A 57671-nucleotide genomic window follows, 5' to 3' on the forward strand; every position below is an offset into this window, starting at 1 on the left:
TTGCAAAAATATCTTCCGGAAAAAGACTCGGACTATTGGATGGTAATGCTTTGAATAGTATGTTTGCCATATTGTTTGGGTACACCTAAAAATAACCATTTTTTAGGACAAACAATAAAAATCCCCGACACTTTCACGTATCGGGGATTCCTTTTTAAAAAAAGGCTTTTTAGACAACCTCTTCGTTTTACGTCGGTATTGCTTATTTTTAGCAGATGATTGCACAACGAACGGAAGGGGCAAGCCCCTGGTCAGACCTGGCGGTTTTACTTGCGTGGACATTAGCATGTACGTTTATTATACAGCTTGTTGTACTTGTTTTGGGCGCGCTGTTAGGGGCAGATCTGACGGCCCTGGTGAATCCTGACACTTCTGGTGGATCAAGTATATTTGACTATGCGGTGTTAGCGAGCGGTTCGATCGGTACCTTTTTGATTCCTGCATACATTTTTCAGCGGATAAGGCCCTCCTTTACAGTCTTTCCGAGCACGCAGTGGACAGACTGGAAAGCTTATCTGTTCGGGTTGGGGATCTTATTGTCGTTCGGTCCATGTATGTCCTTGCTGTCTGACTGGAACATGCAGATGACCTTGCCGGAGTCGATGAAAGGAATAGAAAGATGGATGCGTGCGCAAGAAGACAGCATGGCGAGAATAACGGAAAATGTGGTGATGGTCAGCGATTGGAACCGATTGATACTCAATATTCTGGTCATAGGCGTGCTACCGGCGATAAGCGAAGAACTTTTCTTTAGAGGCGCACTACAGCAGATTTTTGCAAGAGCTTTTAAAAATGAACACCTCGCTGTATGGGTGGTAGCTATTCTATTCAGCGCCATACACTTTCAGTTTTACGGATTTCTGCCACGTTTCCTGTTAGGCCTTTTCTTTGGTTACGTCGTACTCTGGACACGGAATATATGGATAGCAGTTTTCGCTCATTTTGTCAACAATACCTCTGTCGTCGTGTTGGCTTTCTATTATGCTTCCCAGAACAAGAGTTATAGCGAACTGATGAAAAGCGATTCTTATCCAATATTTATGTATATTGGCAGCTTGTTGCTGAGCATGGGCATGGCATATTTATTTTATCAATACGCTGTTAAAAAGAGATTTTATGGAAAGAGGCTGGGTTAAAATAGCTACGTACACCAACGAACTACGGGGCGAGATGTTCAAGATAGCGCTGGAGCAGAACGGTATCGCGGCGGTACTGCTAAATAAGCAGGATTCTTCAATGAAGTTTGGCAGGATAGAACTTTTTGTACAGGAATCGGAAGCTAAGGTAGCCCGAACGATAATCCAGGAGGAAACAGATCATATAGATGAAGACTAGAGCGATTACCGGTTTCTTCTTTATAGCCGTTCTGATCGGAACCGTATTGTCCGGGCCCTATGTATTTGTTTTTTCCTTTGTAGCCGTCGGAGGCCTCTGCATTGCCGAGTTCTATTCGATGGTAAAGAATAGGGATACGAATCCGGCGTCGCTGTTAGGTACCGTGACCGGCATTCTTATGTTGGGCGCGGTAGGGCTGTTTTACCTGGATCTGATTTCACAGCAAACATTATTATATGTCGCTCTGCCAACTTTTATCGTTTATATCTGTGCGCTTTTCCGGAGAACGGAACGCCCTATACAGGATGTGGCGTATTTGCTTTTTGGACATATTTATGCGGGCATGCCCTTTGTATTTTTTATCGGACTTGGGTTTGTCAACGGCGTTTATAGCCCGTTTGTTCCTCTCGGCTTTCTGATTTTGCTCTGGACCAACGATACGGGCGCATATCTTGCTGGGAGAAGTTTGGGAAAACGAAAACTTTTCGAGCGTATTTCTCCGAACAAAACATGGGAAGGCTTTGTTGGAGGACTGCTTCTCGCCGTGGCAGCAGCCCTGATTTTGAACTATTATTTTGGAACGCTGTCGAGAACGGGATGGGTTGCCGTTGCACTGATAACGAGTTGTTTTGGTACCTTGGGAGATTTGGTCGAGTCGATGTTCAAACGGAATCTGGGTGTTAAAGACTCTGGTAAGACATTACCGGGTCATGGAGGATTTTTGGACCGTTTTGATGGTTTATTGATGGCTGCCCCATTGGTGTATCTATTTCTTAAGGCCTTGTAGACGCCGTACGGATGCATAGCGCGGGGTACGGATAGATGTTTTACGATGAAAATACAAAAGCATACACTAGAATTTTTAAGCCGCTTAGGAAAAAATAATAATAGGGAGTGGTTCCAGGCGCACAAAGACGCTTACGATTCCGCTTTGGAAAACGTCAAGCAGTTTATAACAGGACTGATAGCGGAACTGTCGTTGTTTGACCCACATATCAATACGGAAATACAGGCTTCGCGGTGCTTATTCCGTATCTATCGTGACACCCGGTTTTCAAAGGATAAAACGCCGTATAAGACTTGGTTTGCTGCGGGGATATCAATCGATGGGAGAAAGTTGGACGGGCCGGAGTACTACCTTCATATCGAACCGGGAAAGAGCTTTTTGGCCGCCGGCTATTGGCGTCCGGATAAAGATCATTTAAATGCCATCCGGCAGGAAATCGACTACAGCTATCAGGAGCTGGTAGATGCGTTGGAAGGAGGCGGGTGGACCGTTGACGACCTCTCCGCGGAGGATAAGCTCAAGAGAGCGCCGGCCGGCTATGCTGAAGACCATCCATATATCGACGTGCTCAAATTGAAAAGTTACATCTTATACCAGTCGTTTAGCGATGAGGAGATGACGTCGCCGGAGGCACTGGACGTACTGGTGTCTACCGCCAGACGTATATTCCCGTTTAAGCGTTTTATTCATCAGGCGCTGGATCAATAAGGTAGACTTATCTTGCCCATACATACGGCCGGCGATTCTTTTATAGCTGCTACGTGCTCCGGCGATCCAGCCACGGATTCGTTTGCCAGTACGGCAAATAAACAGGCTTCCTTTGCGTCGGGATCCAAACCCAGGCGGGCAAAGGAATGGAGGCTGATTGTGCCCAGCCCTTCTTTGATGTGCTCTATCAGGAGGGGGTTATGAAGCCCGCCACCGCTGACATATACAACAACATTTTCCAGACCATCTGATACCCGGTGTATCGCACTTACGATGGCCTCAGCAGCGAACTTGTTGAGGGTGGCCAGTACGTCGGCGTCCGCCAGACCAACCGTGCCGGACGCTTGTTGGGCATTTTGGAGGAACTCTAGATTAAACAACTCCGGACCTGTCGTTTTCGGAAAATCATCTTTTAAAAACGGGGTGTCCATTAGGATGTTCAGTAACCGGTGATTCACCAGCCCCTGCCTGGCCATCTGAGCGTCTTTATCCATCTCCAGGCCCAAATGAGCGTGCATATACTGATTCATCATGGTGTTGCCCGGACCTAGGTCGGTGGCATAGGCAAGCTGCTCTCCTCCCTTCGGAAGGAACGTAAAATTAGAGATCCCGCCTATATTTAAAAGAAACCTGTTTTCTGTGGGGTGACTGAAAAGAAGGAAGTCCCCATAAGCGGCGAGGGGCGCCCCCTCCCCTCCTGCTGCGATGTGCTTCTGCCTAAAATCGGATATCGTTATTATCCCAGTACGTAAAGCGATATGGTCGCCGTCGCCGATCTGCAGCGTGCTATTTGGAAAATCGCTATCTCCTGTTAAACGGTTAGGGGCATGGTAAACGGTTTGACCGTGGCTCGCAATGAGGTCTACATCCTCCGGAGAGATGTTCCAATGGCGTAAGGCGTCGAGAATCATACTTCCGTGAAGATCTCCGATAAGCGCATTTAAGCCACATAGCGTCTGCTGGTCGATGGCGCGTTTTGCAAACACTTCGCGTACCTGATTACGAAAGGACGTATTGTAAGGCAGGGTGATAAACTGTTCGAGGAGTAAGGCTGTCTGTGGTCCATTTCCGCTTAACTGGCACAGGGCGATGTCCAGACCGTCCAGAGACGTTCCAGACATGAGCCCGATTATTCTTCTGCTTTTTTTTCTGGTAATGGCATACAGCTTTTCGATCTGAGGATTCATACGTATTTAATTTCATTCGGACCAGCATATTATTGTATTCAAGCATGCTTCGCGTGTTGTTTTAATGGTCATATGGAATGTCCAGATTTCCTGCGGAGAGCGCGCTATGCACGGTTTTTTATGGCACTCATGCTACTTCGTGGTCCTTCGTGTTTGTGTTTATGGATGTTGTCTGTCTTTAGTTTAATCAATGAGCTCCCTCCGTTCGGTTGCGCATCATGGATATTTCATAACGCTAAAATAGCATAAATACGCTAGTTAAAAGCTCGTTCGGCATGCAATAAACGATTTTCTGCTTTTCATTAAAGAGCTGGGGGGCGCTGCCCTCCGGAAGCGACGTCCGCGCCGCACGGAACAGACGGACTGCAGCGGACAAACATCATCTCCGCGGGGCGGCTGAATGGACACAGAAAGGCGTACGGACAACATGAAAAAGTTTAATTTTTGTTTATATCGGCAGATAGTTATATTTTTGGACAAAGAAAAAAGATATGAATTTTCCAGCAGAGTTAAAATACACTAAGGATCACGAATGGATTCGTGTAGAAGGTGACGAAGCCGTTATCGGTATTACAGATTTCGCTCAACGTGAATTGGGAGATATTGTTTTTGTTGACATTAATACCGTTGGTGAAGAAATTGCCGCGAATGAAGTGTTTGGCACGGTCGAAGCCGTAAAAACCGTTTCTGACCTGTTTATGCCGGTGACCGCTACTGTCCTTACTGTCAATGAAGCAATCGATACTTCGCCAGAATTAGTAAATACAGATCCTTATGGAGAGGGCTGGATTATCCGCGTAAAACTAAATAGTGTTGCCGACGTGGATGCCCTGTTATCTGCAGATCAATACAAGGCAGAGATTAACGCGTAATCCTTTTTAAAGGTATGACAAAAAGAAGAGCTATTTCGTTTACGAAATAGCTCTTCTTTTTTGCAAGTGGCATTGCTGACTATTGTACCGTCAAGGTCACGTCGCTGATTATTTTTGCTCCCTGCGCTTCTATGGACGTTTTAATTTGACCTGTTTTCGTGAACAGGGTGTTCTTATCCAATGTGTAGGTTCCGCTTATGGTACCAACCTCTGCTGATGCTCCGTCCAGAAGTTTTCCCTCCACATCGATCACATAACCGTCAGCGTTTTCTTCACGGAAGGTAGACGTCGTCTCTGTTTTAGCGATTAGCGGATTATCCGGCATATCAGCGCTGTGCTGCCAGGTTGATCCGGGAGATACGGGCTCTGCCGGAAGCGGTGTAGAGATATTGGAGAACGCCCCTTTATCCATGCTATTGGATAGCCCCTCGGGAAAAATAACATCTACAGGTTTCCCTTTTGATGTTAATACGATGGTAACCGTTTGATCGATCAGTTTTGCAAACTGCTCGCCAAGCATCTTAGACATTTCATCTTTCGGTTCTTCGTCGGAGTTGTAGCTCATTGTCATCATTCCTGCATCGAGGTCGACCTTAACCGACTTGGTCGTGCTTTCTATCGTGAAGTTTTCGTCTTCTTTTTTTGTTGGTGTCATGTTCATTTTCATATTCATGTCCATGATTACGCTCTGAGGCCCGTCTACGTCGGTTTTTACCAACATATCGATGGTCATCGGTTTCCCGATTTCGGGATTTAACTTAAAATCAACAGATTTCTGTGCGAAGGAGATAAAGCCTAAACATACGGCGATACCGGTTATAATGTATTTTTTCATATGGAAATAGTTATTCATTGCTGGTATTAATGGTAGTCACGGAACAGTTGGCCTGTCCTTTGGACGACGCGTGTTCATGGAAAACTTATTGCGCTTAAGATAACAAATTATAATGGTTTTGCAACAATTAAAGTGGAATTATCGGTTAATACGAAAAAAAAACCACCTACAAGAGATGAAGGTGGTTTTTATCTATGCATATGCGAAGATTATTTCTTGATATAAGACACTTCTTTTACAGCTTTAACCACTTTAGCTACGCTTGGAAGAGATGCTTCAACAAGCGTCGGTGCATAGCCAAGAGGAACGTCTGCGGATGTTACACGGATAACAGGAGCGTCTAGATAGTCAAAAGCATCTTTCTGTACTTTGAAAGCGACTTCAGAAGAAATGGAAGCTAATGGCCAAGCTTCTTCAACCACAACCAATCTATTGGTTTTCTTAACAGACTCAATGATCGCCGGAAAATCGATAGGGCGTACGGACCGTAAATCAATCAGCTCTACATTGATGCCCTCTTTTGTAAGTTCTTCTACAGCAGGCAGCACGACACGTGGAATCATTTTACCGAACGATACAACCGTAACGTCGGTACCTTCTTTAATAATATTCGCCTTGCCGATGGGGAGATAATATTCTTCTTCAGGGACAGGGCCTTTATCGCCATACATAACCTCTGATTCCATAAAAATTACGGGATCCGGGTCGATAATGGACGACTTTAATAATCCTTTTGCATCGTATGGGTTCGAGGGAACAACAACTTTTAAGCCTGGTGTATTGGCATACCAATTTTCGAAGTTTTGTGAGTGTTGTGCCGCTAGCTGGCCCGCGTTACCGGTTGGCCCACGGAACACGATAGGGCAGGAAAATTGCCCTCCGCTCATCTGGTGAATCTTAGCAGCTGCGTTGATTACCTGGTCAATGGCAACTAAAGAGAAGTTGAAAGTCATGAATTCGATGATTGGACGCAAACCATTCATTGCTGCACCAACTCCGATACCTGCAAAACCCAGCTCTGCAATAGGCGTATCAATAACACGTTTTGCGCCAAATTCGTCCAGCATACCCTGGCTCACTTTGTATGCTCCATTGTATTCTGCGACTTCTTCGCCCATTAAGAATATCTTATCATCTTTACGCATCTCTTCGTTCATTGCCTCACGAAGCGCTTCTCTGAATTGTATTTCTCTCATCAGTTGTAAAATTGTGTCTTTTTTGAATATCGCAAAACTACTATAATTTATTGATATTTCGTAGCGATTTTACAGCAAAAAAGCGTTACATATGTCATTATTCGTCAAGAAAACGTGAACCGGTTTTGGCGTTCTTTACCGCAGGGACAGAAGGAGTTCCTGCAAAAAGGTGTTTAAATTCTTTACTGCTAATTCTATCTTCCACGCTTCCCGGTTCCGGGGTTCGATGTAGTTGGATATGGCACGGAATTGCAGTGCCGCCACCTGTTCGCAGCGTGCAACGAAGAAGAAGGCGGCGCCTTCCATCGATTCGACGAGCATTCGGGGATATACGCGGCGTAGCCTTGTGATACTTTCTGCTCGGCCATGTGCCTTATTCACCGTTATACCGCGGACCTTATCGATGGTCGAAAACCGGGGAGGCAACGTAGCAGGGGTTCCGGCGAACTTTTTTTCTCCGAAGCCTAAAGCCTCAATATCAATAAAGCCCTCGCGGTCTTCCGCTCCAAACTCAAAAATTTCGTCTTCCTCTATCTGATAAACAGTACCCAGTGGGACCGATGTGTCCAATGCCCCTCCTATTCCAACCTGTATCAGCAGGTCAAAGGAGGCGGACTGCAGCTTTTTCGTAAGGGAATAAGAGCATGACACCATTCCCACTCCGGTGATGAGGTAATCTATTTGATGTTGTTCCAGAAAGGGTAGCGACGGACTTATTTCTGCGGTAGTGGCAGCGACGACTAAAATTTTCATGCCAAATAATGTGTACCTTTGACCGAAGGTAGCAAATTCTTTTAATATGTTTTTTACCCTATCTTTGTCTTATGATCTATATCACACGACGCGAAAGGTTCAGTGCAGCTCACAAGCTGTACCGGGAAGATTGGTCTCAGGAGCAGAATGAAGCCGTTTTCGGGAATTGTTCGAATCCCAACTGGCATGGCCATAATTATGAGCTGTTTGTCACCGTAAAAGGCGAATTAGATCCGGAGACAGGATTTTTGATTGATCTCAAAAAAATGAAACAGATTATTCTGCAACATGTGATAAGCAAGTTGGACCACAGGAATATCAATCTTGATGTCGATTTCATGCAGGGAAAGAGAGCGTCTACTGAAGTAATTGCAATGGCAATTTTCGATGTTCTAAGGCCGCATTTTGAGGCTGAGAACGTGCAATTGCATGCTGTTAAATTGTATGAAACAGAGAACAACTTTGTCGAGTATTTCGGCGGTTAGGCCGGTGGCAGGCACAGTATATTAACTGGAAATAAGTATTTCCGTATTTACAACGGCGCGAAGCGCTGATATATTTTAATTATACAGAATGAGTAATCTAACATCTTTCGAAAACGAAGAACAGGACGGTTATATCAAGATTGATCAGTATAACACAAAGCAAGTAGAAGAAATTGCGGCGCACTATCCTTCGATATTGCGGGCCCTTGGCGAGAATCCGGGCCGTGAAGGACTGGTGAAAACGCCGGAGCGCGTGGCGAAGGCCTTACAGTTTCTGACGCACGGATATGACATCGATGCTGCCGAAGTGCTGCGAAGCGCTATGTTCGAAGAGGACTATAGTCAAATGGTGGTTGTTAAAGATATTGAAGTTTATTCGATGTGCGAACACCATATGCTTCCTTTCTTTGGCAAGGCGCATATCGCCTATATCCCCAACGGACACATCGTGGGTCTGAGTAAAATTCCGCGGGTGGTAGACGCTTTCGCGCGTCGTCTGCAGGTGCAGGAGCGTCTTACAAACGAAATCCGCGACTGTATTCAGGAAACCCTAAAACCTGCGGGTGTTGCAGTTGTTATAGAGTGTAAACATATGTGTATGGCTATGCGGGGCGTGCAAAAGCAGAACTCCGTCACGACCACGTCTGCTTTCACAGGCGCTTTTCAGAATGATGTTACACGGTCTGAATTTTTACGGTTGATTACTGCTTCCCTGGATTAAAAATAAATCCGTTAAAAAAGCCGCTTATTTAGGCTGTTAAGGCCGGTTTTGTCGTTCATAACGAGGACGATAAGAATTAATTTTTGTTAAAGTTTTTTGTAGTAAAACGTTACTTATTACATTTGTGACTATGCTTGAAAATGAAGAGGCGCTGAATGCCTATCTGGAGAGTACGTGTGATGAGGAAAGTGAATTGTTACGAAGGGTAAATAGGGAGACCTATTTACGGGAAACGATGCCTCATATGCTGTCCGGGCATTTTCAGGGAAGGGTTTTGGCAATGTTGTCCAAACTGGTAAAACCGGCACGAATATTGGAGATAGGCACATTTACCGGATATGCGACACTTTGTTTGGCGGAAGGTTTGACGGAAGACGGAGTGATCGATACGATAGACGTAAATGAAGAGCAGGAAGATCGTGTCCGGGGCTATTTTAATGCATCGCCTTTTGCAGCGAAGATAAATTATCATATCGGTGATGCAGCGGAGATTATACCAACCATTGAAGGAGATTTCGATCTGGTGTTTATCGATGCGGACAAAAAGAGGAACCTTTACTATTTTAACTTGCTGATCGAACGGGTGGTTAAAGGAGGGTTGTTGTTGGTTGATAACGTGTTATGGAAAGGAAAGGTGTTGCAGGATAATCCGGACAGCCAAACAAGGAAAGTAGTAGAACTTAATGAAACTTTGGCGAAAGATAATCGGGTTGAAAAGCTGATTTTGCCGATTAGAGATGGGCTTTTTGTGTTACGCAAAAAGTGATTGTTGAACTAAAAGTAATCCTATGCAACGAACAGGTATTAGTAAGTACATTTTTGTACTACTGATGTTTGTGTTTACTGTCAAGACGACAATTGCACAGAAATTTTCACCAAGTAGCTATATTGCAGAGCATAAGCAGATTGCTCAACGGTTAATGTTAGAAACGGGAGTGCCAGCTTCCGTAATTTTGGCCATCGCAATCCACGAAAGCGCTTACGGAAACAGCCGGATAGCACAGCACCTGAATAATCACTTCGGTATTAAGGGAAAAAATAACAGCAGGACTATCCGTTCTGCCTATAAAGGATACAGCTCGGTCAAAGAATCTTACTTGGACTTTGTGGGCCTTTTAAAGCGTCGGAAAGCAACAAATAGGCTATTCGAGGCACATGGCCAGACCGACTACAAAGAATGGGTACAGGGGATCGCCAGATCTGGTTACTCAATGACGGGAAGCTGGTCGTCGAAAGTGCTGGCCACCATCAATCGGTACAACCTGCAGGAATTTGATTATCTTCCCGCAGGCTCGGCCGCAAAAGGTTTACTGGCCGAAAATCCGGCTGAAAAGCAGGAGGATCTCTTATTAAGTACGATGGAAAAGAAAGAGGCGCCGGTAAACTTCATGAATCAGACGCATGTTGTCAGAAAGGGTGAAACGCTCTCCGCTCTGGCCAAAAGATACGATGTATCCGTCGAGGAACTCAAGCGGCGAAATAATTTGCAGTCGTCAAAACTTTCAATTGGACAACGGTTATTGCTCTAGATGAAATACAGCGGGTTACTCGTTTTACTTATTGCTATAACGCTGGGGCTTGGCTCCTGTGCCTCTAGGAGAACTGTCCTTCAGTCCCCGTCCCATCGCCCGGGAACGGAGAACAATGGTACCTATACCGCACCGAAGCGTAGCGGAGCCTCATCAACATCCGGACTGAGCTATATTGAACAATATAAGGATATAGCCATCGCGGAGATGAACCAGTATGGAATACCGGCGAGCATTAAGCTGGCCCAGGCACTGCTGGAATCCGGAAGCGGCAACAGTTTTCTGGCCCGCGAGGCCAATAATCATTTCGGTATAAAATGCGGTGGTATATGGAACGGGCGCTCGATAACACGTCCTGACGATCATATCAACGATTGCTTTCGCGTATACGACAGTCCAGAGCAGTCCTTTCGCGATCATAGCCAGTTTTTGTTAAGGAAGCGGTATGAGAAGTTGTTCTTTCTCGATAAGAACGACTACAAGGGATGGGCTAAAGGCCTGAAGGAGGCCGGATATGCAACAAACCCACGTTATCCAGAACTTCTCATAGACCTCATCGAACGCTATCAGCTGTACCAGTATGACCGGGCGGAGGTGTCCTATATCGCCAAGGAACAGCGTGAAGTCAAAGTTGAGGAAATCATCCAGGAAAAGGCGGTGGAGGAGGCCACGGTGGAGCCGGAAGAGATAAAAACAGCGGTCGCCATGATTATCCATGAGGTGAAGCCCACGGATACGCTTTATAGTATCAGCAAGCGATATAACGTGGCTGTAGATCAGCTGAAGCAGCTAAACGGCCTCTCTTCTGATAGCCTATCCCTGGGCCAGCTGTTGGTCATTTCCAAGTAAATGTATAAAAGTTGTTAAAATTTGGAAACATACGCTTCTTTCACTTAGTTTTATAGTTGTGGAAGTTGTGAAGCACTTTTTTCTAATTGGTTTTGTCTGCTGCTTGTCGATTGCTTTACGGGGCCAAACGGCCTCTGTACCGGGCATCGTTTTTGACGGAGATGGACAACAACGCGTCGGAAAGGTGTTTCTGAAGAATGATCGGACAAAGGAGAACACTTTTAACAATGCCCGCGGGGAGTTTGAAATGAATGTAAGTTTAGGCGACTTGCTGATTGCATCGAAAGAGGGATATTATACTGACACAATAAAGTACACGGGCCAACAGGTGTTTATGATTTATTTGAAGCGAACCTCCATCTACATCCCCGAAGTAAAGGTGGTAGCCCGTCGTTCGCCGGAAGATATTCTGGCTACGCGGAAAGAGGAATTTAACAAAGCGTATAAGCTGGCTGATCCCGGGTCGGTATTTAGCGTAGGGCCGACGGGAGCCGGCCTAAGTATCGGATCTATTTACAATATGCTGAGCCGGGAAGGAAGGAATGCCAGGAGGCTGACCCGCATCATCCAGCGGGAATACGAAGAAAATGTGATTGACGCAAAATTTACGCCCGACCTGGTCCATAATCTGACGGGCCTATCCGGAGAACATCTCACCAACTTCATGAATAATTACCGTCCCACCTTTTATTTTGTTATGGCGGCGACACCCTATGAGCTCACAGCATATATCAGAAGCAAGTATGAAATATTTAAATTAAATCCTAACTTGCGCTTTTTACCGAAACTGCCGGATATAGATTTAGAAGTACATAATTAAAACGTGATGTTGAACAAGATAAAATTGCTTTTTGTTGCTTTCGCGATTACGGGCGTGCAGTGGAGCTTTGCACAAGTCGACCTTAAGAAATTGCGGGCCAAACCAGATACCAACTTCGTTGACAAGCCCGCGGCTCCATTGTCGAATCTGAACCAGGTACTCGTACCCATTCCAAAACTTCAATTGGAGGTAGATTACTGGAAACATTGGACGAAATTTGGTATCAACGCAAACCAAGCGTCGTTTAGTGAGAACTGGAGTGCCGGAGGTGTTAACTCCATCGCTGTAGGCGCCTTGGCCTGGCATAAATCCGAGTACAATAAAAACAATTTTCAGTTTACTACTGAACTGGATCTCAGGTATGGAAAGATTAAAAATAAAGACCAGCTGGCAAAGAAGAATAACGACCGGATTTTTTGGGATAATAAATTGGCATACAAGCTTTCTAACAGCTGGGCGCTGTATTTTTCGGTGACCTTTGAATCTCAATTTGATATAGGATATACGTATACGACAGAACAAGGGGTTGAAAGGATATATGAATACCAATCTAGCTTTATGGGACCTGCGTATTTTACGGAATCTTTTGGTTTGGAATACAAACCTGATAATACTTTTTCGCTCCGCTTAGGAACGGGAACCGCGCGGCAAACCTTGGTACTGGATGATAGGGTCGGGTCGTTGACCGTTGAGGAATATGCTAGACGATATCCTGAAAATCGACCTATAAGCCAAGACCAGGAAAAATTTGGTTTGAAACCTGGAGAAAGTTTTAGAAACGACCTGGCATTTCAGTTAACAGCAAATTTAGACCGTAACTTGTCAAAAAATCTCAACTTAAAAAGCCGTTATAATATGTTCGCTGATTACAAGGACCTGAGCGACCCAGATCATCGTTTAGATGCTGTATTAACGGCGAAGATTACAAGCCTGGTGAACGTTTCTTTAACAGGTATAGTGGTCTACAACTCCAGTGAAGCCCCCAAAGTCCAGTATAGCCAAGCGTTGGCCTTAGGACTTACTTACTCATTACCAAGATAGAAGGGATTGAAGCCGCTATTCTATATCAGTATGTTATCCTTTTCCGCGGTGATTGCCTGCAGCACACCTAAAAATCGTGTGCTACAGGCAAATCATACGCCTGTAATACGTACCGATACGGTAAAGATCAATGCCGACGCTGTCGATCTTCCGCCCGTGACGGAGGCACTCGAAGCGCAGCAAGCCGTCGATATTCCTGTTGTCGTGACGACAGAGGATCAAGTACGGGAGATGATGCGCCAGGGAATTAATAAGGGGGCTGACTGGACGGAGACGATACATTACGATGTGCGGAAACCAAACTTTGTTATTATCCATCACACGGCGCAGCACAGTTTAAACCAGACAATACGGACATTTCAGCTTCCACACACCAAAGTTTCGTCGCACTATGTGATCGGGAAAGACGGTCGCGTGGTTCAGATGCTGAATGATTACCTGCGATCCTGGCATGCCGGACGGTCTAAATGGGGCAATGTTACGGATCTTAATTCTGTTTCTATTGGCATAGAACTGGATAATAACGGAAAGGAGCCCTTCCCTGAAGCACAGATCGGTGCCCTCCTTTCGCTGTTGGACACCTTAAAAACAAAATACCAGATTCCGTTTACTAACTTTATCGGGCATGCCGATATCGCGCCAACACGAAAGGACGATCCGAGTGTTCTTTTTCCATGGAAACGGTTGGCAGAGCGTGGCTTTGGCGTGTGGTACGACGAATCTAACCTGCTGCCGGTGCCGGACAATTTCAATCATGTTGATGCGCTTCGGATAATAGGGTACGATGTAAGCAATCTCAGAGCGGCCATAATAGCTTTCAAACGAAAATTTATTGTGGTGGATACGGGCGAGACGCTTACCGAGTTTGACAAACGGGTTCTTTATAATTTATACAGACGTTACTTTTGATCTGCCCGATAGCAGCTGTAGCACATAGGAGAAGGCGATTACGCAGCAGCAGCCCAGCAGATTGAGCCACAGGTAAGCCATGATGTCGGCTTTCCAGACGGTAAAGACGACCACCTCGGATAATATAGCCGACCAGAAAACGGGTTTCCCTCCTATTTTCCTGAAATAGAAGGCGACTAAAAAGATTCCTAAGATAGTACCATAGAATAGTGAGCCCAGTATGTTTACCGCTTCAAGCAGGTTGCCGAGTTTGCTCGCAAATAGCGCGACAAAAAGGGTAATGATACCCCACAGTAGTGTAAACAGGCGGGATGCGTTCAAATAGTTCTGATCGCTTCCCTTCTTGTGTAGAAACCTTTTATACATATCGACCACGGTGGTGGAGGACAGTGAGTTGATCGCGCTCGCGGTAGCCCCCATCGAAGCCAGAAATATAACAGCAATTAGCAGTCCGACCAGTCCCTTGGGAAAAGAACTCGTGACAAATGACAGAAAGATATAGTTATTGTCGTTGAGTTCCACATCTGGATTGTTCCTTTGTAAAAGGGCTTCTACATCACGACGTAAGGCTTGGTCCTGCGCAATCCGTTCCTGGAGACGGTCGCGGCTGACACGTATGGCCTGGTCATCGCCGCAGTTTAAAGCCTCTACCAAGGTTTTGATGTTTTCTTGCTTTTCGACGCCATTCTGCCTATGTTTGTCCATGATGTGTCCGTAGGCCTCAGCATAGGCACTATTTTCAATTTTTTTTACTTCGACGTTGTTAAAGAAAAGCGGAGCTGTGTTAAACTGGTAGTACGAGAAGACGAGCACTCCGATCAACAGGATAAAGAATTGCATTGGCACTTTGAGCAGGCCATTCATCAAAAGGCCCATACGCGAATCGCGAATAGATGAGCCCGTCAGGTAGCGGCCTACCTGGCTCTGATCGGTACCGAAATAGGAAAGCTGCAGGAAGAAACCCCCGATCAATCCGGTCCAGACGGTGTATTGGTTGTTCAGGTCGAGACTCCAGTCTATGGCATTGGTCTTCCCCGATTTCCCTGCGATATGCAACGCTTCTACAAAGCCAATATTGTCGGGTAGCAGATGGACGACCATGATGCCGGCCGTTAATAGTGCTCCGAAAATGATACCCATCTGAAGGAGCTGGCTATAGGACACTGCTTTGGTTCCGCCCCACACGGTGTATACAATGACCATGCTACCTATGATGAGCGTCGTATACGTGACGTCCAGATGGAGAATGCTGGACAGGATGATAGAGGGAGCAAAGATGGTGATACCGGTCGAAATGCCACGTTGAATCAGAAACAGGCCCGCCGTCAGTATTCTGGTCTGTACACCAAACCTCTTTTCCAGGAACTCGTAGGCGGTGTAAACCTTCAGCCGGTGGAAAATGGGGACAAAGGTTACGCACAGGACGATCATCGCTAAAGGGAGTCCAAAGTAAAACTGTGCGAAACTCATGCCGGAAGAGTAGGCCAAACCGGGGGCCGACAAAAATGTGATGGCGCTGGCCTGCGTCGCCATAACAGACAGACCGACGTTGTACCATGGAAGCTGTCGGTCGCCCACCAGATAGCCGTCTATATTTTTGATTCCCCTGCTTTTGTAGATGCCGTAGACGACAATAAGCAAAAGGGTAAGAAAGAGTACTATCCAGTCAATAGTACTCATGAAAAAGCTTTAGTAAACCAGTACATACATAAGACGCATACGACAAGCCATATACATACAATCCAATAGAATTGTCGCCAGCGTTTTACAAAAGGAGGAAGTCCCTTATCTGTCATGAGGTTTATGCGGAAGAAAAACGCTGATGAAAAAGATGGCAAAGACCAATCCGAAGAATAGACCGGAAAGGAAACCTAGAAAAGTGCCGCAGGCGATGATTGAAATCAATCCTCCGAATACGGTTCCGATTAATAGGATGAGGCCTTGCACATTCAAAGGTTCGTTGTTTTCTACGTGATTTTCCATAATATTATATCGTTCTTATTTTTCTTTTGCTAACAAATTTACAAATAATCTTGTAGCTCCCGGTATACCGGCCGGCAATTGTCTGAAAAAAGATAGCGACGTGTAGACGAACTTTCCTTTTCCCACAGGGGCAATTAAGAGTGAGCCGGTATGCGGCGGTTCATTTCTGTCGTGCATAGCTAATGGTGTTCTATAGGCCGGGTCCACGTTCTCCGCAAAATATAGGCCGCGTTCCTGAACCCATCCATCGAAATCGGCGGCGGTGATCTTATTGGGATAGTTAAGTGCTGGATCGGTGGGGTCGAGGAAAACCACATCAGCGTCCTCTTCCGTCACGCGGGAGCGGGAAATGTCAAACGGCCTTGGTGCAAACTCCGTCGTTTGTAGCCTTGAGTTGACATTATACTGCATGACAACAACGCCGCCGTCTCGGGCGTAGTCTAAAACTGTCGGCAGCTTGTCCGCTACATGCGGCGAGACATTCAATACCCTTACACCGAACACGATGGCATCATACGAAGATAGGATCTGTTTATTGATTTTACTGATTTCCAGGATATCAACTGTTGTTCCGAGCTGACGAAGAGCCTCCGGAATAAGGTCTCCGGCTCCCATAATGTAGCCAACGCGTTTTACAGGATTGATAAGAGACAATCCTTTTAGTTCGACGCTGACATCGGGAAACCAGGTCTGCGACGGAATGTGATCATAACTGATTTGCCGGATACTTTTTAGCTTTTTTTCTTCGCAGATTAACGTCAATGTCGCATCTTCGGCGGCGCCGGACAGATTTGAAATATCGAGTGTACGGACAAGCGTTTTTTGTCCTTTCTCAAACCGCAGCGTCAACTTTTCCGGCGAGACCTTCCACCCTTTAGACGATAGGACCATTGTTACGTCTTTGACCTCCTCCCCGGCCCCCTGCTTTTCGAATGTAACCGAAAGGCTTTGGCTTTTGCCGGGCGCTATGAGGAGCGAGCGCGCTGCTGTGGAGGCTGTTAGCGACGGTACCACCTGAATGTGCTCGTGCACTTCGCCGCGAACAGGATCTACATATCGGTATTGGATAGGCAGCCTTAGCTGTATCGATATTCCGGAGATCTCGAGCTGGATATCCGCCGCCGGCAGATCTGGATTGGTAGGATACCCGAAGTATTTATCGTCGACTTCGAATTTGCCGAGGCTATTTGGCTTTTGTAGCCAATAGGGCTGCGTAATGGTTTCGTAGACCATCCTGCTTTCTATTTGTACCGGTTCATTGTATTTTAAAAGTTGCCCGAGCATCTGCTTATCCACGGAGACAATCTTAACGGCGGAATTGGGATTGCGGACGACAACTTCGGTGGTAAAACGTATAGGCTCTCTTTCTACGATGCGACGGTTAGTAGTGACACTCTCTATTTTGATACCGGCACAGGCGAGGAGCAGATCTTCAACCTCCTTAGTCTTCACCTGTTTCCAATAGCTATTGTCTATACGTTGGACGGCACGCCAGATCTGGGCGAGCTGGCTGATAGAAGCTTGCGGTGCCGCTGGATTAAACTGATCAATGAGCTGCCTAACCATTGTCTGAACCGCATCGCCCTGCGGAACGCGTCCCCAGGATAAGTCAATACCGTCAAAAAGATCGTCTGAAGCTTTTTCGCCATCCACATGTTCAAACGATTCTATGGCTCTTCCATTGCTCGATGCCGAGCCGAATCCCTGGCTTTTGTGCTGTGATCGGCTTTGTGCGGAGATCTCGCCGTAGGACTGTCCGATGAGCGGGTTAAATTGCCCAATGTCTATTTTCAGCTGGTTGTTTGGTTCGCCCTGCATGCGCATGAAGTTGGCGGTATTCCAAAGCAGCCTCTTGGCCCGCCAGGGTTTGACAAGGCGAAGCTGCTCTGGGAATGCGTTGGGATCAGCTGCAGCGTTGAAGGCCTCGTGTGCGAGGATGGCAGAAGCCTGGTGGTGTCCGTGCCCCCCTCTCTCGTCAGGAGGAAAGCGTGTGATAATGACGTCGGGTTGCAACTTCCTGATGATCCACACGGCTTCTCTGAGCACGTCCTGTTTTTTCCAAAAAGAAAAGGTCTCGTCAAACGTTTTTGAAAAGCCGAAGTCGAATGCCGACGTGAAGTACTGCTCCCCGCGGTCAATTTTTCTCGCCTGTAGCAGCTCCTGCGTACGGATGAGGCCAAGTTCGATGCCCTGCTCGGTACCGATAAGGTTCTGTCCCCCATCGCCGCGGGTTAGCGAGAGGTAAGCTGTCCGGACTTTACGTTCAGCAGCCAGGTATGCAATAAGCTTGGTGTTCTCGTCGTCCGGATGGGCGGCAAAGTATAATACAGAGCCCAAAACGCTGAGCCGTTCCATGTCAAGGAGAATGTCGGAGGCGCCTGTTCGGGAAGGCGTCTGGGCAAATGAAAATTGGACAAAAAGGAACGCAATAAAAAGATGGATGTGGTATCGTCTCATAGAAACTAAAAATAGAAAATAATTTTAGCCCGCTATAATCAAATTAAGGTAAAAGTTTGAGGACATTGCCTTGCTGGATTACGTAGTTTTTCGACGTTATATTTTCAGTTAGGGTCCGGGGGAAAAGAAATATTGGGTCGGCGGCACTACATAACGCTATTATTTTAGAACCGAGGGTGCGTCGGGGTGCCCTCTGCGAAAAAATAAAAGGAATCAAATCGCCATTTGATTCCTTTTACCAACAATTAAAAATCTTTTGTCTAAAACTTCCAATTCAACCCTGTGAATTTTGAAAATAACCAAATGGTAGCAGTCGACAGTTTTAAAATAGTAACCTTTAGTATAGTAAAAATAAGACTTATAAATAGGAATCGCCTATAAACTAAAGAAATACTTTTCCACATTCCTTAAGTTTTAAACAACGGGGCCGATTGTACCAGCTTCCGCGATGATATGCTGGCGTTCTTATTGATCGATGGATCCCAGAACGCGTTTCATGAAACCGTTCAGAGCATCTTTTTTGGTCGCACCTTCTTTAATTAGTTTGTCGACTTCCACGGCGCCATACATATTTGATATTAACTCGCCGATGACATCTAGTTCTTCGTCTTTGAGCGAGGGGACTTCGGTGAGCGCTTCTAGTGTTTCAATGGTCTCCAATACAAAGTCCACATCGTTCTGTTCGATAAATTCGATCAGATGCTTAATTACTGGTAACTTCATTTAATAAATCAATTAGACCGTCAATTTTGTTTGTTTGTACCTGATTCACCAGTTTGCCGCCTTTAAATGCCGCAAAGGTTGGCAGATTGTTCACGTTCGCCAGTTTTCTGGACTCAGGAAACTTTTCGGCATCAACAATCACAAAAGTCAACCCTTCGTTTTCCGCCGCCAGTTTCTTGAACTTTGGTTTCATGATACGGCAGTTGCCGCACCAGGAGGCTGAATACTGAACCATGACCAAATCATTGCTATTAACAAGCTCCTGTAAGGAGTCGTTTTCTAATTCCTGTAACATATTCTATTCGTTAGTTTAAAGGGGGGAAGGCCTTCCCCCCTATTGTGTTTTGTTATTAGATCGTTTTCATTAGTTGGCAGACAAGTAGGAAGCAACGCCTTCACGGGTAGCGCTCATTGCTTCTTTACCTTCTTCCCAGTTTGCAGGACACACTTCACCATGTTTTTGTACGTGTGTATAAGCGTCGATCAAACGGATGTATTCTTTAACATTACGGCCAAGAGGCATGTCGTTTACAGATTCGTGGAATACTTTTCCTGTTTCATCGATCAAATATGTTGCACGGTAGGTCACAGCAGAACCTTCTACTAGCGTGCCATATTCCGGATGCTCCACCTCTTTCATTTCCAAAATACCCAATACGCTGGACAAGTTGCGGTTTGTATCAGCGATAAGCGGGTATTCCACGCCTTCAATACCGCCGTTGTCTTTTGCTGTATTCAACCATGCAAAGTGTACTTCTGCAGAGTCGCATGAAGCGCCAACAACGATTGTATTTCTTTTTGCGAACTCTTCAGCAGCTTCCTGAAATGCATGTAACTCTGTAGGGCACACAAAGGTGAAGTCCTTTGGATACCAGAATAACAACACTTTCTTGCCCTCCGCCTGTGCCTTTTCAAAAATGTTAAGACGGAAGTTATCACCTAAGTAGTCGATAGCGTCAACTGTAATGTTCGGAAAATTTTTACCTGTAAAACTCATAATATTTTTTGTTTTTGTGCCACAAAATTAATCTTTTTATTGTCAGTAAAGAATCAAAAATCTCGATAAAATATTGTTAAAATCTATACTTGTTTATGTGTTTGTATAGATTATGTTTATTTAATAAAATCAATAAAAAGCGTATTTTTGTAGCGAGCGACTATTGATAAGGGGCCCTGTAGTTCAACGGATAGAATAGATGTTTCCTAAACATTTGATAGCAGTTCGATTCTGCTCGGGGCTACATACCGGAAAGTGAAAATCTTCGCTTTCCGGTTTTTGTTTGGTGCCGATTGTCTTGATCAGGTCTTCCTGGACCGTTATCTAGCTTCTTATATTGGCAGGTCAGTCCTTATGCCGTTTTTCCAATAACATGGCCTGTATTGGGCTGGAACACTTCCGACGGCTCCAGATACATAGACGTCGTCGCCGTTAATGCATATCCCAAAAGCCTGGGCGTCGTCTTCAAGTTCGTGGAGTTCTCCGTTTTTCCAATAGCAGGCAGTATGTCCGGTGCTATTCGAACCTCGTTTATTGATTAAACCAGCCGCATAGACATCCGGCCCCACTTTGGTGATCTGCCAGACCTCGCCATATCGCTCATCCAACACGACAGGGTCGGTATTTTTCCAGTACATGGGACGTCCATATAGTCCGCCCACATAAAATTCATCAGGCCCCGCGCGGTATACAGCGCTGACGCCCTTGAATGCTGCAGAATCGGGGAGCATGGACAGTTGGGTTATAGGCGACTGGCCATCCCACACGAACGCGATGCGCGGATACATTACACTGCCGCCGACGGCAACTTGCCCGTACGTACCCAGGTAGCCGGCAAACAGTGGAGAGTCATCCGTAAATGCAACAGCCGAAAGTGAGCCGATGCTATCGTTATCCATCCTGATGACGGCGCTATCTTTATAATAATGTATCTTTCCGGCCTCGGCACCGCTGCCCTGATCGAACCGGTAGCTTTGGATGATACCGTCCCGATCCTTGTACATGCACACTTGCCTCCATTGGTCGTCCACAGCTTGCCGGTATATCGACTGGTTTTCTATACGTTCTGTAAACTCCTGTTGATCGGCTTTTTCGCCATCAATCCAATATCTGGTGCTTATATGGCTGTGCTCCGACTTAAAGCCGCTGACAAGGATATTTCCATTATTGACCAAAATGGAGTATCCGCCCGCCGAGGGGCCACTTAATGCTGTACCATTCTTTTTACAACCGACCAGGAGCTGTATAAAGATCGACAAGAAAACAAAGTTCCGCAAGAACATAGTGAAAATACTGTAGGATCTATAACGTTTCATAAGACGTAATTTAATTCGAAAACAGGTTATCGTTGGGCAAACTTGATATGCAGCCACGGCATGGCCTGACGCATCATCTGATTGATAACGGGATTTTGATAGCTAACGCTACATTCGTTTTCACACGAATATAAAACACCTCTTCTCTGGCAACACACTCTCCCCCCGACGGCGCGGCTTTTACGATTTAGCTAATTATTTTATAAAACTGCGTTAACCTTTGCATAACATTAGACTCCTAGGTTTGCCGCAGTAAATTGAATATCTATGAACCCTAAACCAACCAAACTCCTTTGGTTGTTACTTTCCTTAGCCACAGTTGTGCCGGTCGCGGCGCATGTAAGTGAAAGTAGCCAGCCATTTAAAAAGGTGACACACCAACAACAGTTACGTGGACAAATTGTTGATACCGAAGGGAACCCCGTAGTAGGGGCAACCGTTACGAATGGACGCACAAAGCAAAGTGTACAGACAGATGCTGCTGGCTTCTTTATGCTGCCTGCATCCGTTGGAGATACTTTATCCTTCCGTTACGTGGGATTTAATCCGCTCGATCAGCAAGTGACCAGCCTTAATAGTTTGACTGTTGTTCTTACACCGCAAGCGCAAGAAATAGATGAAGTAATGGTCTCCATAGGATACCAGCGCGTGCGCAAATCCGATGTGACAGGAGCTATATCTAGCGTTAAAGCGGAAGAACTCAACCTCACATCGCCAAAGCTTTCGCAGGCGCTGGTCGGTAAAGTTGCTGGCGTACAGATTATGCAGACGAGTGGCGCTCCCTATGATGGAACGAAGATACGTGTGCGTGGGATGGGCTCGATTAATGCTGGGTCTGATCCCCTTTATGTCATTGACGGTTATCCCGCGGGAAACAATCTAAATATCAATCCAAACGATATTGAAACAATCGACGTATTGAAAGACGCGGCTTCGGCTGCTATCTATGGCTCAAGAGCTGCTGGGGGTGTTGTGTTGATTACAACGAAACGTGGCAAGGAGGGGCGTAGTAATGTCGACTACGAAGTGCTGTCAGGCTTCGGTCAGCTATCGAAGAAAATCGATCTGTTGAATGCTGAAGAATTTATTGATCTGATTATTGATGGCCGGAATAATGCGTATAGAGATCTTGTCGTTAACAGGGGTGGCGCGTGGACCGATGACATGCGTTTACACGACAACGCTACGAGGGTGGCGCAAGTAGGGAATGCAGGTTCTGTTTCTATCCCAGAGGAATACTACGATTTCTCGACAGGTCTTGCGAAGAAGTCACCGTACGACACAGACTGGCAAGACGCGCTTTACCGGAATGCGCCTTTTCAACGGCATAATCTATCCGCATATGGTGGAAATGATAGGAGCCGGTATTTCATCAGCGGTTCGTATCAAGACCAAAAAGGAATTATGTTGGGCACGGATCAGCAGACGTTCAATTTTCGGACGAATGTAGACGCCAAGGTGAACAAGCGATTAACTGTAGGAGGTAATGTTTCGTTTACCTACAACGACAACAATGAGGTCACAACAGGTCGTTATGACCAAAGTCCGTCGATGGCCGCACTTCTTTACCTGCCGACCTTGCCGGTGTACAATGAGGATGGGAGCTACGCGCAATATCTGATGGCGGATTTATCGGCGAACAATTATGGAGTTCAAAATCCTGAGAACCCCTTGGCCTATGTTACACAGATCAAGAACAATCGGCGGGGAAAGCGAGGGCTTTATAATGCCTTTGCAGACTTTTCCATTTTAGAGGGGTTCAACCTGAAGGTAAATGGAGGTCTTTCTACGTATGATGAGAAATACGACTATTACAGACCGACCAGTATCTCCAGCGGTAACAATCCGCCATATTCGGATCAGGCCAAGACGGCCGCGTATGCGGACGCCCGTACACGGAGCGAAATAGACAAGCTCGTGGAGACCACACTTACATACAATAAAAACTTCCAGGAAAGGCATCAGCTAAACGCCCTCCTCGGATATTCCGCACAGCGTACGGATATTGACGTTATATCGCTGCGGGCAAACGGATTCCAAAACGATAAAATAGGAGAAATATCGGATAAAGGGGCTAATCCTTCGAATTTTCAGTTAAGGGACGCCTATAAGCAGGCAATTACATTGCAGTCTTATTTCAGCCGACTGATGTACAACTACGACTCTAAATACTTCTTATCGGCATCATTTCGTACCGACGGCTCGTCCCGGTTCGGTCCGCAAACAAAATGGGGAATATTTCCTTCAGTATCTGCCGGATGGACTGTTTCAAATGAAGGGTTTTATGATGATTGGTTGGGAAGCGGATCTAGCGTTAAGCTCCGTGCCAGCTGGGGTTTAAGCGGTAACAATAATATCGGCGAATATAATGCGCTAACGACAATGAGTTCGCCGGGAGGCGTGATTATCGGAGATGCTGTGGTGACAGGCTACTGGCCGGAAGATTTTAAAGATCGGGCGCTCGGATGGGAATCGACTTCTCAATACAACGCCGGACTCGACATTGGTATACTCAATGGCCGGGTTAATTTAATGACCAATTTCTATCTAAGCCGTTCTTTCGATCTGCTGTTTGATCAACCAGTATCGGCCGTGTCGGGCGCGACAACCGTATTGACCAATCTGCCAGACAGTAAGGTACAGAATAAAGGTTTTGACGTGCAGCTGGATGCTACAATAATAAGGAGAAACGACTTTCAACTTGGATTTAGCGGAAATATCAATGTAAACCGAAACAAGGTTTTGGACCTTGGTGGCGCGTCCACCATCTTAACCAACGGTGCCGAAAGATCGTATATTACACATATTACACAGGAAGGTAGCCCGATAGGTATGTTTTACGGGTTTAAGGTACTGGGCATAGCCAGCGAGGAGAACTATCAGACCGTGGCACCATCGGCGGCATCTACCAACCCTCTGCAACCCGGAGATCTTTACTTCGAAGACGTGGACGGCAACGGGATAGTGAACGATGAAGACAAGCGTATCATTGGCACTCCGCATCCGAATTTTACGTATGGCTTTGCTATTAACGCCAGCTATAAGCAGTTTGACTTTCGCGCTTCGTTCAACGGCTCACAGGGTAATCAGGTTTTAGATGGATATGATTACTACTTATATAATATGGAAGGTTCCGGAAATCAATATGCAGATGTAGCCCAACGCTGGCGATCTCCCGGGGATCCAGGAAATGGAAAGGTTTACCGTGCATCCCGAGCTGGGACGCAAAGTAATAGTACGCGCCTATCCTCATTCTACATACAAGATGGATCTTTTTTTAGAATGACAAACGTGATGTTGGGATATAATTTGCCGCAACGTCTCGCCACGAAGCTAAGTGTCTCGGGTGTGCGTCTTTACGGTAGCGTGGAGAATCCATTTACCATTACGAAATATAAAGGCTACAATCCTGAGCCAGATTATAACCAACGGGGTAATTTAACTCCTGGGGTGGATTACGGGCTTTATCCGTTGGTTAGAGGATACAACTTAGGATTGAAAGTAACTTTTTAAACGGAATACCTCCGCAAAGGAGTAGAACTAATGAAATAAAGCGATGAAAAAGATATATATACTACCATTCTTTCTTTTTGGGTTGACGTCTTGTGAGAAAGATTTTTTAAACCAAGAAGATCCGAATGCGGTCTCTGTAGAGCAGTTTTTCAAAACAGAAAATGATGTTCAGTTAGCTGTTAACGGTCTCTACCAAGCGTTGCGCTCGGGAAGCACCGTAGGCGAAGGAAGCGCCCTTTATAGTGAGGAGCGTTCTGATAACACTGGACGCGATGATAATCAGTCAAATGCTGGAGAGCCCTTTCAGTTCAATGATTTTTCTATCTTACCGAGCAACTCCTATCTAAAAACCCATTGGTCGAACATGTATGACGCAATAGCTCGTTGCAATACACTGCTATCCAGGATCGACCAGGTAACGTTTTCGGACGACGCATTGAAAAAAAGACATATAGCCGAGGCAAAATTTGTAAGAGCGCTGCTGTATTTCCACATGGTGCGCAAGTTCGGAGACATTCCCTTGTCACTCGAAGAGATTACAACAAAAGAGCAAGCAAATGAACTAGCCTTCCGGCAGAAGGAGGATGTCGTTTACCAACAGATTATTGCGGATTTGACAGACGCATTGGATAGCAACCTTCCAAATACGCAGCACCAATATGCTGTGGGTAGAGCCTCTAAAGCAGCTATCAATGCCCTGCTCGGACAGGTGTACCTAACGATGGGCACAACCTTGAAAGATGTGAATACGGCGGATTTTTTTAGACTGGCTGAAACACATCTGTCCGCTTCGTACCAAGCGCGCACTTTTGGCAAGCTCGACGAGATTCCTTATAGCGAGGTGTTCGATGTGGAACGTAAGAATACGTGTAAGGAACTGGTATTTCAGGTGCAGTATCTTCGGGGCGACCAAAATTACAGTTCAAGCATCGCTAGAAATAACCAAGCCCGTGGAGAAACCATTAACTCAAAATACCCTTCAACCGGGAGTGGCGGAAATGTTAAGCATGACTTGGTAAAAGACTATGAGGAAGGCGACTTGCGAAAGACATTTTCGATTAAATTTGCTACTGATCCGCAGGTGAATGACTGGTTTATTACGAAGTTTAGAGATAATAGTGACGGAGCAGGAACGGCAGGTTGGGGTGGTAACGACTGGATTTTGATACGTTATGCGGATGTGATGTTATTACTTGCAGAAACCAAGATGCATTTAGGAAAGGATGCTGAAGCGATAGCGCTGCTGGATGAAGTCCGTGAGCGCGCCGGACTTCCGTCTTACGCTGAGGCCCGTAAGGACGCCTCATATGACAGCAGATACCCGACCTTAAAAGAAGCAATTCTGCATGAAAGACGTGTCGAACTTGCATTTGAAAACCATCGCTGGTTCGATCTGATACGTAACTATGACGCTGAGGGTCTGGTTCGCTACTTTAAAAAGAAGAGTCAAGCAGATTACGGAAACGCACAGCTATCCAATATCACGACGAAGGATCGATACTACCCAATACCTTTTGATGAACACAAATTGGATCCCGAGAGGATGTATCAGAACCCGGGATATTAAGCGACAACACTTTTTTGGAGCATCAGAGGATACCATAGAGGCCGGATTTTAAAGTAGAGAAAATCCGGCCTCTAATCTTACCGGATATTCCAGACAAACTCGTGTGTTCCGGCTCCCAACTTTATGGGATCGGATTGGTGTAAGAATGGCGGAAGATAAAGGGTCGCGGAACTGTTTGCGGGGATATTTACTTCGTACCGAATCTTCGTTCCCTGACGGACCCATGATGAGCGGATCTCTCCATAAGGCGACCGATGGCTCGCTTCAAAGTGTTCAAGTCCGCTTACAAAATAGGGCTTTAAAATAACATGTCGGAACCCGGGGTTTTCCTTGTCAGGATAGATTCCACCCAGGCCTTTAAAGAACCAAGCTCCAATTTCCCCGAACATCATGTGATTGTCCGAGATGTCCCGTGTAGCGTTCAGGTCCCAGTTTTCCAATAATGTAGTTGCGCCGTTGGCAATCCACCAGCCCCAGGAAGGATAGGTATCCTGCACAGCAACCTTGTAAGCGGTTTCGGTATGGCCATTCTCGCTTAGCGCATTCAACAGTGCTTTTGCTCCTAAAACGCCTACGTCGAGATGAAACCCGTTTTCTGCGACTTTAGCCGCTAAGACGTCAGCCACTTTTTGTTGCATCGCACGTGGAACAACTCCCCAATACAACGGCATACTGAGCTCCGTCTGTGTGCCATTTGCATATATTCCTGCCGTACTATCCAGAAACTTTTCATTAATGGCATGCTTTATCTTTTCTGCCAAAGCCGAATAATGCAGATAGTCATCTTCTTTATTGAAAAGTCTGGCGGCTTGCGCTAAAATGGAGGCATCGACATAAAAATAGATGGAAGAGGTCAGCTCCTTATTGGAGGTCGATTTAACAGGCACCCAATCGCCCCTTCCCCAGGAAGTTAGGTGGTTCGGACTTGTCCTGTCAACATAATCTACATAGCGTTTAATAGCCGCGTAGGAGTCGCTAAGTGCTTTGCTATCACCGTAGAATAGATAAATGTGCCACGGGATGATTGCAATGGTGCTCGTCCAGTCGAGACCGTTGTCTGTGCCATACCCCCACCCTCCTGTGGGAATGATGTCTGGAAGGACTCCGTTTGGCTGCTGTTCGTCGCGGTGGTCGGCAAGCCATTTTTCGTAAATGGTGATCGCGTCGAAGTTGTAAAAAGCCGACTCAATGGCAAAATGTCCATCTCCAGTCCACCCATTTTTTTCCCGTTGTGGGCAGTCGGTAGGATACCCCATAAGGTTGGAAAGGTATGAGTTGTTCGCCGCTTTCCACAGCTTTTCGACCAACGGATTGGACGCTTTGATCTGACCTACTGCCGGCACGTCGCTGTGTGTAAAATGGGCTGTAAGATCGGTACTTGTCAATGTTATCGGAGTGTCGCTGCTAACTTCCACATAGCGAAAGCCTTTATAATTAAACGTCGTTTTAAAGGTGTCGGCCTCTCCGCTCAACGTCAAGATATCGGTTTGAAAAGGCTCTTTCTCCTTATCGCCCCTATAATACACGTCGATGTTAGACAGATCGAGGTGCCCGTCGGTTCCCCGACGTTCGCCATGCTTGACATATACTTTTGTGCCCTTGGTGCCCAAGATCCGGAGTTCGGTCATTCCAGCCATGTTCTGTCCGAAGTCGAATAGATAGTTTTTGTCGCTAAAGCGTTTGAAAGACTGGGCCGTTAAGCGCCGTACATGCCGTATCGGGCGTAGCTGTTGGGAGGTGATAACGGGCGACGGAGCTGATCGGAGCCGTACACCGTGCCATTTGGAGTCGTCAAAATCGGTGCGGTTCCATCCTTTCTGCTCCAAACGGGCATCCACATGCTCTCCCGTATAGATGCTATTAAACTGTAAACCGCCGGTAGACGTTTTCCAATCTAATCCAGAAGTTATTGTCTCTACGGTTCCGTCTTCGTAAGTAATGCGTAGATCGAGGCAAAAAGCCGGACGGTTACGCCACGGCGCACGGTCGAAGTCCCACACGGCCCGCGATTGGTGATTGTACCAGCCGTTACCCAAGATTATACCGATGGCATTACCACCCTTACGTACATGCTGTGTTACGTCATGTGTGACATACAGTATCCGGCGGTCAAAGCGTGTGTACATAGGATTCAGTTGCTGATCTCCGATGCGAGAGCCATTAATATACAGCTCGTACAGTCCGCCGACGGCGATATATGCTCTCGCCGACTTAATAGCCTTCGCACTGCGGAAGGTTTTCCTGAAATATGGTGCCGGAAGGAAATCTGGATTGTTGCCATCCGAAATCCAGGATCCTTGCCACTGCTGTTCGTTGAGCAGCCCCATTTCAAAGCTGGCTATAGACGACCGGCCCTGCTGCCCGTTTTTATCCCAGACTTCGACGCACCAGTAGTATTGCTGGTACGGTTGAAGGGGCCGCCCTGAATAGGTTAGAAGCATGTCTTGTGACAGCTGTTTTCCGCTGTCCCACCAAGCGGTGCCGTCTTTCAAGAGCTCCAATGAGTCTGAAGCGATCAAAATCCGATAAGCACTTTGTTGGGCTCCGTCGTGCGGGCTCGCAATTTTCCAGCTTAATCGGGGATGCGGGTTGTCTATACCCATTGGACGCTCCAGATGCTCGCACCGTAAGTCATACGGGCGGAAAGATGAGGACTGCCGTGCGTGTAGTGCCGTGCTCGAGAGGAGTAAAAGAAAGATCCAAGCAAGATAGGTCTTTTGCATGTTTTGATAAAGCATGTTGATGTGAGGGCTAAGATATAAATTTTTTTGCGCGAGCCGCCCGACCGGGCACTGAGAGTGGTTTGAACTATCCTGCACTGTCCTGCAAACGTTGCCGGCAACGTTTGCGTAATTTTTTTAAAGGACTTTGTCCTCTTTAGTATGGATATACACTATTATTGTGTAGGATATTAACGCTAACATAATATAGGTATCGCTGTTTGGGAAAGATGGTGCTCGTATAAACCAGTATAAATCTGTTTAAAATCCGTGATAAAAAAGAAGATGGACCGATCGCCGTGGTTTAACGTGGTATTTGTCCATAAGGGGATGTTGTTAAAATTATGTAACCAGTTTAAATCAATTTATATACCATGAGGATATTTAAAGCTTTATTGTTGATGCTTTTGTCTGTACAATTGGCCTTTGCACAGCAGAGGACAGTTACGGGAGTTGTGTATGATCAGGATAGGACACCCTTGCCTGGCGTGACGGTAAAGGTAAAAGGCACAAATGTACAGGTAAGTACCGACGCTAACGGAAGATACAGTATTAGTGTGTCCTCTCCAGAAAATGTTTTAGAATTCAGTTCGGTTGGCTTCCTTGGCCAAGAGCGAATGGTGGGGCAAGGAACGCTCTTGGAAGTTACCTTGCGGTCGGATGCAGGAAACTTAGAAGAAGTAGTCGTAATAGGCTATGGTGCAGTTAAACGGAAGGACCTTACTGGAGCGGTAGCTTCAGTAGACGCTAAAACTATCACCGCGGCCCCCGTTTCGTCCGCTTTAGAGGCTATTCAAGGACGTGTTGCAGGATTGAACATAAACAGTACGGAGGGGTCGCCCGACGCGGAGCTCACAGTACGTGTGAGAGGGGGAGGATCGATAACCCAGGACAACTCTCCTTTGTACATCGTTGATGGGTTTCCCGTAAATTCTATAGCTGATATTGCGCCTCAAGACATTGAATCTATTGATATACTGAAAGATGCTTCCTCTACAGCAATCTATGGAGCTCGCGGAGCAAACGGTGTTATTTTGGTTACGACGAAAGGAGGAAGAGTCGGAAAGACAAGCATTAGTTTAAATGTATTTACTGGAACAAGAAATCTTGCAAAAAAGCTTGATGTCCTTTCGCCTTCGGACTATGTGACATGGCAATACGAACATGCATTGCTTTCGAACAAGCTGGAGACGTATGTGAATTATTTTGGAAACTATCAAGATATTGACCTGTACGAGAACGTTAAACCGAACGATTGGCAAGAGATATTGTTCGGCCGGACGGGCAATACGTATAACCAGAATTTAAACATTAGTGGAGGTGGCGAGAAAACGCGCTTTAGTGTAAGCCACAGTTTCGTTAAAGACAAAGCAATAATGCAGATGTCCGATTTCGAAAGACAGAATGCCAACTTCAAACTTAATCATAAACTATATAAGCGCTTATCGTTGGATTTAGGGGTTCGTTATTCCGACATACAAGTCAACGGGGGCGGAATGAACGAGCAAAATGAGGTTTCATCCGCGGATTCTCGTTTAAAGTATGCGATGCTTTATCCCCCCTTTCCTGTTGAAGGGCTGACCACGACGACGGAAACAGATGATGATTTCAATCTTTACAGTCCGATAGTAGCTATATCAGATAATGACCAATATTACCGACGTAAAACTTACAACCTTAATGCCGCATTGACGTACGAGGTTATCGACAATCTACGTATACGGTCTGAGTTTGGATACGACGCTTATAGGAATGATCAAGACCGCTTTTATGGAGGAACAACATATTATGTAAGAAATGTGCCAACTTCAGACCGTCAAAATTTACCGGCACTTATTTTGACGAATACGAACAGAAATGGCTGGAGAAGCACCAACACAGCGACTTATACGTTGGACGAGTTTTTAGGTACGTCGCACAAACTCAATGTTCTTTTGGGCCAAGAGTTTCTCTTTACTGAGAACCAGATTTTGACGAATGTAATACATGGCTTCCCAGAAACCTTTTCCTTTGACGATACGAGAAGGTTAACAACCCAGGGATATGCCAACTCGGTAGACAATAATTTTACCCCCGATGATAAGCTACTTTCTTTTTTCGGTCGGGCAAACTATGATTTCAAGGGACGTTACCTACTGAGTGCAACTTTCCGTGCGGACGGATCTTCAAAGTTTTCGACCAGCAATAGGTGGGGATATTTCCCTTCAGTATCAGGTGCTTGGCGTCTATCGGACGAGCCTTTTTTGGAAAACGCTGGAGCATGGTTAAATGACCTAAAGCTTAGAGCAAGTTATGGGACGGCAGGAAATAACCGTATCCCGGCGGGACTTCTGGTACAGGTGTTCAATAACTCGACGACGACATGGGTAAACGGGTACAACAGCTACTGGGCTGCGTCGAAAACGATGGCTAACCCCGATTTAAAATGGGAGACGACCGTCACACGTAATCTTGGCTTGGATTTTTCGCTGTGGAACGGAAAGTTAGCAGGAACATTTGACGCCTATTTAAACAAGACCAAAGATTTGCTTATAGCATTTCCTGTCGCGGGTACAGGGTATGATATCCAGTACAGAAACTTGGGAACGACCCAAAATAAAGGTCTAGAGTTCACCTTAAATTGGTCCGCTATCCATAAAACCAACTTCGATCTTTCGCTGAACGCCAATATCAGTTTTAACCGAAATAAAGTTCTTGACTTGGGTTCAGTGGCCAACATCTACGGGACTTCGGGCTGGGCTTCTACAGCTATAGGTGCAGATTATTTAGTAGAAGTAGGAGCTCCGGTGGGCCGAATGTTCGGCTATCGGAGCGACGGGAGATACGAGGTCTCCGACTTTGAGCGATATGACGCGAGCTCTAATCAATGGATTTTAAAAGAGGGCGTTGTTAACGGTAGAGATGCCGTAGGCCTTATACGACCTGGTTCCATGAAAATTAAGGATCTAGACGGAGATGGAATAATCACAGTTGCTGATCGGACTATTATTGGTAATGCAAATCCACTTCATACCGGAGGATTCTCCGTTAACTCTCGTATTTATAATTTCGATGTAGCCGCATATTTCAATTGGAGCTACGGCAATGACATCTACAATGCGAATAAGATTGAGTACACGTCGACTAGCCAGTACAATTCCAGAAACATGATCGATGTGATGGCTAGTGGAAATCGCTGGACGAACCTGCGTGCTGATGGTACCATCAGTAATGACGCTGCGGAATTAGAAGCAATGAATGCTAATACAACGATGTGGTCGCCCTATACGCGATCCTTTACCTTTACGGATTGGGCGGTGGAAGATGGCTCGTTTTTGCGTCTTTCCACCGTGACCCTAGGCTATACGTTGCCGAAGTCGGTTTCGTCGAAATTAAAAATGCAGAATCTCCGTGTATACGCATCCGGATACAATCTCTTTTTGTTTACGAACTACTCAGGCTTTGATCCGGAAGTCTCTACTAGGCGGCAGACCCCTTTGACTCCAGGGGTCGATTACTCTGCATATCCAAAGAGCAAATCTTTTGTTTTTGGCTTGAACGTAAATTTTTAATTAGACAGACTATGAAACGAATTATAAACATATCGTTATTATTGGGGGCAACCTTATCAATAACAAGCTGTAAAAATGTATTGGAAGCTCCAGCCAAGTCCTCGTTGGATGAATCCGTTATCTTCTCTACGCCGAGCTTAGCGGAGGGCGTCATACCCGGCATCCTCCAGTCTTTTGGAGAAACGAATTCTTATCGAGGACGCTATTTGGTTTACTACGGTACAAATACAGATGTTGAAGTGCATAATTCTTTGAAAGCAATAGACGACGAGAAGTCCAGGTTGGGAAACTACAATACCAATGTGGACAACGGTCAGATGAATACCGACAATAATGCTTGGGCAAAATTTTATGAAGGTATTGAGCGGGCAAATATGGCTATACGTGGACTACGTAGGTACGGAAACGTTGAATCAAATAGGGAAATGGCACAGATTCTCGGAGAGATTTTAGTCCTTCGAGCTGTACTGTATAATGACCTCATCAAGGGGTGGGGAGACGTTCCCGCAAGGTTCGAACCGATCACCTCCGAGACCACCTACCTGCCTCGGAGCGATCGAGATATTATTTATAAACAATTGCTAGGGGACTTAGATGAAGCGGCGGATCTACTACCCTGGCCAAATGAAACCTCGAAAACGTCGTCGGTGGAAAGGGTGAGCAAGTCTTTTGCAAAAGGCTTGCGAGCGCGGTTGGCACTAGCTGCGGGCGGTTACGCGCAACGGTTGGACGGAACAGTTCGATTGAGTACCGATCCAGAACTCTCCAGAGAAAAGATGTATACCATTGCGAAGCAAGAATGTCTGGACATTATAAGCAGTAGCACGCAGAGGCTCCTCGGATTCGAAGAGGTCTTCCGTCGTTTTAATCAAGAGAATACAGCTGCCGGTGGGGAATCAATATGGGAGATTCCGTTCAGTGACGGTCGCGGTCGCGTAATTTTTGATCTAGGTGTACGGCACCTAAAAACAAATAAGTACACTGGGCAAAATCGAGGAGGTACAGTAGGCCCTAACCCGATCATGCTTTACGAGTATGATAAAGATGATGTGCGGCGGTTTGTTTCTATCGTCCCTTATGAATGGGATCGAAACGCTTCGGACGCAGCCGATGCAGGAGGCTTCCAGGTACCGTCGTCGCTTGGCCGGCTGTATTTTGGAAAGTATAGGTATGAATGGATGACCCGACGGGTTACGTCGACAAACGACGACGGTTTGAACTGGATGTATATGCGGTATGCAGACGTCATCCTGATGGCGGCAGAGGCTATAAATGAACTCGAGGGACCAGAGGCTGCGGCGCCTTACCTGAAAATGATTCTAGATCGAGCTTTTCCTTCAAATAGCGTAAGGGTCGCAGAATTGATGAGTCAAGCTTCTGCTTCCAAGATTGCTTTTTTTAACGCCATCGTCGATCAGCGCGCTCTCGAATTTACTGGTGAGATGTTGCGTAAAGGAGATCTGATACGTTGGAACTTACTTGGAACTAAACTATCAGAAGCAAAGCAAAAGTTGGAACAGCTGGAGAACAGGACGGGAAAATACGCAGACTTGCCGAGAAGAATATATTACCAAACAGCCGATGATGGCGAAACGGTAAGTATTTACGGCCTGAATTTCGGAGATACAGACGCGGCGGGAGCAGCACTGAACTATTCAGCTAATAAGTCGTGGACGATGAGTTCTTCGAGCGATGTCACAACCTTTTGGAATGCATTGGTATATCCGGGGAGGGACCCGAATAAGCAGCAATACTGGCCTATATGGCAGTTTTTCCTCGAGTCATCTAACGGGATGTTAAATAATAATCATTTAAATCTCTAGTAGTGTCAACGATGCAAACCAGGAAGGCTTGCTGTACTCCAGTATACTGGCTCCTACATGGGGGAGCATGAGCATCATTTGAAATATTACCGGTAAATAAATTTTAGTATATGAAATATCAAAATATTATACTGCTGATCACGTTCATCTCACTGACAATGTCGTCGTGTAAAGATGGGCTTTTACACGAGATCACAGAACTAAACCTAGAACGGGCATTGTCCCCGACAGGACTAACAGCTCAAGTTGTCGAGCGGACAGGTGTAAGGTTAAGCTGGAAAAGGGTAAATAACGCCCAGCGATATAATATCGAAATCTACGATAATCCGGACTTCAGCGGGGAACCTGTAAAAGAGGTAGAAGATGTATCATTTGATCAATTGCCGTACACAGTTCTTGGACTAGAAGGAGAAACAACATACACCGTACGGGTGCGGGCGCTTGGCGAAGGACTAGAAGAGTCAAAGTGGATCAGTGTGAACTTTACAACAGATGTGGAGCAAATATTTAATACGGTGGATCCAGAAACGTTAACCGCAACTTCCGTGACCTTAACATGGCCGGCTGGCGAGAGTGCGACCGAAATTATTTTAATGCCTGGAGAAATAAGACACGCAGTTACCTCCGCAGAGGTGAATGCTGGTACGGCAGTAATTAGCGGACTACTAAGCGATGTTACCTACACCGCGACGTTAAAAAATGGCCAGAAAACCCGTGGCGTTATATCTTTCACAACTTTGCTCGGAGAAGGGGTTACCAAAGTTAGTCCAGGGGACGACTTAGCTGGTATGATCGAAATGGTTGATGAGGGCGCTATACTAGCATTGGAACCTGGGACTTATACGATAAATGCAAGCTTAGCAATAAAAAAATCATTAACTATACAGGGCTACAGGCCGTCGGATCGGCCCCTTATTAAAGGCGCAGTATTTAGGCTGTCTAATAATTCTGGGTTGATACTTAAAGATCTAGTTTTGGATGGAAGTGGGAACGGTAGCGGAGATCAAACGGTTATATACGAGGCGGCAAGCGACTCGCCTTATGGTGACTTTTTAATGGAAAACTGTGACGTCAAATACTACCGAAAGGGTCTATACTACGTTAATGTAAAGGCACGAATTCCTGCCGTAGAATTTAAAAACAATATCATCTCTAACATCGAGTGCGACGGTGGCGATTTCATCGATTTTAGGCAAGGAATCGCCGACGAGCTAAACTTTGTGGATAATACAGTCTACAATAGTGCGGCGGCTCGAGATTTGTTTAGAATGGATAGCAATGGTTCGAACAACTTTGGCTCGGTTGATAGTAAAATAACCATTATGACAAATACATTTTATAATACAATACGGGATAATACGAAGAGATATCTATACATACGGACGTCTAAGAACAGTGTCTCGGTAGTAAAGAATCTAATCGTACAGAGCGATGCCCTTTATACCGACCAAAACGCGACTACAATTACGCTGCTTTCTGCAAATAACTATTATAACGCTCCAAATTTTACGGTAAGCTCCCGATCAAACGCGAAGAACGATTCGGGTAACTACACATCATTAAACCCCGAATTTACCAATCCTGATCAGGGAGACTTTACCATAAATAATATTGATTTGAAGTTAAATGGAATAGGAGCATCTAGATGGCGTTAGCATAGACTTCTTTGTTGTTTCCCGCAGAAGGACTCGGTCCGTCTGCGGGGACTTTTATGATAAAATGCTTCTGTTTACGGCGGAATAACGAGAGCACGCCCGGCTGTATAATAAAAAAAAGGCTTTACAATTCCCCTATCTGCCCGCAATCGTTACCGGTAACGATTGCGTTGTATTTTGTGGATTAATCCGAAAAAATGCTGAAATTGTTCCCTCCAAAGACAGATGGAATTGAATAACAATGTAAACCGGACGATATCATGAAAAGGCAGCCAATCGTTTTTGTCGGAAGTGTAGTGCTTCTTGCATTGCTGTGTAGCTTTCTTATACAGCCGAAAAAGATGACCATCTGGATGATGGGCGATTCTACCATGTCAATCAAAGATCCCAACAAGTTTCCGGAAACGGGTTGGGGGGTGGCTTTTGCGGACAAGTTTGAGGATCATGTACAGATCGTAAACAAAGCCAAAAACGGCCGCAGCACCAAGTCGTTTATAAAAGAGGGCATCTGGAACGAAGTAGAAGCCGAAATGCGCCAAGGTGATTATCTATTTATACAGTTTGGCCACAACGATGAAAAAATAGATAAACCGAATACAGGAACATCTATCTGTGAATACAAGAGAAATCTGGCTCTATTTGTAGCACGGGCGCGGCAGAAGGGTGTTTTCCCGGTACTGTTGACGCCAATCGCACGCAGATCTTTCGTCGATGGCAAGCTTGCAGATACACATAAAGGTTATCCCGAGGCCATGCGCCACGTGGCCGACAGCTTGGATGTTACATTGATAGACCTAACCAAGATGACGTCTGAGAGGTTAACGCAGATGGGAGAACAACAGTCGGTAAAGTGGTTCTTACATTTGCCGCCGGGCCATCAGAACTATCCTTCTGGTGTACGCGACGATACCCATCTAAACGACTACGGCGCTGATCAAATTGCCAATCTGGTTACTACGGCCATAGCGGTCCAGCAACTAGCATTGGCAAAGGATCTGAAAAGTAGGTAGCAAAACAAGGTACGCCTTTATAAGCTGACATAGAAGCCTCTGCGTCGATAGTTATAATTAAGAATAAAAAGAATATTGTTTAGCTAATGAAATGCCATTGAAAACAAACACGAATGAATAACCGAACGTAGTGAGCTCATGAATGCCATTGAAAACAAACACGAATGAATAACTATTTACATATGAAATCTCATAAATTGCTAGAACAGAAGGTAATGAATATGCATGTTTCACACCATTAACAAACTATTCTGATGAAAAAATTGATCTGTGCGGAGCCCGGAAAGCTCGTGTATGCTGAAGATGAGATACCGCAGCCCGGCGTCGGAGAGTCGCTCTTACGCGTCCGTCGCGTGGGGATTTGTGGAACAGACATCCACGCCTTCGCGGGAAGACAACCGTTTTTCACTTACCCAAGGGTTTTAGGTCATGAAGTCGCCGCCGACTATGTCGAGGGAGATGCACCCGGTTTTACCGCTGGAGACAAAGTGACCGTTGTGCCTTATTTTACTGAAGGAAAGGACATTGCCTCCCGTATGGGAAAACCGAACTGTACGACTGATATGAGGGTTCTGGGGGTGCACATCGATGGGGCGATGGCCGAATATATCGTGGTGCCATCTCAGGCATTAAGGAAAGCAAATGAACTGGATTACGACGATCTGGTGCTTGTTGAACCTCTTGCTATCGGAGCGCACGGCCTGCAACGGGGTGGAATAATTCCCGGTGAATTTGTGTTGGTTCTTGGAGCGGGACCCATCGGTTTAGGGATTATTGCTCTGGCACATATCGCCGGAGGAAGAGTGATCGTGTTGGATGTTGATGCTGCTCGCCTACAGTACGCGAAGGACCTCGGCGCGGAACATGTCATTCCTGCGACGGACAGTGATGTCTACCAGCAGATTGAAGCATTGACCCATGGCGATATGCCTACGCTTTTGTTTGATGCCACTGGGAATACCGCTGCCATCAACAATGCGTTTCAATACATGGCACACGGCGCGCGCTATGTACTGGTGGGTTTGCAAAAAGAAGAAATACATTTTAGCCACCCCGAGTTCCACAAGCGCGAAGGGACACTGATGAGCAGCCGCAATGCGTTGGCGGGCGACTTCGAGTATGTGATGTCCTGTCTTAAGGAAAAATCGCTGGATAGTAACCAGTTTATTACAAGACGGGTCCGGTTTTCGGAAGCGGCAGATCTTTTTAGTGACGAGAAGAGACCTCTGCTTTCCGGAATTAAAACTGTCATTGAGTTCGATTAACAAGGCTAGGAGAAAGGTTTGTATCTAATAAGGGTATAGCCTTTCTCTCTTTATATTATCCAGCGCAAACGTTACCGATAACGTTTGCGTTTTTAATTCAGCCAAAAAGCCTCCTAAACTCAATTTTAATCCCTAAATTTCGTCGCAACCAATTGATAGGGAGTAAATTGTTAACATGAAGATAAACCTGTTGATCATTGTAGTATTGTTTTTTGTACAGAAAGCGGTAGCGGACGGCTACGACCTCGTTGTGGCTAAAGACGGCAGCGGGCAATTCGGGACAGTCCAACAGGCGGTTGATGCGGTGCCTTCTTTTCGGAAACATGTTACGACTATTTTCGTCAAATGTGGCGTTTACAAAGAAAAGATAATCATTCCGGAGCAAAAGAAAAACATCCGTATCGTCGGAGAAGATAAGAACCATACAATCATTACGTACGACGATTACGCGCAAAGGAAAAATCGGTTTAACGAAGAGATCGGAACATCAGGATCCGCCAGTTTTTATTGTTCCGGCGAAGGGTTTATCGCAGAGAATATAACGTTTGAAAATAGTGCAGGACCTGTGGGACAGGCTGTAGCGATGTGGGTTTCGGCTGATAAGGCTACTTTTATCAACTGTCGCTTCCTTGGGTTCCAGGATACGCTGTATACCTATGGAAAGGAGGCGCGGCAGTTTTATTTAAACTGTTATATCGAGGGAACGGTTGATTATATTTTCGGATCGTCTACGGCATGGTTTGAAAGATGCCAGCTCCACTGCAAGCGGTCCGGATATATCACGGCTGCCTCGACACCGGAAGCCTCGGCTTTTGGCTATGTTTTTAACAACTGTACTGTGACAGGAGATGACAGTACCGGTCCCTTTTATCTAGGTCGTCCGTGGCGCCCATTTGCGAAGGTGCTGTTTATGAACAGTGAACTGCCGGCCTTTATTGTGGCGGAAGGGTGGCATAACTGGGGAAAAGAAGAAAATGAACACACGGCACTTTTTGCCGAATATAACAATACCGGGCCGGGCGCTTTGTCACAAAATCGTGTCAAATGGTCGAAGAAGTTATCGGACGAAGAAGCTAAAAGTGTTTCTATATCAGCTGTTTTCGGCGGCTGGGAGCCCGCGGGATACAAGGATAGAAAGGCCGACTTCCGGTAACGATTGCATAGTTTTTTCTTTACAATGCGTTACAAAGCCTGTACACTTGTTAAGGAATAGCTACCCAAATTTAAATCAATGTGCAACATGAAACGACACAAATCAGTAGAGAATAAAGCAAAAAAGGTATGCTTGCTATGGCTTTCCCTTTTTTCGTTTTCCGCGCTCTGGGCGCAGGAACCTGTACAGCCCACGGTCCGGCAGGTGAGTTTTCCAAATGATACGCTCAATATTACCGCCTTCGGAGCCAAAGGCGACGGTCAGCATCTAAATACGGAACCTATCAACGAAGCTATAATCGCTTGTAGTCAAAAAGGAGGAGGAGTTGTCCTGGTGCCGGCTGGATTATGGCTGACGGGCCCTATAGAGATGAAAAGTAACGTCAACCTGCACATCAGCCGCGAAGCTGTTGTCTTGTTTACGGATGATTTTAATCAATATAAACTTGTCGAATCAAATTGGGAGGGCGAGCCAGCATGGCGAAACCAAAGCCCAATATCGGGTAAAAACTTGGAGAACGTAGCCATTACCGGAAGTGGCGTCATCGACGGAAACGGTGGCGCGTGGCGTATGGTGAAGCGCAATAAGATGACGGAAACGCAATGGAAGAAACTCGTTTCCTCGGGCGGAGTGGTAGACGAGAAAGCGAATATATGGTATCCTTCGGAAAGCTCGCTGCGAGGCGCGCAGCAGAAGAAAGCCGGCGTCATGCGGCCCGGAACGACAGCCGCCGATTTTTCCGACGTGAAAGACTTTTTACGTCCAAATCTATTGGTTTTCACTTCATGCAAGCGGGTGCTGCTGGAAGGTGTCACCATTCAGAATTCTCCGGCGTGGAACCTGCATCCCCTTATGTGCGAAGAGCTGACCTTACGCAGGATACTGGTGCGTAACCCGTGGTACGCCCAGAACGGAGACGGAGTGGATATAGAATCATGTAAAAACGTACTGGTAGAGGATTGTACATTCGACGTGGGCGACGACGGAATCTGTATCAAGTCAGGAAGGGACAAAGCCGGCAGAGACCGGGGGATGCCGACAGAGAATGTGATCATCCGGAATAATATCGTGTATCACGCTCATGGCGGTTTTGTCATCGGCAGCGAGATGAGTGGCGGCGCCAGAAATATCTGGGTCGAACATTGTTCTTTTATTGGCACGGACATCGGTCTTCGGTTTAAAACGACCCGTGGACGCGGCGGTGTTGTCGAAAATATATTTATCAATAATATTAACATGGTGGATATCCCCGGCGAGGCGATCCTGTTTGATATGTATTACGCGGCGGTGGACCCCGTACCCTTGGTTGGCGAAAATCGGGAGCCCGTTCAGGTCGTAAAGCTGCCCGTAACAGAGGAAACGCCCCGCTTTCGGAATTTTGTTATTCGTAACGTTCACGTTCACGGCGCCGAAAAAGGGATATTTGTCCGCGGACTGCCCGAGATGCCTATTCAAAATATCTTAATAGAAAATGCGAATATTGTTGCCAAAAAAGGCGTTGAACTCATTGAGGCTTCCAATATCGAGTTGAAGAATCTTACCATTGCCACCGAGGAAACCAATCCGCTCATTCATATTGATAACGGCGAGAACATCACGATTGACGGATTAGATCCGAAGGAGGGGGTGGATCTGTTGGTTTCGGTGTCTGGCGGGGCAAGTAAAAAGATTCAGCTGCTGAACACTGCGAAGAGTAATATAAAGAAGCTAAGCGAGTTTAGTAATGGGGCAGACCGCAAATCACTGGTCATCAAGAAATAGTATAGAACACAGATACCTAATACGAAATTGAACATGAAAAGAAATATATTGATAATGTTCTGTCTGCTTGTCTTGACGCATGTCGCATATGCGCAAAAGGCGCTTTCCGAGCAAATGGCGCTGACAGCAATGGACAAGCTTTTTAAAGACGCACGGTTTACCAACCCGGAAAAGGGGCCGACGTGGACGTACGACATGGGTGTTGTCCTCGAAGGTGTCGCCGAGGTGTGGAAAAACACCGGGAATGGCGATTATTTCCGTTACATTCAACAATGGATGGATCAGTATGTAAGCGAGGACGGTTCGATACGTAACTATCGCGCAACGGAATACAATATCGACCATGTCAAAAACGGCCGTTCCCTACTGCTGTTGTATAAGGTGACCGGTAAGGAGAAGTATCTTAAAGCAAGCCATAAATTATATGAGCAGCTTCAGTCGCATCCCCGTACGAATGAGGGAGGCTTTTGGCATAAGAAAATCTACCCTTATCAAATGTGGTTGGATGGACTATATATGGCGCAGCCTTTTTATACGGAGTACGCCGCCCTCATGAATATTCCGGATGTGTTTAACGACGTCGTTAACCAGTTTACCTATATGGAAAACCATGCGCGGGACGAAAAGACCGGTCTGTTATACCACGGGTGGGATGAGTCTAGGAAAGAACGGTGGTCTGACCCCAATACAGGGCGTTCGAAACACTTCTGGGGACGTGGCATGGGATGGTTTTGTATGGCATTGGTCGACGTACTCGATTACTTTCCGGAAGATCACCCCCGGCGTAACGAGTTGATTCAGATATTGAACCGAACGTTAACAGCGGTAGCCAAGTTCCAGGATTCTAAAACAAACGTCTGGTACGACGTCGTCGACCTGGGGACACGTGAAGGCAATTACGTGGAGGCTTCGGCTTCCAGTATGTTTGTTTACGCCATGGCCAAGGCGGTCCGGAAGGGTTATGTTGCAAAGACTTTCCAGAAAAATGTAGACAGGGGGTTCGCCGGGCTAAAAAAAGAATTTATCACGCAGGCGGGACCGGACCGTGTAGATCTGAACAAAGTTGTCGAAGTATCTGGCCTGGGAGGAAAGAAATATCGGGACGGAAGCTTTGAATATTATATGAGCGAACCGGTTCGGACCAACGACCCTAAAGGTGTGGGAGCATTTATGCTCGCCGCCTCGGAAGTGGAGTTTTCCAAGAATCCCAAGAGCAGGAAGAAGGTCGTTGTCACCTTGGATAACTTTTATAACAACGAGTACAAAAAAACAGCAAGCGGGAGGCTGGAGCCGTACCATTATCTATGGGACGGACAGGATAATAATGGATTTTCGTTGCTCGGCCGCGTCTTCGAACAATATGGAGGCCAGCTTAATACCCTGCGCGAGAAGCCGGACCGATCGAGCCTTAAAGGCTCAGGTATCTATATCATTGTAGACCCTGACACCGAAAAAGAAACAGAAAGTCCAAACTACATGGATGAGGCGACCGCCAAAGATATAGCTGATTGGGTAAAACGCGGCGGCGTGCTGGTGCTGCTGCTGAACGACGTAGGAAACTGCGAAATAACGAAGTTTAACGTGCTGCCACAGCTATTCGGCATCGCTTTTAACGAGGACAGCAAAAATCGCGTAAAAGGAAATGAGTATGAAACAGGAGCTGTAGATATCCCGTCCGGAACCGGGATATTTTTCGACACGAAGAAGATTTACATAAAAGAAATATCGACTATAAAGGTCACCCCGCCCGGCAAGGCACTGGTTGAAAAGGACGGATCTACCGTCATAGCAACAGCGAAGTATGGTAAGGGGACCGTATTTGCGATTGGCGATCCATGGCTGTATAACGAGTATACAGACGGAAGAAAGCTGCCGGAGGAATATCAAAACTTCGAAGCGGCCAACGAACTGGTAAATTGGCTAATAAACCGGGCAAAATAGAAAAGATGGAGCCAGCATAAGTTTGAGCGGAGTGAGCTCATCCATAAAATGGAGATGTAACACTTATACAGCCGAAGGCAGCATGAATGTCATTGAAGACAAACAGAAAAGGAATAAATAATTATACAGATGAAAATCAGGAGGACCTTATTCGGAATAGGCTTGGCGCTTATGGCTTGCCACATGACGCAGGCACAGTCTGCCGCGAAGGATAGTCTGGCAGAGAAAATATTGATCTACCAACTGCCGAACGGTGCCTGGCCTAAGCAATTGGCCGATAAAAGGGCGGTCAACTATAGCGTCCCCCTGACAGAGGATCTTCTGAAAAAGATAGAGCAGACGGATAACAGGTACGCCACGATAGACAATGAGGCGACAACGCGCGAAATACATGTGTTGGTAAAAGCTTTTACGGAAACGGGAAATTCAGTCTACCGTGAGGCTGCAAAAAGAGGGGTATTGTATCTTTTGGAGGCTCAGTATGACAATGGTGGTTTTCCACAATATTACCCCAACAAATCGTTGTACCGTGCAGAGATAACCTACAATGATAACGCGATGATCAACGCGTTGGTGGTGCTGGATAAAGTTGCCTACGGAAAAGACGGGTTCGAAATCTTCGATGACAACGTGCTGCAGACGAAGGCAAAGGAGGCTGTTGCTAAGGGGGTCGGCTGTATACTCAAAACTCAGGTGAAACAGGCGGATTCGCTGAGTATTTGGGCAGCGCAATATGACGAAAACACGTTACAGCCGGCACAGGCCCGAAAATTCGAGCCCGCGTCGCTGAGCACCGCGGAATCCGTGGGTATTGTTCGTTTTCTTATGGAGCAGCCGGCAGACCCAGCGATAGAGCGCGCTGTCGACGCCGCCGTAGCTTGGTTTAAAAGTAACGATATCGAAGGGTACCGTTTCGATAGGACTGTAGACAAAAAGACCGGAAAGCTCGTCAGGGAGCTCGTTCCTGATTCCAGTTCGGTGGTTTGGGCGCGTTTCTACGATATCAAGAACAATAAGCCGCTTTTTGGAGACAGGGACAACAGTGTCACATATAACTTTGACGAAATATCCGACGAACGGAAGAACGGATATGCGTGGTTCGGCAATTGGCCGCAGAAGTTACTGGACAGGGAATACCCGAAATGGAAAAAGAAGATAAAAGCAGAAGAGAAATAACGGCGTTTTACGCAGATCAGAATAATATTAAGATATAGTATAATGTTGCTTTCAAAGGAAAATTTAACAAAGCTTACCACAACCAAAGCCGAACTTCCTAGTATAAACTCTTTTGACCTACCGGAGCGGATATTGCAGTTTGGTACGGGTGTATTATTAAGAGGGCTGCCCGATTATTATGTAGACAAGGCTAATAAACGCGGCTTGTTTAATGGACGTGTGCTGGTTGTCAAGTCGACATCTTTGTCCGGTGCAGATGCTTTTTCGAGACAGGACGGGCTTTATACCGTGTGTATCAAGGGGCTCGTCAACGGAAAAGAGGTCGTGGAATATACGGTCAATAATGCCATCTCCAGAGTGCTGTCGGCGGCACACGACTGGGAGTCTATCTTGGAAGCTGCCGAAAACCCTGATCTGCAGGTGGTTTTTTCGAATACGACCGAGGTTGGGATTGTAATGAGTAATGACAGTGTATCAGACGCGCCTCCAACGTCGTTTCCGGGCAAGCTGCTCGCTTTTTTATACCGGAGGTATACGTATTTTCAGGGAGATAAAGACCGTGGTCTAGTTATTTTGCCGACGGAGCTGATATCCGATAATGCGCAAAAGCTCAAGAAAATACTGTTAAACCTCGCTGCACAGAATGAGCTGGGGAGCAGTTTTGTCGCATGGCTGGAGGAGGCGAACGATTTTTGTAACACATTGGTGGACCGCATCGTGCCGGGGCGCTTACCACAGCAGGAGCAGGAACAAACGGAAATAGAACTGGGTTTCGAAGATGAGCTGATGATCATGGCCGAGCCTTTTAGCTTATGGGCAATTGAGACCGATTCGCCGCGGGTAAAGGCAGCGTTGTCTTTCGCTCAGGTAGACGATGGCATCGTACTCGTGCCGTCCATTGATAAGTTTAAGGAAATTAAACTCCGCCTATTGAACGGAACGCACACGCTGAGCTGTGCCGCGGCCCTATGGAGCGGCTTTTCTACTGTAAAGGAAGCCATGAGCAATACGTCTTTCAACCTGTTTGTCAAGGGGCTTATGCAAAAGGAAATCGGGAAGGCGATATTAGATCAGTACATCGAACAGGAGGATGTCGACCGGTTTTCCAACAGTGTAATAGACCGCTTTAGCAATCCTTTTTTGGACCATCGTTGGGAAAATATAGCACTCAATTATACGTCGAAAATGAATATGCGGAATGTGGCGCTAATTGATAAGTGGTACAAAAAACACGTTTTTCCTCCACTGCATATCGCATTAGGGTTCGCTGCCTATCTAAAGTTCATGAATACGAGACGCGTCGAAGAGAAATATGTACAGGACGTAAATGGCCGTACAGTGGTGCTACAGGATGAATTTGCCCCCTTGCTCTTCGATTGTTGGAAGGACGAAAAGACGGTGGTGAGCCGCGTGCTAAGCGACGACAGCCTCTGGGGCACAAATTTGGCGGCTTATCCCCAATTTATGGAGACCGTACAGCGGTTTCTCGACGAGATTGAAACAATAGGAGTATTAAAGTCTATCGAAAAGTTAAACATAGAATGGCAAGTAGCATATTAAAGATACATCCGAAAGACAATGTGTTAGTGGCATTAAAAGATCTGTCCAAGGACGAAGATGTGGAGTTCGAAGGTGTTGTCTACCGTCTGCAGGAAGACATTCCCGCCAAGCACAAGTTCTTTATGCAGGACATGCAGGAAGGCGACGAGATCTACATGTACGGCGTTCTCGTGGGGAAGACGCAGTATTTTGTTCCCCGCGGTGGTATCATGAATACCGATAACACGAAGCACGCGGCAGACCCTTACACATTCAGACCGTATAACTACCAATGGGAGGCACCCGACGTATCCCGTTTTCAGGGGCGCACGTTTAACGGATACCTGCGTAAGGACGGTCGGGTGGGAACAGCAAATTACTGGCTGTTTATCCCCACGGTGTTTTGCGAGAACCGAAATCTCGATGTCATTAAAGAAGCGTTATATAATGAACTGGGGTATTCCGTAACAGGAAAGTACAGGGCGTTTACGCGCGAGCTTTTAGCGGCTTATGAGGCCGGACAGGACCTGACTTCCCTTTCGCTGGAACAGCTGGCGACGGCAGTTCATCGGAAGGACCGCGTATTTAAGAATGTCGACGGTATCAAGTTTCTCAATCATCAGGGCGGCTGCGGCGGGATACGCCAGGATGCTGCGGTATTGGGAAAGCTGCTAGCGGCATATGCCGATCATCCAAATGTGGCGGGAGTTACGGTGCTTAGTTTAGGATGTCAAAATCTTCAGCTGACGGACCTCATGCAGGATATTAAGAGCCGAAACCCACAGTTTGACAAACCGCTATTTGTATTTGAGCAACAGCAATCGAAGAGTGAGGAGCAGTTGATTAAAGAGGCAATTCAGAAAACGTTCTTAGGGCTTATAGAAATTAACAAGTTTGAACGCCAGCCGGTGCCGTTGAGTAAATTGACGCTGGGCGTAAAATGTGGCGGTAGCGACGGCTTCAGCGGCATATCTGCCAATCCGGCGGTGGGCTATACGTCGGATCTGCTGGTTGCGCTTGGTGGCAAAGTGCTGCTTGCGGAATTCCCTGAACTTTGCGGAGCAGAGCAAAATCTGATCGATCGCACCATAGATCCGGCGGCAGCGCACAAGTTCATCAACCTCATGACGGCGTATAGCCGGGCGGCGGAACAGGTCGGATCCGGATTTCATATGAACCCCTCTCCCGGCAACATCAGGGACGGATTAATAACAGATGCGATAAAAAGTACAGGGGCAGCAAAGAAAGGGGGCACGTCGCCGGTAGTCGATGTGCTAGACTATACAGAAGAGGCTACGAAACCGGGGTTAAATCTCGTGTGCACTCCGGGCAATGACGTAGAAGCGACCACCGGAAAAACGGCTTCGGGAGCCACACTTATCCTTTTCACCACCGGACTGGGAACGCCGACAGGTAACCCGATATGTCCCGTAATCAAAGTCGCGACCAATAATGCATTAGCAAAGCGGATGGCTGATATCATTGATATCAACACCGGCCCCATTATCGATGGAGAAAAGACGATACAGGAGATGGGCAAAGATATTTTAGAATATTGTATTAAAGCGGCAAGCGGAGAGATTATTCCCAAAGCCGTACAGTTAAATCAGGATGACTTTATTCCGTGGAAACGCGGAGTAAGTTTATAACGAACAAAACTATGAAAGCATTTTTAGACGAAAACTTCTTATTGCAGAGTAAAACAGCACAAGAGCTTTACCATCAATTTTCGAAAAAGCTGCCTATCATTGATTATCATAATCATTTGATTCCCGAGCAGATTGCTAATGACACACGCTTCGACAACATCAGTCAGGTCTGGCTAAATGGCGACCATTATAAGTGGCGGGCAATGCGCACGAATGGGGTTAATGAGAAATACATTACAGGCGATGCTTCAGATAAGGATAAGTTCTTAAAATGGGCGGAAACCGTTCCCTATACCATGCGTAATCCGCTGTACCATTGGACACACCTTGAGCTGCAACGTTATTTCGGGATTACAGAACTGCTTTCTCCGAAAACAGCCGAAAAGATATACGAAGAGACAGCTGAGAAGCTTGCCCAGCCTCAGTATTCTGTGCGCGGCTTATTGAAAATGATGAATGTGGAGGTGGTATGTACGACTGATGATCCGATAGATTCGTTGAACTTCCATCAGCAATTCGCGAAAGAGAATGAAAGCTTTAAGATGTTGCCGGCATTCCGCCCTGATAAGGCGATGAACACCGATGATATACAGGCACTCAATGCCTATATAGACGAGGTAGAAAGGGTGACGAACACTTCTATTAGCAGCTATAATGCTTATCTGGATGCGTTGAAATCGCGCCACGACTTTTTCGCCCAAAACGGATGCTCCGTCTCTGACCACGGCCTGGAACAGATATACGCCGAAGACTATACCGATCAAGAAATATCGTCGATCTTCGAGAAAATCAGAATGAAACAATCGCTTTCTGCTATTGAGCAGGCGAAGTTTAAATCTGCGATGTTGGTGCAATTTGCGGAGTGGGATCATGAAAAAGGATGGGTACAACAATATCACTTGGGAGCTCTGCGTAATAACAACACACGTATGCTGCGCGTAAATGGACCAGATACTGGCTGGGATTCTATCGGCGACTTCAGCCAGGCGCGTGCGCTCTCCAAGTTCCTAAACAGACTGGATAACCAAGACCGTCTGACAAAAACCATACTTTATAACTTGAATCCGGCGGACAACGAACTGATGGCCACCATGGTCGGCAACTTCAATGATGGTTCGATTAAAGGGAAGATTCAATTTGGATCCGCCTGGTGGTTTCTGGATCAGAAGGACGGAATGACGAAACAGATTAATGCACTTTCCAACATGGGGCTTCTGAGCCGTTTGGTCGGTATGCTGACAGACTCACGTAGCTTCCTTTCCTTCCCTAGGCACGAGTATTTTAGACGGCTGATCTGCGACATTTTCGGTCAGGACGTCGAGAACGGAGAATTGCCTAACGACCTTGAGTGGATAGGAAAGTTGGTCAGCGACATTAGTTACAACAACGCGAAAGAATATTTTAACTTTTAGAGTAATATGGGCAGAGGAAAAGTGCTCAGCTTTGGGGAGATTTTACTTCGTATCTGCCCCGATCTGAGTTTGGATTGGGTAAGCAGCGGACACCTTCCCTTTTATATCGGAGGTGCTGAATTGAATGTCGCGACAGCGCTCTCGCGCTGGCAGGTGCCGTCGTCATATGTCTCTGCGATGCCGAAAAACGCCATTACCGACGATATCGCGAATCATCTCGTCCGGAAGGGGATCGAACTATCTTCCATGAATTGGTCGGGAGATAGACTGGGAATTTATTATTTACCCAAAGGGAAAGATGTAAAGCATGCGGGGGTCGTTTACGACAGGAGCGGCTCTTCATTTTCTCAGTTAAAACGTGGTGATATCAATTGGGACGCCGTATTCGAAGGGGCGGACTGGTTTCATTTCTCGGCTATCTGCCCCGCCATTAACCAAGAGATCGCAGATATATGCCTAGACGCCGTGAAGATTGCAAAAAGCAAGGGGATTTTTGTTTCCTTAGATCTAAACTATAGGGCGAAACTTTGGAAATATGGAAAAAAGCCGCTCGATGTAATGCCCGATATCGCATCGTATTGTGATCTGATCATGGGCAATATATGGGCTGCTCAACAGATGTTGGGTACTGGTCTTGCAGACATTTTTCAGGAAGTGAAAGCAGACTATCCAAAAGAGCTGCTTTTGGAACAGGCTAAGCAGACGAGCGAGGAGATCATCCGTAGGCATCCGCAATGCCGATTCGTGGCCAATACTTTTCGTTTTGATTATAAAGAAACCGGCATAAAATATTTTACGTCCCTGTATCTACAGGATGGACTTTTGGTTTCAAATGAGTATCTTTCCGAAAAGATTGTGGATAAAGTCGGTAGCGGAGACTGTTTTATGGCAGGACTGATATACGGATTTTATCAACAGCATGATGCCAGTTATACACTCGAGTTTGCTACCGCCGCCGCCTACGATAAGCTATTTATTCCCAGCGACGCGACGACGAGTTCGGTGGCAGATATTGAACAACGAATAAAGAACAATGAGTAAAAGAAAAGAGGTCTTAGACGCTATTTTGGTTCAGGGGATGTTACCCTTGTTTTTTCATGGTAATGCACAGGAAAGTGTAGCTATTGTAGAAACACTTTACGAAAGCGGGATACGTGTTTTTGAGTTTACGAACAGGGGCACAGAGGCGCAAGAGGTTTTTAAAGCTTTAGTGCACGCACGCAATGAGCGTATGCCGGGACTTTATCTGGGAATAGGGACTATAAAAAGCACAGCCGATGCTGAAGCATTTATCGATTTGGGAGCCGACTTCATTGTAGCGCCTATTGTTGTGCCCGAGGTAGGCGCCCACGTACATAACAGGGATATGCTTTGGGTACCGGGATGTATGACCCCGACCGAGATCGCCCTCGCCCAGGAGGCGGAAGCATCATTAATCAAACTGTTTCCCGCCAACATTCTAGGCCCTGGTTTCCTGACGGCGATCCGTGAGCTGTTCAAAGGGCAGCTGTTTATGCCGACAGGGGGAGTCGATCTCGAGATTGGAAACCTAACTTCATGGTTCAAAGCTGGCGTTTGCGCCGTGGGCATGGGAAGTAAGTTGATAGATCCGGTAAATGTCGAAGGACTGGCCGAAAAAACACAGAAGGCTTTGCAGCTGGTGGAACAGGCGAGAAATGCCAAATAAGCGCGACATGCTGTTTATAGCGTAACACAACCTAAGAATAAAATAATTTTAACCTTTTTAAGCTACACCAATGAATAACGATAAGAAAGGCAATTACAGATGGACCATTTGTGCCCTCCTATTTTTTGCAACGACAATTAATTACCTGGATAGACAGGTTCTTTCCCTAACTTGGAAAGACTTTATCAGCCCCGAATTTCATTGGACCAACAGTGATTATGGTCTGATAACCGCCTTGTTTTCTATCTTTTACGCGGTAAGTATGTTATTCGCCGGCCCATTTGTCGATTGGCTGGACACCAAGAAAGGGTTTTTATGGGCTATAGGAATATGGTCTGTGGGAGCGGTGTTGCATGCGTTTTGCGGAATTGCAACCTCGGGCATCGTAGCCGGACAGTGGCTCGTCGGATTCGAAGGGGCGAAGGATGCTATCGCACAGGTTAATGATGTGGCCCGGGTAATCAACGTCAGTGTAACGCTCTTTATTTTTGCCCGGTTCGTCCTGGCAGTGGGAGAAGCAGGAAACTTTCCGGCCGCAATAAAAGCTACAGCAGAATATTTCCCTAAAAAAGATAGAGCCTTGTCAACCAGTATCTTTAATGCTGGAGCGACGGTGGGAGCGCTGGCTGCCCCCCTGACGATTCCGGTGATTGCAGCATATTGGGGGTGGGAAATGTCGTTCATTATCATCGGTGCGCTGGGCTTTGTATGGATGGGATTCTGGATCTTTATGTATAAAAAACCTCACGAGCACCCTAAGGTGAACGAAGCCGAATTGCGCTATATCTTGCAGGATGGCGACCATGAGGAGGAAACAACGCCGGAGGTTTCGGTGCCTGTGGTTAGGAAGAAAATGTCTCTCTCAAAATGCTTAAGATACAAACAGACGTGGGCATTTGCCTTTGGAAAGTTTATGACTGACGGTGTATGGTGGTTCTTCTTGTTCTGGATGCCAGCTTATTTATCCGCGGTATACGATATCAAATCGTCCGATACCGAGGGCCAGCTAGCCATCTTTGTGCTCTACCTAATTACGCTTTTGTCTATTATCGGTGGCTGGTTGCCAACCTACTTCGTCGATAAAAAGGGGCTAAATCCATATGAAGGACGGATGAAGGCGATGCTGATATTTGCCTTTATTCCGCTTGTGGTATTGTTCGCTCAGCCTCTTGGATACTTCTCGTACTGGGTGCCGGTATTGCTTATTGGCCTAGCGGGTGCAGCCCATCAGTCGTGGTCCGCAAACATTTTCTCTACCGTTGGCGATATGTTTCCTAAACGGGCGATTGCGACTGTCACAGGAATCGGCGGGTTGGCCGGCGGACTTGGATCTACGTTTATCAATTTTTTCTCCGGAAAGCTCTTTGACCATGCCAAGCAAACACAGATGACGTTCATGGGCTTTCAAGGAGAAGAGGCCGGATATTTTATTGTTTTCTCGTTCTGTGCGGTAGCGTATCTTATCGCTTGGACGGTCATGAAAACGCTCGTACCCCGCATGGAGCTGGTCAGAGAATAAGAATATATCGCTAAGAGCCTGTCTGGATTTGCGGGGATTTTATATAAGCATATTGGGCTGGTGACGGATTTTCCCGATTTGCGCGAGGCAAAATCGACGAGATTTGATGAACCGCCCGGATTGGGCAATAACAAACCGCGAACTTAGGCAGGCTCTTAATTTAATACAACCTAAATAACAGTTTTAACAATGGATTTAGACTTAGAAAGCATTTTCTACAAGGAAGAGGATATACCTGTAGAATTTGCATTGCAGGAACAGATCGATCAGCGGGAGTTTCTGTCAAATGGCGAGATGTTGCCGTGGACCGGCCAGATCAGTGAAGTGTTTTCCCCAATCTGCGTGAAAACAAAGAACGGTCTAGAGCGAAAGCGTATAGGGAGCTATCCGGTGTGTACCGAAAAAGAGTCCATGGAAGCGCTGGAAGCTGCGGTGAAAGCGTACGACAATGGGCGGGGAGAATGGCCGACCATGAGCGTGGCCGACAGGATTGCCTGCGTAGAACGTTTTACACAAAAGATGATCGAGAAGAAGGACACAGTCGTGAAGCTGATCATGTGGGAGATTGGTAAGTCCTACGCAGACTCCGTTAAGGAATTCGATCGTACCGTGGAATATATCTATGCAACCATTGATGCATTAAAAGATATTGACCGTGACTCTTCACGTTTCCAGATTGAACAGGGAATCATTGCACAGATACGCCGCTCTCCACTTGGGGTGGTGCTGTGTATGGGACCATTCAATTATCCGCTGAATGAAACATTCACAACACTTATTCCTGCATTGATCATGGGCAACACGTTGTTGTTCAAGCCGCCAAAACACGGCACATTACTACATTATCCATTACTGGAAGCATTCCGAACGAGCTTTCCTAAAGGGGTTGTGAACACCATTTATGGACGAGGAAACAAGATTGTCCCCCAGCTCATGCAATCAGGCAAAATTAACGTGCTGACCCTCATTGGCTCCAGCCGCGTGGCCGATGAATTGAAGAAGCTACACCCGCGTGTGAACCGACTGCGGGCTATCCTCGGGCTGGATGCGAAGAATGCAGCCATCATCACCAAGGACGCTGATCTGGACTTGGCGGTGTCAGAGACCGTTCTGGGAGCCTTATCGTTTAACGGACAGCGTTGCACCGCTTTAAAGATTATCTACGTGCACCGTAGCATAGCACAAGAGTTTCTGCGCAGGCTAAGTGCAGAAGTCGCCAAACTTAAATATGGGATGCCCTGGGAAAAAGGCGTGGCACTGACGCCCCTCCCCGAGGTTAACAAACCCGCTTACTTGACTGAATGCCTGGAGGATGCTAAGAACTTTGGCGCTAAAATTGTCAATGAACATGGAGGTGAGACGCTAGAGTCCTTCTTTTATCCAGCAGTAGTGTATCCTGTTAACGCGCAGATGAAGCTTTACAGAGAGGAGCAATTTGGCCCTGTAATTCCTGTCGTACCTTTCGACGACCTCGAGGAGCCGATCGAATATTTAATAGAGTCGTCACACGGACAGCAGGTAAGTATTTTTAGTAATAACGCTGCCGTAATCTCCTCGCTTATCGACCCCTTGGTGAACCAGGTAAGCCGCGTGAACATCAATAGCCAATGTCAGCGTGGGCCGGATACGTTTCCTTTTACAGGACGTAAAGACAGCGCCGAAGGGACACTGTCAGTGGTTGATGCATTGCGTTCCTTCTCTATACGATCGTTGGTTGCTACGAAGAATACCGAAAAGAACAAGAAGCTGCTGAACGAGATCATAAGCGATAACAGCTCGAACTTTTTGAGTACGAAGTACATATTTTAAGGATCAGCAATAAACGGCAGGCCTGTCTTTCCAGCTTTTTACCGCTGAGGAAAGACAGGCCTTTTTTATAAGTTTAAAACTGTCGCTTTCGGGGACACGACAGATTTCCTTTGTCATGGACCTGTGAACCGTTCTTTGGCCGAGCCTATACCGCCCTTCAGCAAGCGCATAGTTACATTGTCGGGCTGAGCCGTCGAAGCTTAACCCTCTGGACAAAAGATACTACTTTTTATAGGTTAAAACTGTTACTTTCTTTTCTCGCTCATTTTTGGTATTATTACGTAATTTTACCCATCATGGCGTTCGAGAATTATACCATCAAAGATATTGCAAAGGCGTTGAACCTTTCGACTTCTACCGTTTCTAGAGCGTTAAGAGATAGCTATGAGATCAGCGCAGAGACGAAGAAGCTGGTTTTGGCATATGCAGAGAAAATTAATTACAGGGCGAACCCGATTGCCCGAAGTCTCAAAGAGCGAAAGAGCTATAGCATCGGCATTATAGTCAGTGAAATAGCAAATAATTTCTTTTCACAGGTAATAGATGGTATAGAATCTGTTGCGTACGCGAAAAACTATCAGGTGGTCATTTCACAAACCCATGAGTCGTCCGAACGTGAGCGCTTAAATGTTGAACACCTTTATTCCAGGTCGACGGATGGGCTGCTGATGGCGTTATCAGCCGAAACAATCGATTCCTCTTATCTGGAGGAACTTATGAAGAAGGGATTTCCTATAGTATTCTTTGATAGAGTACCGGGCCAGATCAAATCGCATAAGGTCATCGCCGACAACAGGCAGGGCGGCTTTGAAGCGGTTCAGTATCTGGCAAAAAAAGGACGGAGAAAGATTGCCCACCTAACGGGTGCTAAAAAGTTGTCCATAACGGCAGAGCGTCTAGAGGGTTACAAGATGGCTCTTTTAGCGAACGGTCTGGATTTCTCTCCTGCATTGGTAAAATATTGCGAATACGGAGGGCTGCATCAGGCGGAAATAGAAAAGGCCGTAGCGGAGCTTGCGGAGGAGGACTACGACGCTATTTTTATCTCGGGCGATAAGCTGACCACCGGATATCTGCAGGCCATGAAAGACAGGCCGGAGGCAGATGTGAACAGCATTTTGATAGCCGGATTTACCAACTCGAAAGTGGTTAACATTTTTTCGCCCACCATCACAGCAATTAGGCAACCTGCATTTGAGATGGGAAAAAAGGCGGCAGAACTGCTTATTCAGCAAATCGAGTCAAAATACGCGGTGGACGAATTTGAGACCATTGTTTTGCCGACGACGTTGATCGAACGGGAATAACGATCTATCGGTACGGACGTGCCCGTCACATCGTTCCCTATTCGGCATACCTCCTCACAGCATTATTTTGTTCTGAAAACGGCCAGTCGGCTGGTGAGTACGAACATCAAAAGACCGAAGCAGGCAAAAAGTCCAAAAGAATACCGAAGGCTGAGGAGTTGGGCGATGTAGCCGATGAGCGGTGGTCCCATGAGAAAGCCCAGGTAGCTGACGCTGGAAACCATCGCTAAAGCCACTCCGGATGATATTGTTTTATGTGTTCCGGCAACCGAATAGACCGACGGCACGTTGCACGCCACGCCTAAGCCCACCAGCATGAAAGCTAGGGTACACCAAATCAGATTAGGGAAGACGACTGCACTCATCATCCCCAGAAACATAAAAATACCACTGATCTGCAACGTTCGTTGGCGCCCTATGCGGCTGATTACCGCATCTCCAATAAATCGGCCGGTAGCCATCATAACCATAAATGCGGCGTAGCCCAGCGTAGTCAAATTCTCCGGTGCCTTTACAATATCATGGAAATAGACGCCGCTCCAGTCGAACATAGCGCCTTCAGTAGCCATGCTGCAGAATCCGATCACACCCAGCGAAACCAATAGTTTATCAGGCTTAAAAGAAAATGATTTTTTTTCAGACGTCCCTACGGTGTCCTCAACGAGAAATTTCTTGTTCAGAAAGACATTGAACAGCAGGAGCCCGGTAATCATATAGAAGTGTGTTGAAGTGGATAGCTGTAAGTTGAGGGTGGCCAGCCCGATAAGCGCCCCGCTGAAGCCGGCGATGCTCCAGGCTCCATGGAATGAAGACATGATGGACTTACGGTATAGGTTTTCTGCAAGAACACCCTGTGTATTAACCGATATGTTGCAGATGTTTCCAGCAATGCCAAAAAGCAGTAATGCTCCGCCCAGATGCCACGCATTCTCCGCAAACGATAGCAGGCAGAGAACGACCAGATAAAAACAGGCGCCTACAGGTAGTACGCTGTGGCTCCCATATTTGCTGACCAGTCTGCCGGAGATGGGCATTGTCATCAGCTGTCCCACCGGAAGCATCAGCAGGACCGTTCCCAGTTGCGCTTCGGTGAGCTGCAGACTCGCCTTAATGATCGGAATTCGACTGGCCCAGCTCGCAAAAGCCAAGCCTTGACCAAAGTAAAACAACGATACGGCGAGTCGTATACGTTGTTTATTGAGAAGTTCCGGAACGGAAGGAGCACTGGCTGGAGCGTTCATGATCGTGAGCTGATTTGTCTGCAAAATTACACCATTTTTCTAAAAAAAATGTTAAACTTGTGGTAACTATCCCTGCGACTCCCATGTGCTATCAAGCGCCGCGCAGGGCGGCTATGGGGCAGTATCTTTCGCTTCGGGAAGCAAAAAGTGTACGGACAATATAAACCAGAATTTTCCATATGACTCTTAATAAAAAGCAGAAAAACTATATGAAAAGAACCTTATTAAACCTTGTTTTGTTTATAAACATAGCTTTTTTGCCGGCTGCCGCGCAGGACAGCGTTTACCTATTCTCTTACTTCGTTGGAAACGGCGAAAGCGGACTGCACCTCGCGCACAGCAAAGACGGGTTCACGTGGAACACAATCAATAAGCAGGCCCCGTTTTTAAAACCCGGGCTAAGCCCAGACAAACTCATGCGTGATCCATGCATTATTCGAGGAAAAGACAACACTTTTCATATGGTATGGACGGTAAGTTGGACGCAAAGAGGAATCGGGTATGCTTCTTCCAGAGATCTCGTCAATTGGTCGGAACAGAAATATATTCCGGTTATGGAACACGAGGAGAAGGCGAGAAATTCCTGGGCCCCTGAGATCACATATGATCCGCGGGAGGATGTCTATATGATTTACTGGGCGACTACGATCCGGGGCGAATTTCCCGAAACACAGGTCGATGCGGACAATGGATACAATCACCGCATGTATTATGTTACCACGAAGGACTTCGAAACGTTTTCCGAAACCAAACTTCTATATGACCCAGGGTTTAACTGCATCGATGCCACGGTCCTTCCATATAAGAACAAATGGGTGATGTTTCTCAAAGACGAGACACGTGTGCCCCCGCAGAAAAACCTGAAGGTGA

Annotated in this window: 46 protein-coding genes and 1 tRNA gene (1 of these 47 running past the window's edge); 34 read left to right on the plus strand and 13 right to left on the minus strand. The window is 46.4% G+C overall.

All coding sequences use genetic code 11. The features are described 5' to 3' along the window. Positions 1–215 precede the first annotated feature (215 nt). From BC792_RS15085 to BC792_RS15100, 4 genes are read left to right on the plus strand one after another with little or no spacing between them, the layout of a single operon-like run. Positions 216–1136, plus strand: coding sequence for a CPBP family intramembrane glutamic endopeptidase (locus BC792_RS15085; RefSeq protein WP_148909850.1), 921 nt, complete (start codon positions 216–218; stop codon positions 1134–1136). Continuing rightward, the gene (locus BC792_RS15090; protein WP_148909851.1) at positions 1117–1335 is read left to right on the plus strand and encodes a putative signal transducing protein; all 219 of its coding nucleotides are present in this window, start codon (positions 1117–1119) and stop codon (positions 1333–1335) included. Before BC792_RS15085 ends, BC792_RS15090 begins: the two co-directional genes overlap by 20 nt. Then, positions 1325–2122: a phosphatidate cytidylyltransferase gene (locus BC792_RS15095; protein WP_148909852.1), complete on the plus strand. Its 798-nt coding sequence runs from the start codon at positions 1325–1327 to the stop codon at positions 2120–2122. Before BC792_RS15090 ends, BC792_RS15095 begins: the two co-directional genes overlap by 11 nt. A gap of 45 nt (positions 2123–2167) precedes the next feature. Next, positions 2168–2830, plus strand: coding sequence for a DUF2461 domain-containing protein (locus BC792_RS15100; protein ID WP_148909853.1), 663 nt, complete (start codon positions 2168–2170; stop codon positions 2828–2830). On the opposite strand, the gene BC792_RS15105 is transcribed toward BC792_RS15100, so the two are convergent. Next, complete coding sequence (locus BC792_RS15105; RefSeq protein ID WP_148909854.1) at positions 2824–4017, minus strand: anhydro-N-acetylmuramic acid kinase; 1194 nt, start codon at positions 4015–4017, stop codon at positions 2824–2826. The genes BC792_RS15100 and BC792_RS15105 overlap by 7 nt on opposite strands. A 491-nt stretch (positions 4018–4508) precedes the next feature. On the opposite strand from BC792_RS15105, the gene gcvH reads away from it, so the two are divergent. After that, positions 4509–4889, plus strand: coding sequence for a glycine cleavage system protein GcvH (gene gcvH, locus BC792_RS15110; RefSeq protein ID WP_148909855.1), 381 nt, complete (start codon positions 4509–4511; stop codon positions 4887–4889). 79 nt (positions 4890–4968) lie between these two features. On the opposite strand, the gene BC792_RS15115 is transcribed toward gcvH, so the two are convergent. From BC792_RS15115 to mqnB, 3 genes are all read right to left on the minus strand, one after another. Then, on the minus strand, positions 4969–5724 hold the full coding sequence (locus BC792_RS15115; RefSeq protein ID WP_148909856.1) for a DUF6263 family protein: 756 nt from the start codon (positions 5722–5724) through the stop codon (positions 4969–4971). A gap of 209 nt (positions 5725–5933) precedes the next feature. Then, positions 5934–6920 carry a pyruvate dehydrogenase complex E1 component subunit beta gene (locus tag BC792_RS15120; protein WP_148909857.1) on the minus strand — a complete coding sequence of 329 codons (987 nt, stop codon included), beginning with the start codon at positions 6918–6920 and terminating at the stop codon, positions 5934–5936. 135 nt (positions 6921–7055) lie between these two features. Next, positions 7056–7673, minus strand: a complete 618-nt coding sequence (gene mqnB / locus BC792_RS15125) for a futalosine hydrolase (protein WP_148909858.1) — start codon at positions 7671–7673, stop codon at positions 7056–7058. A 71-nt stretch (positions 7674–7744) separates the two neighbouring features. Between mqnB and BC792_RS15130 the strand changes: the two genes are divergently transcribed. The 8 genes from BC792_RS15130 (at position 7745) to BC792_RS15165 (ending at position 14027) form a co-directional block, all read left to right on the plus strand. Continuing rightward, positions 7745–8158 carry a 6-pyruvoyl trahydropterin synthase family protein gene (locus BC792_RS15130; protein WP_148909859.1) on the plus strand — a complete coding sequence of 138 codons (414 nt, stop codon included), beginning with the start codon at positions 7745–7747 and terminating at the stop codon, positions 8156–8158. Between the two features lie 88 nt (positions 8159–8246). Continuing rightward, on the plus strand, positions 8247–8879 hold the full coding sequence (gene folE / locus BC792_RS15135; RefSeq protein WP_148909860.1) for a GTP cyclohydrolase I FolE: 633 nt from the start codon (positions 8247–8249) through the stop codon (positions 8877–8879). A 130-nt stretch (positions 8880–9009) separates the two neighbouring features. Next, a complete protein-coding gene (locus BC792_RS15140; protein ID WP_148909861.1) occupies positions 9010–9645 on the plus strand; it encodes an O-methyltransferase in 636 nt (211 codons plus the stop codon). Positions 9646–9667: 22 nt separating this feature from the next. After that, complete coding sequence (locus tag BC792_RS15145; protein ID WP_170250049.1) at positions 9668–10408, plus strand: glucosaminidase domain and LysM peptidoglycan-binding domain-containing protein; 741 nt, start codon at positions 9668–9670, stop codon at positions 10406–10408. Then, positions 10409–11257 (plus strand): glucosaminidase domain-containing protein, encoded by an 849-nt coding sequence (locus BC792_RS15150; protein WP_148909862.1) that lies wholly within the window; start codon positions 10409–10411, stop codon positions 11255–11257. Between the two features lie 67 nt (positions 11258–11324). Further along, entirely contained in the window at positions 11325–12077 is a 753-nt protein-coding gene (locus tag BC792_RS15155; protein WP_148909863.1) for a hypothetical protein, read from the plus strand. A 6-nt stretch (positions 12078–12083) separates the two neighbouring features. After that, the gene (locus BC792_RS15160; protein WP_148909864.1) at positions 12084–13118 is read left to right on the plus strand and encodes a DUF3078 domain-containing protein; all 1035 of its coding nucleotides are present in this window, start codon (positions 12084–12086) and stop codon (positions 13116–13118) included. 30 nt (positions 13119–13148) lie between these two features. After that, on the plus strand, positions 13149–14027 hold the full coding sequence (locus BC792_RS15165) for an N-acetylmuramoyl-L-alanine amidase (protein ID WP_148909865.1): 879 nt from the start codon (positions 13149–13151) through the stop codon (positions 14025–14027). Here BC792_RS15165 and BC792_RS15170 read toward each other — a convergent pair. From BC792_RS15170 to BC792_RS15195, 6 genes are all read right to left on the minus strand, one after another. Then, complete coding sequence (locus BC792_RS15170) at positions 14007–15707, minus strand: sodium:solute symporter family protein (RefSeq protein ID WP_148909866.1); 1701 nt, start codon at positions 15705–15707, stop codon at positions 14007–14009. The two genes, BC792_RS15165 and BC792_RS15170, sit on opposite strands and share 21 nt — an antisense overlap. 105 nt (positions 15708–15812) lie before the next feature. Further along, the gene (locus BC792_RS15175) at positions 15813–16010 is read right to left on the minus strand and encodes a hypothetical protein (protein ID WP_148909867.1); all 198 of its coding nucleotides are present in this window, start codon (positions 16008–16010) and stop codon (positions 15813–15815) included. Between the two features lie 15 nt (positions 16011–16025). Next, complete coding sequence (locus BC792_RS15180) at positions 16026–18467, minus strand: PIG-L family deacetylase (RefSeq protein WP_148909868.1); 2442 nt, start codon at positions 18465–18467, stop codon at positions 16026–16028. 465 nt (positions 18468–18932) lie between these two features. Further along, the gene (locus BC792_RS15185) at positions 18933–19190 is read right to left on the minus strand and encodes a DUF6952 family protein (RefSeq protein ID WP_148909869.1); all 258 of its coding nucleotides are present in this window, start codon (positions 19188–19190) and stop codon (positions 18933–18935) included. Further along, positions 19171–19485, minus strand: coding sequence for a thioredoxin family protein (locus BC792_RS15190; protein WP_148909870.1), 315 nt, complete (start codon positions 19483–19485; stop codon positions 19171–19173). The genes BC792_RS15185 and BC792_RS15190 overlap by 20 nt, the downstream gene beginning before the upstream one ends. Before the next feature lie 69 nt (positions 19486–19554). Then, positions 19555–20187: a peroxiredoxin gene (locus BC792_RS15195; protein ID WP_148909871.1), complete on the minus strand. Its 633-nt coding sequence runs from the start codon at positions 20185–20187 to the stop codon at positions 19555–19557. Positions 20188–20359: 172 nt separating this feature from the next. Here BC792_RS15195 and BC792_RS15200 point away from each other — a divergent pair. Further along, positions 20360–20431, plus strand: a tRNA-Arg gene (locus BC792_RS15200). An 88-nt stretch (positions 20432–20519) separates the two neighbouring features. On the opposite strand, the gene BC792_RS15205 is transcribed toward BC792_RS15200, so the two are convergent. Then, positions 20520–21503: a hypothetical protein gene (locus tag BC792_RS15205; protein WP_148909872.1), complete on the minus strand. Its 984-nt coding sequence runs from the start codon at positions 21501–21503 to the stop codon at positions 20520–20522. A 267-nt stretch (positions 21504–21770) separates the two neighbouring features. Here BC792_RS15205 and BC792_RS15210 point away from each other — a divergent pair, with 267 nt between their 5' ends. Together BC792_RS15210 and BC792_RS15215 are read left to right on the plus strand one after the other, a co-directional pair. Further along, positions 21771–25016: a SusC/RagA family TonB-linked outer membrane protein gene (locus BC792_RS15210; RefSeq protein WP_148909873.1), complete on the plus strand. Its 3246-nt coding sequence runs from the start codon at positions 21771–21773 to the stop codon at positions 25014–25016. Between the two features lie 43 nt (positions 25017–25059). Continuing rightward, positions 25060–26583, plus strand: coding sequence for a RagB/SusD family nutrient uptake outer membrane protein (locus BC792_RS15215; protein ID WP_148909874.1), 1524 nt, complete (start codon positions 25060–25062; stop codon positions 26581–26583). Between the two features lie 77 nt (positions 26584–26660). Here BC792_RS15215 and BC792_RS15220 read toward each other — a convergent pair whose 3' ends face one another. Then, the gene (locus BC792_RS15220) at positions 26661–29306 is read right to left on the minus strand and encodes a glycoside hydrolase family 78 protein (RefSeq protein WP_148909875.1); all 2646 of its coding nucleotides are present in this window, start codon (positions 29304–29306) and stop codon (positions 26661–26663) included. Between the two features lie 371 nt (positions 29307–29677). On the opposite strand from BC792_RS15220, the gene BC792_RS15225 reads away from it, so the two are divergent. From BC792_RS15225 to BC792_RS15305, 17 genes are all read left to right on the plus strand, one after another. After that, positions 29678–32854, plus strand: a complete 3177-nt coding sequence (locus BC792_RS15225) for a SusC/RagA family TonB-linked outer membrane protein (protein ID WP_148909876.1) — start codon at positions 29678–29680, stop codon at positions 32852–32854. Between the two features lie 11 nt (positions 32855–32865). Then, positions 32866–34677 (plus strand): RagB/SusD family nutrient uptake outer membrane protein, encoded by a 1812-nt coding sequence (locus BC792_RS15230; protein WP_211357556.1) that lies wholly within the window; start codon positions 32866–32868, stop codon positions 34675–34677. A 110-nt stretch (positions 34678–34787) separates the two neighbouring features. Then, on the plus strand, positions 34788–36332 hold the full coding sequence (locus BC792_RS15235) for a fibronectin type III domain-containing protein (protein ID WP_148909878.1): 1545 nt from the start codon (positions 34788–34790) through the stop codon (positions 36330–36332). Between the two features lie 260 nt (positions 36333–36592). Continuing rightward, positions 36593–37342 (plus strand): rhamnogalacturonan acetylesterase, encoded by a 750-nt coding sequence (locus tag BC792_RS15240; protein WP_148909879.1) that lies wholly within the window; start codon positions 36593–36595, stop codon positions 37340–37342. A gap of 254 nt (positions 37343–37596) precedes the next feature. Then, a complete protein-coding gene (locus BC792_RS15245; RefSeq protein WP_148909880.1) occupies positions 37597–38607 on the plus strand; it encodes a zinc-binding alcohol dehydrogenase family protein in 1011 nt (336 codons plus the stop codon). 175 nt (positions 38608–38782) lie between these two features. Next, positions 38783–39760: a pectinesterase family protein gene (locus BC792_RS15250; RefSeq protein WP_148909881.1), complete on the plus strand. Its 978-nt coding sequence runs from the start codon at positions 38783–38785 to the stop codon at positions 39758–39760. 87 nt (positions 39761–39847) lie between these two features. Further along, positions 39848–41521, plus strand: coding sequence for a glycoside hydrolase family 28 protein (locus BC792_RS15255; RefSeq protein WP_148909882.1), 1674 nt, complete (start codon positions 39848–39850; stop codon positions 41519–41521). Between the two features lie 33 nt (positions 41522–41554). Further along, on the plus strand, positions 41555–43462 hold the full coding sequence (locus tag BC792_RS15260) for a glycoside hydrolase family 88 protein (RefSeq protein WP_148909883.1): 1908 nt from the start codon (positions 41555–41557) through the stop codon (positions 43460–43462). Between the two features lie 129 nt (positions 43463–43591). Continuing rightward, positions 43592–44638 carry a pectate lyase gene (gene pelA, locus BC792_RS15265; RefSeq protein ID WP_246155133.1) on the plus strand — a complete coding sequence of 349 codons (1047 nt, stop codon included), beginning with the start codon at positions 43592–43594 and terminating at the stop codon, positions 44636–44638. A gap of 42 nt (positions 44639–44680) precedes the next feature. Further along, positions 44681–46198, plus strand: a complete 1518-nt coding sequence (locus BC792_RS15270; protein ID WP_148909884.1) for a tagaturonate reductase — start codon at positions 44681–44683, stop codon at positions 46196–46198. Then, the gene (locus tag BC792_RS15275) at positions 46180–47826 is read left to right on the plus strand and encodes a UxaA family hydrolase (RefSeq protein WP_148909885.1); all 1647 of its coding nucleotides are present in this window, start codon (positions 46180–46182) and stop codon (positions 47824–47826) included. The genes BC792_RS15270 and BC792_RS15275 overlap by 19 nt, the downstream gene beginning before the upstream one ends. Positions 47827–47837: 11 nt before the next feature. Next, positions 47838–49238, plus strand: a complete 1401-nt coding sequence (uxaC, locus tag BC792_RS15280) for a glucuronate isomerase (RefSeq protein WP_148909886.1) — start codon at positions 47838–47840, stop codon at positions 49236–49238. 6 nt (positions 49239–49244) lie between these two features. Next, positions 49245–50279, plus strand: a complete 1035-nt coding sequence (locus BC792_RS15285; RefSeq protein ID WP_148909887.1) for a sugar kinase — start codon at positions 49245–49247, stop codon at positions 50277–50279. Beyond that, positions 50272–50925 (plus strand): beta/alpha barrel domain-containing protein, encoded by a 654-nt coding sequence (locus tag BC792_RS15290; protein WP_148909888.1) that lies wholly within the window; start codon positions 50272–50274, stop codon positions 50923–50925. The genes BC792_RS15285 and BC792_RS15290 overlap by 8 nt, the downstream gene beginning before the upstream one ends. Positions 50926–50995: 70 nt before the next feature. Next, positions 50996–52444 (plus strand): MFS transporter, encoded by a 1449-nt coding sequence (locus BC792_RS15295; RefSeq protein ID WP_148909889.1) that lies wholly within the window; start codon positions 50996–50998, stop codon positions 52442–52444. Between the two features lie 189 nt (positions 52445–52633). Next, on the plus strand, positions 52634–54253 hold the full coding sequence (locus BC792_RS15300) for an NADP-dependent glyceraldehyde-3-phosphate dehydrogenase (protein WP_148909890.1): 1620 nt from the start codon (positions 52634–52636) through the stop codon (positions 54251–54253). A gap of 296 nt (positions 54254–54549) precedes the next feature. Next, positions 54550–55560, plus strand: a complete 1011-nt coding sequence (locus tag BC792_RS15305; RefSeq protein ID WP_148909891.1) for a LacI family DNA-binding transcriptional regulator — start codon at positions 54550–54552, stop codon at positions 55558–55560. Between the two features lie 62 nt (positions 55561–55622). Here BC792_RS15305 and BC792_RS15310 read toward each other — a convergent pair whose 3' ends face one another. Next, the gene (locus tag BC792_RS15310) at positions 55623–56825 is read right to left on the minus strand and encodes an MFS transporter (protein WP_246155135.1); all 1203 of its coding nucleotides are present in this window, start codon (positions 56823–56825) and stop codon (positions 55623–55625) included. A 185-nt stretch (positions 56826–57010) separates the two neighbouring features. On the opposite strand from BC792_RS15310, the gene BC792_RS15315 reads away from it, so the two are divergent. Continuing rightward, on the plus strand, positions 57011–57671 hold the 5' portion of the coding sequence (locus BC792_RS15315; protein WP_148909892.1) for a glycoside hydrolase family 43 protein. It continues 281 nt past the right edge of the window; the window shows 661 of its 942 coding nt (coding positions 1–661); the start codon lies at positions 57011–57013; its stop codon lies off the right edge, out of view.

This window comes from Sphingobacterium allocomposti (genome assembly GCF_008124885.1).
Taxonomy (GTDB): domain Bacteria; phylum Bacteroidota; class Bacteroidia; order Sphingobacteriales; family Sphingobacteriaceae; genus Sphingobacterium; species Sphingobacterium allocomposti.

Bases quoted from the DNA above. Each gene is read 5' to 3' on its own strand.
- BC792_RS15240 (WP_148909879.1), top strand. From the start codon at position 36,593: ATGAAAAGGCAGCCAATCGTTTTTGTCGGAAGTGTAGTGCTTCTTGCA.
- BC792_RS15195 (WP_148909871.1), bottom strand. From the start codon at position 20,187: ATGAGTTTTACAGGTAAAAATTTTCCGAACATTACAGTTGACGCTATC.
- BC792_RS15205 (WP_148909872.1), bottom strand. From the start codon at position 21,503: ATGAAACGTTATAGATCCTACAGTATTTTCACTATGTTCTTGCGGAAC.
- mqnB (WP_148909858.1), bottom strand. From the start codon at position 7,673: ATGAAAATTTTAGTCGTCGCTGCCACTACCGCAGAAATAAGTCCGTCG.
- BC792_RS15250 (WP_148909881.1), top strand. From the start codon at position 38,783: ATGAAGATAAACCTGTTGATCATTGTAGTATTGTTTTTTGTACAGAAA.
- BC792_RS15160 (WP_148909864.1), top strand. From the start codon at position 12,084: ATGTTGAACAAGATAAAATTGCTTTTTGTTGCTTTCGCGATTACGGGC.
- BC792_RS15260 (WP_148909883.1), top strand. From the start codon at position 41,555: ATGAAAAGAAATATATTGATAATGTTCTGTCTGCTTGTCTTGACGCAT.
- BC792_RS15170 (WP_148909866.1), bottom strand. From the start codon at position 15,707: ATGAGTACTATTGACTGGATAGTACTCTTTCTTACCCTTTTGCTTATT.
- BC792_RS15090 (WP_148909851.1), top strand. From the start codon at position 1,117: ATGGAAAGAGGCTGGGTTAAAATAGCTACGTACACCAACGAACTACGG.
- BC792_RS15210 (WP_148909873.1), top strand. From the start codon at position 21,771: ATGAACCCTAAACCAACCAAACTCCTTTGGTTGTTACTTTCCTTAGCC.
- BC792_RS15255 (WP_148909882.1), top strand. From the start codon at position 39,848: ATGAAACGACACAAATCAGTAGAGAATAAAGCAAAAAAGGTATGCTTG.
- folE (WP_148909860.1), top strand. From the start codon at position 8,247: ATGAGTAATCTAACATCTTTCGAAAACGAAGAACAGGACGGTTATATC.
- BC792_RS15275 (WP_148909885.1), top strand. From the start codon at position 46,180: ATGGCAAGTAGCATATTAAAGATACATCCGAAAGACAATGTGTTAGTG.
- BC792_RS15180 (WP_148909868.1), bottom strand. From the start codon at position 18,467: ATGAGACGATACCACATCCATCTTTTTATTGCGTTCCTTTTTGTCCAA.
- BC792_RS15300 (WP_148909890.1), top strand. From the start codon at position 52,634: ATGGATTTAGACTTAGAAAGCATTTTCTACAAGGAAGAGGATATACCT.
- BC792_RS15130 (WP_148909859.1), top strand. From the start codon at position 7,745: ATGATCTATATCACACGACGCGAAAGGTTCAGTGCAGCTCACAAGCTG.
- BC792_RS15295 (WP_148909889.1), top strand. From the start codon at position 50,996: ATGAATAACGATAAGAAAGGCAATTACAGATGGACCATTTGTGCCCTC.
- BC792_RS15235 (WP_148909878.1), top strand. From the start codon at position 34,788: ATGAAATATCAAAATATTATACTGCTGATCACGTTCATCTCACTGACA.
- gcvH (WP_148909855.1), top strand. From the start codon at position 4,509: ATGAATTTTCCAGCAGAGTTAAAATACACTAAGGATCACGAATGGATT.
- BC792_RS15230 (WP_211357556.1), top strand. From the start codon at position 32,866: ATGAAACGAATTATAAACATATCGTTATTATTGGGGGCAACCTTATCA.
- BC792_RS15120 (WP_148909857.1), bottom strand. From the start codon at position 6,920: ATGAGAGAAATACAATTCAGAGAAGCGCTTCGTGAGGCAATGAACGAA.
- BC792_RS15220 (WP_148909875.1), bottom strand. From the start codon at position 29,306: ATGCAAAAGACCTATCTTGCTTGGATCTTTCTTTTACTCCTCTCGAGC.
- BC792_RS15185 (WP_148909869.1), bottom strand. From the start codon at position 19,190: ATGAAGTTACCAGTAATTAAGCATCTGATCGAATTTATCGAACAGAAC.
- BC792_RS15115 (WP_148909856.1), bottom strand. From the start codon at position 5,724: ATGAAAAAATACATTATAACCGGTATCGCCGTATGTTTAGGCTTTATC.
- BC792_RS15145 (WP_170250049.1), top strand. From the start codon at position 9,668: ATGCAACGAACAGGTATTAGTAAGTACATTTTTGTACTACTGATGTTT.
- BC792_RS15100 (WP_148909853.1), top strand. From the start codon at position 2,168: ATGAAAATACAAAAGCATACACTAGAATTTTTAAGCCGCTTAGGAAAA.
- BC792_RS15290 (WP_148909888.1), top strand. From the start codon at position 50,272: ATGAGTAAAAGAAAAGAGGTCTTAGACGCTATTTTGGTTCAGGGGATG.
- BC792_RS15175 (WP_148909867.1), bottom strand. From the start codon at position 16,010: ATGGAAAATCACGTAGAAAACAACGAACCTTTGAATGTGCAAGGCCTC.
- uxaC (WP_148909886.1), top strand. From the start codon at position 47,838: ATGAAAGCATTTTTAGACGAAAACTTCTTATTGCAGAGTAAAACAGCA.
- BC792_RS15190 (WP_148909870.1), bottom strand. From the start codon at position 19,485: ATGTTACAGGAATTAGAAAACGACTCCTTACAGGAGCTTGTTAATAGC.
- BC792_RS15285 (WP_148909887.1), top strand. From the start codon at position 49,245: ATGGGCAGAGGAAAAGTGCTCAGCTTTGGGGAGATTTTACTTCGTATC.
- BC792_RS15150 (WP_148909862.1), top strand. From the start codon at position 10,409: ATGAAATACAGCGGGTTACTCGTTTTACTTATTGCTATAACGCTGGGG.
- BC792_RS15215 (WP_148909874.1), top strand. From the start codon at position 25,060: ATGAAAAAGATATATATACTACCATTCTTTCTTTTTGGGTTGACGTCT.
- BC792_RS15105 (WP_148909854.1), bottom strand. From the start codon at position 4,017: ATGAATCCTCAGATCGAAAAGCTGTATGCCATTACCAGAAAAAAAAGC.
- BC792_RS15095 (WP_148909852.1), top strand. From the start codon at position 1,325: ATGAAGACTAGAGCGATTACCGGTTTCTTCTTTATAGCCGTTCTGATC.
- pelA (WP_246155133.1), top strand. From the start codon at position 43,592: ATGAAAATCAGGAGGACCTTATTCGGAATAGGCTTGGCGCTTATGGCT.
- BC792_RS15140 (WP_148909861.1), top strand. From the start codon at position 9,010: ATGCTTGAAAATGAAGAGGCGCTGAATGCCTATCTGGAGAGTACGTGT.
- BC792_RS15085 (WP_148909850.1), top strand. From the start codon at position 216: ATGATTGCACAACGAACGGAAGGGGCAAGCCCCTGGTCAGACCTGGCG.
- BC792_RS15270 (WP_148909884.1), top strand. From the start codon at position 44,681: ATGTTGCTTTCAAAGGAAAATTTAACAAAGCTTACCACAACCAAAGCC.
- BC792_RS15165 (WP_148909865.1), top strand. From the start codon at position 13,149: ATGTTATCCTTTTCCGCGGTGATTGCCTGCAGCACACCTAAAAATCGT.
- BC792_RS15225 (WP_148909876.1), top strand. From the start codon at position 29,678: ATGAGGATATTTAAAGCTTTATTGTTGATGCTTTTGTCTGTACAATTG.
- BC792_RS15245 (WP_148909880.1), top strand. From the start codon at position 37,597: ATGAAAAAATTGATCTGTGCGGAGCCCGGAAAGCTCGTGTATGCTGAA.
- BC792_RS15305 (WP_148909891.1), top strand. From the start codon at position 54,550: ATGGCGTTCGAGAATTATACCATCAAAGATATTGCAAAGGCGTTGAAC.